Below are 55,482 nucleotides of genomic sequence, written 5' to 3'. Positions count from 1 at the left end.
GCGGATCGGACGTTGCCTGGGCGACCGACGAGATCGACCGGCCCGACCGCATGCACCTCCTGCTCGCCGCTCAGAGCCGATGGCAGATGATCGGCGCGGGGGGTGGGATCGTCGCGTTCGGCGGCTTCGCGGTCATCATGGACCGCCCGGCGGCCATCGTGTGCGCGGGCGTCCTGATGCTCCTGCTGGGGACGTGGTTCGCCGTGGTCTTCCCCGAGAGGAACTTCGTCCGCGTCCGCAGGGACCGCCTCAAGGCGGCCGTCGGTATCGCCCGCCGGGGCGCGCGCCTGGCGGTCACCGACCGCACCGTCCTCATGCTGGTCGTCGTCACCGTCCTGGTGAACGGCGCGGCCGACACGTTCGGCCGGATCTACCCGGTACGCCTCGCCGGCCTCGGCCTCCCCCAGGGCGCCTCCGGCATGGCCTGGTTCACCGCGATCAACCTGGCCGTCTACGCCATCGCGGCCCTCGCCCTCGCCGCCGCCCAGCGCCGGCTCGACTCCGACGGCGGGGCCCGCGCCTCCCTGGCCTTCTCCTGCCTTACCGGGCTGGTCAGCCTCGTCGTCCTCGGCCTGGCGTCGATCCTGCCTCTCGCGGTCACCGCCGTGATCACCGCGAAGGGGGTCGCCATGCCCCTGGCGCGGACCGTCACCACCATCTGGGTCAACCGTCGCACCGCCGGCGACATCCGGGCCACCACCCACTCCTTCCTGGCGCAGGCCGAGTACACCGGCGAGATCCTCTGCGCCGCCGGCCTCGCCGCCCTCGCCGGGACCTTCGGAACCGGCGGCACCATGCTCCTCGCCGCAACGCTCTTCGCGGCCGGCGCGGGGACCGTCGCCCTCAACCGGTCCAGAACGAGAAGCCTGGACCGGGAAGCACCAAGGTGAGGTGGCCCTCCCTTGCCATTCCCACCAGAATGGAGCTAACCTATAACTATACTTTAAGGTTAGCTCTATCCTGGGGAGCAGAAGGAGGCTTCGGGACATGTTGCTGGCTTCGATCGATCCGTTCGTCCAGGAACTCGAGCGGCAGTTCGACCGGCTGACCCGCCAGGCCTTCGGCAACGGCGGCTCCGCCATGCCCATGGACGGGCTGCGTCGTAAGGACGACGTGGTTCTGCGCTTCGATCTGCCCGGCATCGACCCCGACTCCATCGAGGTCACCGTCGACCGCGGCGTGCTCACCGTCCACATCCCGGTCCTCGACCGCGCCAAGCCACGCAAGGTCGAGATCAGCCGTGGCGGCGACACCAAGGCCATCAAGCCTTGACACCGGGTCCGGGGGCGGGACGCCCCGGCCCGCCCCCGGATCACAGGGAGGCCAGGATGCCCCAGCTGCCGTTCGACGACGAGCACGCCCCTCTCTACTCACTCGGCCAGGTCGCGGACATGTTGCAGGTCCAGCACGCCTACCTACGCCGCCTCGACGCGCACGACGTCGTCTCCCCCAGCCGCTCCGGCGGCGGCCAGCGCCGCTACTCCCGTCACGACATCACCATCGTCCAGCACGTCACCCGCATGGCCGACGAGGGCATGACCCTCATCGCCATCCGCCGCATCCTCCAACTCGAACGGGAACTCGCGGCCGCGCGCCAGGAGCTCCAGCAGGCCCAGGCCCGGCTGCGCGAGCTGGAGGGCTGACCGGGCGCGGCCACGGACTCGGCGTCGCCCGGCAGGAAGGCGTCCTCCCACCGGGCGGCGTGGGCGGTGTCATGGACGCCGTACGGCGGGAGCGCCATCCCTTCCCTCGTAGTCGAACCAGTCGAAGGCCGCGCTGCCCTCGGTCACGTACATGCCGATGACGCGCCCGGTGAAGCCGGTGGCGACCTCCGTGGACAGGTACCGGCCGTCCAGTTCCGCCAGGACGGTGCGCTCTCCCGCCGCTTCCACGGCGAAGGAGAGGGTGTCCGGGCCGTGGGCGTCGGCGCCGTACGGGCCTTCGCCGTCGTGGCCGGACCGGGTCACGGTCGGCGGCAGGATTCCGGTGGTGCGGATGCCGACGGCGAGGGTGAGCGGCCCGGGTGGCACCGGGCGAGCGGCGACGCGCTGGCGCAGCGGCCCGATGCGGGCGATCACGCACGCCTGCCCGTCGTGCACCTCCAGGTCGTAGTGGTGGGCCTCGTCCAGCCGGACCGACAGGCCGGCCCGCGCCGTGCCGGGCTCGACGCGTACGGCGGCGTCGCAGTCGTGGTGCTGCTGGCGCCGCCCGAAGAAGGTGTGGCCGGGGCGGTCGAGCGTCGGGCCGGTGGCGTGCAGCGTCAGCCGGCCGGGGCGCTCGGTCAGCGACCAGGAGCCGTGGGGACGGGCGCGCGGGGAGATCCAGTGCGGCGCCGGCACCGGCGCGTCGAAGTCGTCCCTGACGGGGGGCGGGGGCAACGGATGCCAGGCGGCGGGCGCCTCGTGGCGGCCCTCGACCGGCCCGGCGACCGGCCAGCCGTCCTCCCACCCCACCGGGATGAGGAACGTCTCCCGGCCGAGGACGTGGAACTCGGGCGTGAAGCCGCGGGGGCGGGTGCCGAGCAGGACCATCCACCACGTGCCGTCGGGCGCCGAGACCATGTCGGCGTGGCCGGTGCTCTGGATCGGCAGGTCGGTGCCGCGATGGGTGAGGATCGGGTTGACCGGGCCGGGGGTGAACGGGCCGCGGGGCGAGCGGGCGCGGGCGATCGACACGGCGTGCCCGCGTTCGGTGCCGCCTTCGGACATCAGCAGGTACCACCAGTCGCCGATGTGGAACAGGTGGGGCGCCTCGGGATACTTCCCCCCGGTTCCGGACCAGACGGGGTAGGGCCCGTCCAGCACCTCGCCGGCCAGCGGGTCGACGCGCGTCACCTGCGTGCCGGAGGTCGTGCACCAGCACGAGCCGTCGTCGTCCCAGGCCAGGTCGGGGTCGATGCCGGGCAGGTCGAGCCGGACGGGGTCCGACCAGGGGCCTTCGGGCTTCTCGGCGGTGACGACGAAGGTGCCGGGCCCGCTGACATTGGTGGTGATCAGGTAGAAGCGGCCGTCGTGATGGCGGATCGTGGGGGCGTAGATCCCGCCGGAGGCCGGTACGTCCGCAGGCAGGTGGAGTTGCGCGGGACGGTCGAGCACGTTGCCGATCTGCCGCCAGTGCACCAGGTCGCGGCTGTGGAAGATCGGCACGCCGGGGAAGTACTCGAAGCTGGAGCACACCAGGTAGTAGTCGTCGCCGGCCCGGCAGACGCTGGGGTCGGGGTGGAAGCCACTGATCACCGGGTTGTCGTACGTCCGCATATCAGCGCATGCCCTCCGCGGGGCACGCGGCCTTCGCCGGCGGGGCGATGTGTGACATGGCTACGAGGGTCATGACGTCCTTCAGAGGTGGTGTTGTGCGGGCTCAGCCCTTGAACGCGCCGTCCATGATCCCGGCCACCATGCGCCGTCCGACGAAGACGAACAGCGCCAGCAGCGGGAGGGTGGCGAGGAACGAGCCGGACATGGCGAGGCCGAGGTCGATGCTGAAGCTGTTCTGCAGGGCCTTGATCGCGATCTGGGCGGTGTACATCTCGGGCGACTTGAGCACGATGAACGGCCACAGGAAGTCGTTCCACGCGGTGACGAAGCCGAGCAGGCCGAGGACGAACGCGCCGGGGCGCACCAGGGGGAAGGCGATGCGCCAGAAGATCTGCCAGGTGGTGGCCCCGTCGATGCGGGCCGCCTGCATGATCTCGTCGCTCAGGGACGAGGACAGGTGCTGGCGCATCCAGAAGATCCCGAACGCGTTGGCCAGGCCCGGCACGATCAGCGCCTGGAGCGTGTCGACCCAGCCGAGCGATGAGACGATCATGTACTGCGGGATGACCGACAGCTGGGTCGGCACGGTCATGGTGAGGACGACGACCAGGAACAGCACGTTGCGCCCGCGGAAGGTCAGCTTGGCGAACGCGAAGCCGGCCATCGAGCACAGCACCGCCTGCCCCACGCCGATCGCCCCCGCGACGATCAGGCTGTTGAGGATGGAACGCAGGAACGGCACGGTCGAGAAGACCAGGCCGGCGAGGTGGAAGAAGTTCCCGCCCGGCAGGATCTCCGGGGGCAGCTGGGTCGCCGTCGCGGTGTCGGTCGTCGCGACGATGAACATCCAGTACAGCGGGAACAGGCAGGCGCCCACGGCCAGGAGCAGCAGGGCGTAGGTCCACCACCGGACGCGCTCGCCGGAGCGTCGCGTCGTCCGCGCCCGCCGTACCGGCTGCTCGGGGTGTGTCGTCGTGTGCGGGCCGGCGTCGGTCATGGCTTCTTCTCCGCGCGGATCTTCGTGGACAGCAGGTAGTTGAGCGTCGCCACCGCGACGACCAGCACGAACAGCGCCACCCCGATCGCCGCGCCGTAGCCGAATCTGAACTGCCCGAAGCCCTGCTCGAAGAGGAACAGCGTCAGGGTCTGGCACTGGCGGACCGCGCCGCAGGTGAGCGGCGTCGCCCGGGAGATGAGCAGTGGCTCGGTGAAGATCTGCAGCCCGCCGATCGTGGAGGTCACGATCGTGAACACGATGACCGGCCGCAGCGAGGGGATGGAGATGTGCAGGAACTGTTTCCAGCTCCCGGCGCCGTCGACGGAGGCCGCCTCGTAGATCGCGCGGGGGACGGCCTGAAGGGAGGCGAGGTAGAGCAGGGTGGTGTAGCCGAACCAGCGCCACACCACCATCACCGCGATCAGGGCGTGGCTGCCCCACATCGACTGGATGAAGTCGATCGGGCCGATGCCCACCAGGCCGAGCAGCCAGTTGAGCAGGCCGTAGTCGCGGTCGAACATCTGGGCGAAGACGATCGCCGTCGCCGCCACCGAGGTGATGTACGGCACCAGCATCGACATGCGGAAGAACACCGCCAGGCGCAGCCGCGCGTGGTTGAGTAGATGCGCCAGCACCAGCGCGACCAGCAACTGCGGGACGGTGGACAGCAGCCAGATGCTGATGGTGTTGCGGACCGCGTTCCAGAACCGGCCGTCGGCGAACAGCCGGGTGAAGTTGTCGAACCCGATGAACACGTGGTCGCCGATCGGGTTCCAGTCGAACAGCGCCACGTAGAAGGTGAACAGCAGCGGGACGAGGCCGAACACCGCGAAGATCAGGAAGAAGGGCGCGATGTAGGCGTACGGGGCGAGCCGCTCGCGCAGGCCGAGGCGCGGGGAGCCGGCGCGGGACGGGGCGGGCAGGCTCGATCGAGCGGGACTGATAGTTGTCACGGTTCGTGGCTTCCTCGCCGCCGAGCCTCGGTGACGGCCCGGGGCCGGCGGCGCTCGTGGTCCATCCGGCCTGCTAGCCGCCTATGGCGGTCTTGATGTTGGTCACCGCGGTGTCGAACGCCTTCGCCGGGTCGCCCTTGCCCTGTTCGACGTTGGTGATGGCGTTCAGGAACTCCTGGCCGATGGCGGAGCTGTCCGGCCCGATGAGGAACGGCTTGAGCCCGAGCAGGGAGTCGGTGTAGATCGTCCCGATGGGGGCGTCGGAGAAGAAGGGATCCTTCAGCGACGTCAGCTTCTGGTCCTTGTACACGGAGGGCGTCGTGGGCAGCGAGCCGGAGTCGAGGAAGTGCTCCAGCTGTCCCGCCGGTGACTGCATGGTGCTGATGTAGTCCCACGCGGCCTTCGGGTTCTGGGCGTTCTTCGGGATCGCCAGGTAGCTGCCGCCCCAGTTTCCGGATCCTCCTGGGATGGTGGCGAGGTCCCACTTGCCCTTGGTGTCGGGCGCGTTGCTGCGGATGGAGCCGAGCATCCAGGACGGTGCCGCCACGACCGCGAAGTCGCCCTTCTTCATGGCGGCGCTCCAGCCGTCGGTGAACGAGCTCTGCTTGGCCGTGATGCCGGCCTGGGCGGCCTTGATGCCGTAGTCGAACGCCGTCCTGACCTGCGGGTTCGTCGCGTACACCGGGTTGCCGGAGGGGTCGTAGTACTTCTCGGAGACCTGGTTGACGGCCTGGAAGAAGACGCTCGTCGCCGCGTTGTCGGTGAACGCCTTGCCGGTCTTGGCGGTGTACTTCTTGCCGGTCTCGATGAAGGCGTCCCAGGTGGGCCAGAGCTCGCTCACCTTGTCCCGGTCGGTGGGCAGCCCGGCGGCCTCGAACAGGTCGGTGCGGTACGCGACCGCCATGCCGCCCACGTCGGTCGGGATGCCGATGATCGAGCCGTCCTTGGCGGTGGACTGGCTCATCACCCAGTCCAGGTAGTCGCCCTTCATCGTGTCGGCGCCGAGACTGCGCAGGTCGACGAAGTTCTGCGGCTGCTGGACGAACTTGGGCATGTCGTCGCCCTGGATGAGCACGAGATCCGGCACCTTGCCCCCGGCCAGGGCCGTGGTGAGCGCCTGCGCCGTCTCCACCGAGCTGCCCACCTCGGTCAGCTTCACCGTCACGTCCGGCTTCTTCTTCTTGTAGTCGTCGACGGTCGCCTTCTGGTCGATGCCGGTGAACGACCAGAACTCGAACGACTTGCTCTCGGCGCCGCCCGCGGACGTCCCGTCCGACGTGCCGGAGCAGGCTGTCATGGTGAGCGCCGCGGCCGCGGCGAGTGCGACCACTGATGCGTTGCGGAACTTCACGTTGATCTCTCTCACTTGCCGTTCTGCCGGGGGGGTTCGGTTGCGTCGCGGGTGGGTTCGAGGCGGGTGCCGGACCGGTGCGGTGGGGAGTCGCGGAAACCGACTCCGAAAGTTTCTTGCGAAGTGCCGATCGTTAACCGTGGACTCTAGGCAAATGTCGTGAAGCACGTCAAGGATTCCGGCGTTCTCCAGGAGAAACATTTAGCCCGATATCCGAATATTTCGGCGTTAGACTGCCTTCATGACCCAAATCGAGGAGCCCGCCCCGCCGCCCGCAGCCTCCCGATCCCTGACGATCGCGCAGCTGGCCGACCTGGCGGGGGTGTCCACCGCGACGGTCTCCAAAGTGGTCAACGGCCGGTCCGAGGTCGCGCCCGACACGCGCGCGCTGGTGGAGAACCTCATCCGCGAGCACGGCTACCGGCGGCGGAAGCGGCGCCTGGCCCCCGCGCCGCTGCTGGAGCTGGTCTTCCACGAGCTCCTGGGCGCGTACGCGCTGCAGATCATCAACGGGGTCGCGCAGGTCGCGCGCGAGCACCGCCTGGCCGTGGTGCTGTCGGAGCTGCAGGGGCGCCACACCCCCGGCCGCGGCTGGATCGAGGACGTCCTGGCCCGCCGCTCCACCGGCGTCATCACCGTGTTCTCCGGCCTGACCGACAGCCAGCGCGTCCAGCTGGAGACGCGCGACATCCCCCTCGTGGTCGTCGATCCCACCGGCGACCCCGGGCACCGGGTGCCGTCGGTGGGCGCGGGCAACTGGAACGGCGGGCTGTCGGCGACCCGGCACCTGCTGTCGCTGGGCCACCGGCGCATCGCCGTCATCACCGGCCCCGCCCGCATGCTGTCCAGCCGGGCGCGCCTCGACGGCCACCGCGCCGCCATGGACGCCGCCGGCGTGCCCGTCGACCCGGAACTCGTCCGCGAGGGCGACTTCAACGTCGAGGACGGGCTGGCGCACGCCCTCGACCTGCTGCGCCTGCCCGACCGGCCGACCGCGATCTTCGCCTGCAACGACGACCAGGCCGTGGGCGTCTACCAGGCCGCCGACGAGCTGGGGCTGCGCATCCCGGCCGACCTGAGCGTGGTCGGCTTCGACGACCTGCCCGAGGCGGGACGGGCGATCCCGCCGCTGACCACGATCCGCCAGCCGCTCACGGAGATGGCCAGGGCCGCCACCCGCATGGTGATCGCCCTGGCCCAGGGCGATCCGCTGCCGCAGAACCGCGTGGAGCTCGCCACCGACCTCGTCGTCCGCCGCAGCACCGCGCCGCCCGCCGCGTGACGCCCTCTCGTCTTAAGTTTCGATGGTGAAGCAGAAACTAATCTCGGCGATGAGGCGCTCAGAAGCCTTCCCGGCCTGCGTGCCGGGGTGGATCCGTGCTTCTCCCCGTCAGTGACCGCGGTTCGCGACGCAGCTCACGGGCGGTGGCGCGGGCAGAGTGACCGGCTGCTGCTGCCGATACTGTTCCAGGTCGATGAGGTTCCCGTTGATCGCGTTACGCCTCTGGAGTTCCGCCCAGTACACCGGGTCGAGGAAGATCGCGGGGTTCCACAGCGGCTGCGTCAGGTCCGTCAGTTGCCCGAGGTACAGCACGGCGTCGGCCAGCTTTCCCAAGGGGAAGCCGCACAGCCGCGGCGCGTCCATGAACCTTCCCGCGTCGGTCGATTCAAGCCAGCTGCCCGAGCACGGGATCACGGTGCGCCGTGGACAGGTCGCCAGGCGGGGATGGCTGCCGGCCACGATCACGTAGACGTGCCTGCCGGTCTGTTCCTCGATCAGCGGGACCGCGTGGTCGGCGTTCTGTCCTGGCTCCGGCGAGTGCATCACGTGCCCGCTGCCGTAGAAGATCAGCGCCCGGCGTTTCCTGGCGAGCACTTCCCGTTCCACCACCGACGCCATGTGGGTGTCGCGTTGGGCGAGAAAGGCATCCACCTGCCCCTGCGTGGTGATGCGGGACCAGTCGATCGGCGGGTCCCCGAGCAGCACCCGGATCCTTCGCTCCGCCGGCAGCGTCCAGTTGACGGCGCGGACCGTCCGGAAGAACTGTTCACGGATCGGCTGGTCCCCGGTGGCCAGGGGCGACTGCGTGGTGTTCCGCCAGACCTGCCGCAACACCTGGTCGTCGACGGCCCCGCCGGCGACGAACCGGTCAACGATCGGCTGGTACATCGCGTTGCCGAACTCGACGACGATGTCGTCGACCACGTGCGGCAACCGCGGGTCCGCAAGGAGCATCTGCTGCGCGTCACCGTGTTCCTGCCGGCCGTGTGACTCACCGAGCGCCACGAGCCGATGGTGCTCGAACGCCGCGAGCACCGCCTGCGTGAGCCCCCGCGTGACCACGTCGGCCCTGCCCGCCGAGCTGCCCGCCGACCTGCCCGACGAGCTGGTCGTCAGCAGCCCGCCGGCCGCCGTACCGGCACCGGTGACGGCGAGGAACCTCCGCCGCGTCAACCGTGGATCTCTCATCACGTCTGGTCCTTTCTGAAGGGGAATGTCGCTCGTGCGACAGACCCCGAGCTCACGGGGCGTGCCTCTCATGGACGCCTGTCCGGGGATGGTTGTACGGCACGGCCGGTGTCGGCCTGGTGTCAGCCGCTGACACCCGGCCGACACCGGATTCCTGGCATCGTGAGCAGTGCGGTCGCGCCCACCGGACACGGTGGACGGGACGGCGCCACCACCGGGTGAGAGGGAGGATGGTCGTGCGGGTTCTGGTCGTCGAAGACTTCGAGGTTCTGGCGAGGACCATCGGGACCGGGTTGCGCCGCGAGGGCATGGCGGTCGATGTCGTTCTCGACGGCGACGATGCTCTGGCCCACCTGGCCCGCACCCGATACGACGTGGTGGTGCTGGACCGCGACCTGCCCGGCACACCCGGCGACGACGTGTGCCGGGACATCGCCGCCGGCGGCGCCGGGTCGCGGGTGCTGATGCTCACTGCCGCGGGCACCGTGCGAGACCGGGTCGAGGGCCTGGGTCTGGGCGCCGACGACTACCTGCCCAAACCGTTCGACTTCACCGAGCTGGTGGCCCGCGTGCGCGCGCTGGGGCGCCGCTCGGCGCCCGCCGTGCCTCCGATCCTCCAGGCGGAGGATCTGACCCTGGACCCGAGCCGGCGGGTGGCCTTTCGTGGGGAACGGCGCCTGGAGCTCACCCCGAAGGAGTTCGCCCTGCTGGAATGCCTGCTCGCTGCCGGTGACCGGGTCGTGTCCACGGAAGAGTTGCTGGAACGGGTCTGGGACGAGGCCGCCGACCCGTTCACCACGGCTGTCAAGACGACGGTGCGCAGGTTACGGGCCAAGCTCGGCGAACCGCCCGTGATCGGGACCGTCCGTGAGGGCGGCTACCGGATCGGAGTTCCGCGATGAATCCCGCACCGGACCCGACAGTGACCGGCCGCGCCCGGCACCACCTGCGCCGGCCGTCCCTGCGCGCGCAGCTCACGACGCTCTACGCCGGCCTGGCTCTGGCCGTCGTCGTCCCGGTGCTGCTGTTCGCCGGCTTCCTCGTCGGCAGAGACCAGGTACGCGTCCGGGCCGGGGATGCCGTCCCACCGCCCGATGCGGCCGCCCAGCAGGTCGATACCGCGCTCGCGATCACCGCGGTCATCGTCGTGGTCCTCACCGTGCTGACCGCGTGGTGGCTGGCCGGGCGCTTCCTCCGCCCGCTGCGCGCCATGACCGCGACCGCCCAGGAAATCTCAGCCACCAACCTCAACCGACGGCTCGGCCTGCGCGGCCCGGACGACGAGCTGACCAGGCTGGGGCGCACCCTCGACGACCTGTTCCAGCGGCTGGATTCCTCGTTCGCGGCGCAGCGCCACTTCGTCGCCAACGCCTCGCATGAGCTGCGCACCCCGCTGGCCGGTCAGCGCGCCGTACTCCAGGTCGCGCTCGCCGACCCCGAGGCGAGCGAGGCCGGCCTGCGAGCCGCCTGCGAGGAAGCACTCGGTCTCGGGGAACGGCAGGAACGTCTGATCGACGCCCTGCTCACGCTGGCGGAAGGACAGAAGGGCATCGAGCACCGGGAAGTGGTCGACCTGGCCGATGTCGCCAAGGGGGTGATGCTTTCGCGCCGTGCGGAGGCCACCCGGCGCACCATCACGGTCCAGGCATCGCTGGGCCCGGCACCGATCAGCGGCGATCCCGACCTGATCGCCAGCATGATCGGCAACCTGGTCGACAACGCGCTCCACCACAACGTTCCCGACGGACACGTCACCATCGCCACGGAACTCACGGATGGTCGCGCCCACCTTACGGTCGGCAACACCGGCCCGACTATCCGATCGCAGGACCTACGACGGCTTTTCCAGCCGTTCCAGCGACTCGGCGCCCAGCGAACCCAGACCACCGACGGCCACGGACTGGGCCTGGCCATCGTGCAGTCCGTCGCCGAAGCACATGGCGCGCAGTTGACGGCTCACCCACGCCCCCGGGGCGGTTTGGACGTGACGGTGCGGTTCGGCTGATGGCGACGGCGGGAAGGGCGCCGGTTCCTCCCGCCGTGCCATCATCGTCCGACGCCGGGGACGACCGTGCGAGGCACCGGGACCAGCGTGGCCGAGCGCGGCTCCAGCACGCTGCCTCCTTGAGGCGCCGCCGGGCGTACGTGAGGGGGGACGAAGACGGGGACGTCCTCGCGCAGCGGCAGCAGCCGCAGCTCCCGGACGTGCTCCAGGACGTCCTTGCGGAACCTGCGCAGGCCGATCTCCCAGACGGGGCCGTACCAGAACTGGTCGGCCACCAGGCGACCGCCGATGAGGGCGCGGCCCACGTCCCCCGTCCGCGGGACGCAGTCCACGTCGCACCCAAGCCGCCGTTGCGGGACTCCCCGTGCCCCCAGGGGCCGATCCGCACGACCACGTCCAGCCCGAGCTCGGCGCAGGTCATCACGAATCGCCGCAGGTCGCGGTCGCCGCTCCAGTCGAAGGCGCCGCGGCGCTCCTCGTGCAGGTTCCGGAACACGTATGTTACGACGACCGTCACGCCCCCGGCGCGGACCTTGAGCAGTTCCTCGTGCCACTCGTCGGCGGGGTAGCGGCCGTAGTGGAACTCCCCCATCACCGGGAACCACGGCTCGCCGGCGCGGGTCAGATGGCGCGCGTTCACGGTGATCGCGTCGGGCTGGTGGGGCGGGTCGCCGAGCCGCAGGTGTCCCTGGGCCGGCGGCGGGATCACGCCCGGCACGCTGAGTCGCCGCGCGGCTGTGGCCTTCCTCTTCTGGCGCAAGTCGGAGCGCGTGCAGTATGACCGCCGAACCGCCCGCGGGGGGACCTCGTGCGCGTCATCGCAGGTCGTGGTGACCGATCCGTCACCGCTCCCGAAGGCCGAGCTCGATGCGGTGGACCTGCGCCGCCGACTCGATGACGAGCGCCCCCTCCTCCTGCCGCCAGCTCACGGGCCCCTCGCCCAGGGCATGCACGCCGGTGATCTCGCGGTCGAGCAGCCCGGTCTGCCGTCCGAGCCGCCGCAGGGCCACCGGTCCCTCGGGCACGCCGAGCACGGTGGCGTACAACGACGAGCCGGTGCCGACGGGGGTGGCGGTGTAGCGAATGTCGGCGCTGGTCATCGTGCTGCCCTCGTTGAAGCCCTGCGCCTTGAGCGCGGGCGGGTGCTCCGCCGACGGCCCCTCGCCGAAGACCTTCCACGGAACGGTGTCGAACACCGCCTCCCCGTTGACCGCCAGCCATCGCCCGATGCCGGCGAGGATCGCCCGCTCGTCCTCGTCGATCTCGCCCTCGCCGCTGACCGGGACGCTGAGCAGCAGGTTGCCGTTCTTGCTCACCACGTCGACCAGCATGCCGACCACCTCGGCGGCCGGCTTGTAGCGGTGCTCGGCGAAGACGCGCTCGTCGTAGTGCCACTCCCCCAGACAGGTGCAGGTCTGCCACGGCTCCGGCTCGATGCGATCGCTGACGCCGCGCTCGACGTCCCAGGTCAGGGCGCGCCGCTGCCGCTCGTCCAGGACCTTGCCGCACACGATCATGTCCTCGGACAGGGTGTACAGGGCGGCCGCGATCTCCAGCCCGACCGGGCCGCACTGGTGCAGCGGCAGCACGGTGTCGTCGAAGTAGACCAGATCCGGCCGGTACGCCTCCGCGAGCTGCAACGTCCTGGCCTTGAACGCCGCCTGGTACGCCGCATCCGGCCAGTGCTCCGGATCCGGCCAGTCCCAGGCGCGGTGGATGACCTTCGGGTCGGCGACGTTCGGCGCCGGCGGGTGGTTCTGCGCGTACAGCTGCTGCGGGTCCAGGCCCTCCCACCAGGTGCCCGCCCCGTCGGCCGCGCTCAGCCGCCCGTCGTACGGCACCCCCGCCATCGGCCCGTCCGGATCGGCGCCCTGGCTCGGCTCGTACCAGGACCAGGCATGCGCGGCGTGCACGCTCACCCCGAACCGCAGGCCATGCGACCGCGCGGCCGCCGCCCACTCGCCGACGATGTCGCGGCGCGGCCCCACCCGGACCGAGTTCCACGCGTGGTGCGTGCTGTCCCACAAGTCCACGTTGTCGTGGTGGTTGGCCATCGCCACGAAGTACCGGGCACCCGTCCTCGCGTACAGCGCGACCAGTTCCTCCGGGTCCCAGCGCGACGCCTTCCACTCGTTGATCACGTCCTTGAACCCGAACCGGGACGGATGCCCGTACCGCTCCCGGTGGAAGCGGGCGTCCTCGGTGCCGGGCAGGTACATCGACCGGGCGTACCAGTCACCATGGCCTGGCTGGCACTGCGGGCCCCAATGCGCCCACAGCCCGAACTTCGCCCGGGTGAACCATTCCGGCATCTCGCGGGCCTCGAGCGACTCCCAGGACGGCGTGAAAACCACGGAAGAACCTTTCGTCGGATATACCAAGACTTTCACTGGTCGCATTGTTCTCCACGAGCCACCTGGCGGCGCCGGTGGACTTCTGGAGCTCGTGGGCCCGGGTTCCTCGACCTGTTCAGCCGCGGGCGACAATGGGGAGCATGCCTGATGCCACTGACGCCGATGGCCTGACCGTCGGTCAGGTCTCGACGCGTCTGGGAGTGACGGTCCGCGCGCTGCACCACTGGGATGAGATCGGTCTGGCGCGGCCGTCCCTGCGTACGGCCGGCGGATACCGGCTCTACACCGCCGATGACCTGGAACGCCTCCACCGCATCGTCGTCTACCGTGAGATCGGTTTCGGCCTGGACAGGATCCGGGCCGTCCTGGACGACTCGACCGCCGACGTGCTCGGCGCGTTGCGCGCGCAGCGCACCCAGGTCGCGGAGCGGATCGACCGCCTCCAGCGGCTCGGCGCCGGGCTGGACCGGATGATCGACGCCCACGAGCGCGGCCTGCTGCTGAGCATCGAGCAGCAGACCGCGATCTTCGGCCCTCGGTGGAATCCGGACTGGCCCGCCCAAGCCCGTCAGCTCTACGGGAACACCACGCAATGGGTGCAGTTCGCCGAGCGCTCGGCCTCCCGCAGCCCGGAGGAGTGGCAGGCCATCGCCGACGCCGTCGCCGACCTCGACCGCGCCCTCGGAGATGCGATGGACGCCGCCGTCGCACCCGGCAGCCCGGAAGCGAATCGGCTCGCCGAGCGGCACCGCGAAGTCTTCGCTGCGTACTTCCCCCTCACCAGGGAGATGCAGGTCTGTCTCGGCCGCATGTTCGAGGCCGACCCGGCGTTCGCCACCCACTACGACGGCATCCGCGCCAACCTCGCCTCCTGGTTCCGCCGCATCATCGACGCCAGCGCGCGAGCCCACGGCATCGACCCCGACACCGCGACCTGGCAGTAGAGCGCGAGCCCGAAGGGTCGTGCGGCGCCGGCTCGGCCTGAGGAGAAGCCCCGATAGTCTCCAAGCAACCTTTCGGTCGGATATCGCTACAGCAGGAGGCCATCGATGATGCGGTTGGAGCGGGGTTCAGGTCGGCTGTACGGCATGATGCTCATGCTGGCCGCGGTGGTCCTGCTCCTGGACCAGGTCACCAAGTTCTGGGCGGTCTCCGCGCTGTCCGGCGGCGAGCGCGTCGCCGTGATCCCCCCTCTGATCCACTTCCGGCTGCTGTACAACCCCGGCAGCGCGTTCTCCATCGGCACCGGCGTGACCTGGGTGTTCGCCCTGGTGGCGGCGGTCGCGGTGGCCGGCATCCTCTACACCGCGCGCCGGCTGGCCTCCCGCGGCTGGGCGCTCGTCCTGGGCGCGCTGCTCGGCGGCGCGGTGTCCCACCTGGGCGACCGGCTCTTCCGCGAGCCCGGCTTCGCCCGGGGGCATGTCGTGGACTTCATCGACTACGGTCTGTTCGTGGGTAACGTCGCCGACATCGCGCTCACCTGCGGGTGTGTCGCCATGGTGCTGCTCAGCCTGCGCGGTGTGCCGCTCGCCAAGGTGCCGGCCGAGGAAACCGCCTGACCGTTGGGAGACCTTGTCCAGGTGGTCTCGGAGCCGCGGGGCCATGCCGGCCGGTTCCGGGGCGGTCACGGCGAGGCCGTCCCGCCATCGCCGATGATCCTCCCCATGCCGATGGGTCGCGCCCGAGCAGCCGTCCGCATCAGAAGGCGCCTCGTCGCCCGCTTCCGAGCGTGGGGCGGAGCGGCCCGACGTACGGTACGGCGTGCCGCGTGCGGCCGCGCAGGCCGGTGGTGGTCGTCGCCATGAGCAGGGAGTTGAGCAGTGCCTCCTCGACGGCGTCCATGACGGCGGTGAAGATGGGGTTGATCGCGTCGTCGGGCAGGAGCGGAAGCTGTGGTGGCGCCGTGGTGAAGGCGATCGCATAGTCGCCGCTGCCGCTGGCGTACGACGCTCCCACCCGCCCCATCGCGAAGATCGCGCGGCGGGCGAGGCGGCCCAGCCGGCGGGCGTCGAGCGGCGCGTCGGTCGCCACCACGATCATGCAGGAGTTGCCGGAGGGCTCGTCGTGGTCCTGTTCGCCGATGACCTGCTCGACCGGCATCGGGGTCCCCTGCACGGTGAGGACGCCACCGAAATTCGACTGGACGAGGACGCCGACCGTCGCGGGGATGCCGTCCACCAGATGCGTTCGTGAGGCGGTGCCGATCCCGGCCTTGAATCCCAGGGCCGTCGTCCCGGTGCCGGCACCCACGCAGCCCTCCAAGGGCAGTCCGCCGGACGCGCCTTCCAGAGCGTCGAGGACATGCCGCTCAGTGACAGGACGACGGCGGATGTCGGAGAGGAAGCCGTCGTTGGTCTCCCCCACGAGCGGGTTGAACGACAGTCCGTCCGGATGGCGCGCCATGAGGTAGGTGAGCAGCGCGTCGGCCGCCCGGAACGCCGACAGAGTGGCGGTCAGGACGATGGGGGACTCCAGGACGCCGAGCTCGTCCATCTGGGTCGAGCCGATCAGCTTCCCATGTCCGTTGCCGGTGTGGACGGCGGCCGGCAGGCCCGGCCGTGCCGCGGTCAGCTGCGTGGGGACGACGGCCGTCACTCCTGTGTGGAGATCGGCGCCGTTGTCGATCGTGCTGTGTCCGACCAGGACTCCCTCGACGTCAGTGATCGAGTTCAGGTGTCCGGTCGGCAACGCGCCGACGACGATGCCCAGGGCACGTGCCCGTACGCGTGCGCTGGCTGGGACGTGATGAGATAGGTGGTTCATCCTGTTCCTGTGGAGCCCCCGGCCTGGCCATGTTTCCGGGCCCGCGCATGGGCGATGCCCTCGTGGGAGGGATTTGCGATCATCAAGCCGCAGATCGAGTTCGGTGATGCGCTCATTCTGCCGTGCCGAGTGGAGCCGCGTCACGTCGGGGGCGGCATGCCGAGGACTCGACGGATGACGGATACGCGGTCGACTTGAGAATCCACCTCACCCCCGCCCGTCGACCTGCGCGCCGTCCGCGATCGTCTGCCGTGTGTCGATCGAGACCGGCCGCGCCGAGGAGAGAGTTCGGCCTTCCCAGCCCTCGGCGACTGGGATCCGTTCCTTTACGGACACGGCGTTAACCTGTGGTTATGCGCTTCGGGGTGCTGGGGGAGGTACGGGTGTGGACGGCCGAAGGCCGGCCGGTGCCTGTGCCGGAGACCAAAGTGCGCGCGTTGCTGGCCGATCTGCTGGTCCACCAGGGGCAGCCGGTGTCGGCGGACCGGCTGATCGATGACCTTTGGGGAGATGACCTGCCCGCCAACCCCACCGGCGCGCTGCAGGTGAAGGTGTCCCGGCTACGGCATGCCCTGGCCCAGGCCGAGAGCGGCGGAGGCGGGCTGGTGGTCTCGTCCGCGCACGGCTATCTGCTGCGGCTCGAGCACGACGCGGTGGATGCCGACCGGTTCGCCGCGCTGCTCGCCCGAGCCAGGGAATGCCCGGATGCGCAGGCGCGCCTGAAGGTGCTGGAGGAGGCGCTGGGGTTGTGGCGGGGCCCGCCCTTCGCTGATTTCGCCGAGGAACCGTTCGCGCTGCCGATGACGCGCCGGCTGAGCGAACAGCACCTGGCGGCGATGGAGGCGCGCGCCGAGGCTCGCCTGGAGCTGGGCGAGCATGACCTGCTGGTGGGCGAGCTGGAGGACCTGGTCGGACGATATCCGCTGCGCGAGCGGTTGCGGGCGGCGCAGATGCGCGCGCTGTATCAGGCCGGACGGCAGAGCGACGCGCTGGCCTGCTACGCCGAGCTGCGAAACCGGCTGGCCGAGGAGCTGGGGCTGGATCCGAGCCCCGAACTGGCCGCCCTGCACCAGGCGATCCTGCGGCAGGATCCGGCCCTGACCGCGCCGGCCCCGGCGGCCTCACCCGTCCCCCTGAACCGTCCGCGTACCAACCTGCCGGCTGCGCTGACCGATCTGGTCGGCCGGGACGAGGCGGTGGAGGAGGTGTGCTCCTCGCTGAAGGCGGGGCGCATGGTGACGCTGACCGGCCCCGGCGGGGTCGGCAAGACCCGGCTCGCGATCGAGACCGCGGGCCGTATGACCGCCGACTATCCGGACGGCGTCTGGCTCGTGGAACTCGGCGAGTACGGCCGCCCGGAGCTGGGGCGAACGCCGGCACCGCAGGAAGGATCGACGCCGGAGAGAACTTCGGCACTGGGCATGGAGGAGGTGGCGCTCAGGGTCGCGGCAGTGCTGGGCATCCGTGACGACACCTTGGCCAGCGCGATGCCCCTGCCGGCCGGCGAGCTCCTCGCCGAGGTGCTGGCCGACCAGCGTCTGCTGCTGGTCATGGACAACTGCGAACACGTCGTCGAGGCGGCGGCCAAGCTGGCGGAGATGCTGCTGAGGACGGCTCCGGAGCTCCGGATCCTGGCCACCAGCAGAGAGCCTCTGGCGCTGTCCGGCGAGGTCGTCTGGCCTGTGCCGGCGCTGACGCTTCCCGACCCGTCCGCGGGCGCGGACGTGGCGAAGGTGGCGCAGGCCGGCGCCGTGCGGTTGTTCGTCGAGCGGGCCGCCGCGGGCATGCCGCACTTCCAGCTCGACGCCACCAACGTCAGGCAGGTCGCGGAGCTGTGCCGCCGGTTGGACGGCATCCCACTCGCCCTGGAGCTGGCGGCCACCCGCGTACGAGCCATGGGGGTCCACGAGCTGGTGGCCCGCCTCGATCACCGTTTCGCGATCTTGGCTGCGGGCTGCCGGGATGCCCCCGCCCGCCATCAGACCCTGCGCGCCGTCATCGACTGGAGCTGGGACCTGCTGTCCGCACCCGAACGCGTGGTGCTGCGCAGACTCGCCGTACACCCCGGCGGCTGCACCCTGCCGGCCGCCGAAGCGGTGTGCTCCGACGGTGCGGCGGATGATGAAGCCGGAGACGTGACCAGCGTCGGGATGATGGCCGAGGACGTTTGGGAGGTGCTGGCCCGCCTCGTCGATCGCTCCCTGGTCATCGTGACCGACGACTCCGGCGGCCCCCGCTATCGGCTGCTGGAGACGGTCGCCCACTACGGCCTGCAGCGCCTCCATGAAGCCGGCGAGCTGGAGCAGATCCGGCGGCGCTTCCACCGCTACTACCTCAGGCTGGCCCAAGAGGCCGAGCCGAACCTGCACGGAGACGGTCAGCGTCGATGGCTTGATCGTCTGGACCGGGAGAGCGCCAACCTGCGCAGTGCGCTGGAGGGCATGGTGCACCACAATGACGCCACCGGCGCGCTCGACCTCACCCTCGCTCTGGTCTGGTACTGGTTCCTACGCGGCCGCCTCGGCGAAGCGTGTGACTCCTTCGACCGGGCACTGGCCGCCTCCGGTGACGTGCCCGCCGCGGTGCGCGCCACAGCCAGGGGATGGCACGCCGGAGTCCGCCTGCTGACAGGCACCCCTCGCGATCACCGGATGCGCAGCCCGACGGCCATGCAGGCGTTCCAGGACATCGAGGATCCGCGCGAACGCGCACGAGTCCAGTGGTTCTTCGGCTACGCCCTGTACAGCGGCATTCGGGACCTGCCCACCAGCGAGGAGTACGTGAGCCGAGCGCTGGCGACCTTCCGTCAGGTCTCTGATCGTTGGGGAATCGCCGCGGCCTTGAGCACCGCGGCAAGACATGCCATGAACAAGGGCGACCTTCAGGCGCTCGAACACTGCGGCGAGGAGAGCTTGGAGCTGTTCCGCGAACTGGGCGACCGCTGGGGGCAGCTCCAGATCATACGTCCCCTCACCGCACTGGCCGCGATCAACGGTGATTACGCGCAGGCCGCCCAACTCCACCGCGACGGGCTGCGCATGGCCGAGGAGCTCCGGTTCTGGCCCGAGGTCGCCGACCAGCTCATGGGCCTTGGCCGGATAGCGCTGCTGGCCGGCGACTTCAGGCAGGCACGACAGCTCCATCAACAGTCCAAACGGGTGGCGGCCAGACAGAACGACAAGAAAGGCGAGCTCAATGCCGACATTGGTCTCGCTCTGACAGCACGCCGGGAAGGCGACCTCGACGGCGCCGAGAAACATCTGAACGCCGTGCTCGATCTGGTTCGCGACGCGAGCTTCGCGTCTGTCACCGCACTGATGCTGGCCGAGCTCGGCTTCATCGCCGAACAGCGTGGCGATGCCGAGACGGCGCTGATCCGGCATCGGAAGGGGCTGTCGGCCGCCCGGGCCACCAGCGACCCCCGCGCAGTCGCGCTCGCCATGGAGGGTCTGGCGGGAGCCCATGCCCTCGCCGGACACCACGACCATGCCGCGCGACTGCTCGGAGCGGCGTCCGCCGCCAGAGAATCAGTCGGGGCCCCGCTGCCTCCCTCCGAACGCGGAGATGTCAACCGGATCACTTCCGCGGTGCGAGCCTCCCTGGGTGAAGACGCTTTCGCTGCCGCGTTTGCCCACGGTCTCGAGCAGAGCCCTGCCGGCTACCTGGAGCCGAACGCGTGACCGGGCGGCGATATGGACAGCGATGGAAAGATGGCGTCGACTCATCTGCGCAGCGACCGCCTGCACCATCGTGACAACGACCGCCTGTTGAACCTCATCGGCGGGTCCGCGTCCCTGATCGCCGGGCCGGACGGTTCGACCTGGCCGACCGGGCGGCCCAGTCGCGGCCGTGCCGCGGTGCCGAAGGTGACAGCCGGCCCGGACCGCACGATGACGGCGCACCACTCCCGCGCGAAAGCCGCCCGCGCCCGCCTGCATTTTTCATGACGTGCCGAGCACTTGTGCCAGCAGGCCCTCGTTGACGGTGCCCGACCAGGTGAGCTCGCCCGACTCCAGGCGGGCGACGAGCCGCCCGATCCAGGCCAGCTCGGCCTCGCTCAGCGTGCGCTCGTAGTCGAGCTCGACCGTCAGGACGTCCGGCAGGCCGGAGTCCTGCAGGGCTTTCATGTGCGCGTTCAGCCCGACCAGTGCGCCCTCGATGGAGGCCGCCCTGGTGCGCAGCGCCTGCAACGCGTCGGACACGGGCAGGGCGCCCATGAGCGAGACGGCGGCGGTGAACGTCCGGCGTTCGGCGTCGGGGGTCTCCAGGAGCCTGCGGAGCCGGGTCGCCAGCTCCTGGCGGCCCTCGTCGGTGATCTCGTAGATCGTGCGTTCCGGGCGGCGGCCCTCTCTGCTGGTCTCCACGGGCACGATCAGTTCCTCGCCCGCCAGCTTCTCGACCGCGTGGTAGAGGCTTCTGGGCAGCCCCGTCACGTAGTCCTTGTGCGTGTCGACGATGAACCGGTGCAGCTCGTACGGGTGAGCCGGACGCACCGACAGCATGGCCAGCACGGTCAGGCCGACCAGGTCGGGACGTCGCGCCATGGTTCCTCCTTGTTCATGCAACTTGCACTATAGTCCAGGCGTGCAGCTATAGTGCATTTAGCCATATAGAAAGGTGCCATAGAGTGAAGATCTTGGTCATCGGCTCGACCGGCCGTACCGGCAAGCACGTCCTGACCCAGGGCGCCGAACGCGGGCACGAGATCACCGCCTACGCCCGCCGCCCGGAGCTGCTCACCGACCGCGGCCGGCTCGCCGGGGTGCACCAGGGCGACGCGCGCGACCTGGACGCCGTGCGCTCAGCCATCCAGGGGCAGGACGCCGTCATCTCCGCGGTCGGCGGCAGCGAGATCGCCGGCACCCTCATCACCGCCATGCGCGACACCGGCGTGCGGCGGATGGTGATGACGAGCAGCCGCTCGGTGGTCGCCACCCGCCCCCGTCTCGCGGTCACGCTGGCGTGGCTGTTCCTGCGCGCGGCGTACGTGGACCTGGCGCGGGCGGAGGGAATGCTGCAGGTCAGCGGGCTCGACTGGACCATCGCGCGGGCCACCATGCTGAACGACAAACCGCCCGCCGGGCGCGTGCACACCGACTTCGAGGCCAACGCCACGGGCGGCGCCACGCAGCTCTCACGCGCCGACTACGCGATGGCCCTCCTCGACACCGTCGAGGACCCAGCGCTGATCGGCAAGGCCCTGGGCATCTGCGGCCCCAAGTAGAACCCCACCCGCTCGACGGCGCCACCACACGCCCGCGAGCGCGCCGAACCTGCACTGCGGCGCCGCTCTGGACGTCTACCTGCGGAAGCCGGGTGGCGGCGCGACCTCGGCCTGTCGCGCCAGGACGCCGAACGTGCCATGCGCGACGCATTGATCTTCAACGATCCCCGAGAGGAAACCCAGAGCAGCTGTCCGCACCTGGGCCGGCGGCGGAGTTGTGCCGCCCGTCCAGCCGGTCGCCCGCACGCTGCGCGAACCCGGCCATTCGCGTCCGGTTGCCGGCCGACAAGTCGCCGCACGAGGAGGTCTACGCCGCCGGGATCTCCGTGACTCTGCTGGTGACCACGCCCGCAGTGCGTTTGCCGGACCGATCCCGACGGCCGCGCACGATCAGCGAGGAGCGCATCATGGCCGCGCTGGCCTCGGTGGTCGGACGGGTGGGACCGAGCCGGTTGACCCTGGCCGACGTCGCTCAGGAAGCCGGTGTGTCGACCGGCGTGCTCGTCGGCCGGTACGGCAGCAAGCGGGATCTGCTGCTCGGATTCGTCCGGTGGGGTCTGTCGGAGGAGGCGTTCATCCGGCCGATGCGGGCTGCCTTCGACGCCGCCCCCGACCCGGTGGAGGGGCTGATCCGTGCGGTGGCGCACAGCGTCGGCCGTGATGTGGAGCCGGAGGAGTTCGCCAACCACCTGGCGTTCCTGCATCTGGAGCTCGCCGACGACGAGTTCCGCGCGCTCCTCGGCGAGCACGACGCGGCGGTCCGCGCCGAACTGGCCCATTACCTGCGCTCGGCGGTGGCGAGCGGACGCCTGGCGGCGGACGCCGACGTCGACGCGCTCGCCGCCACCGTGAACTCCATCCGCAACGGCACCCAGATCACCTGGGCGATGACCAGGACGCGACCGCTGGCCGAGGCGCTCCGTCATGACCTGAGCACCCTGCTCGATCCCTACCGGCGCGACAAGGAGGACCCATGACCGACAGTCCACTGGCAGGGCAGGTCGCCCTGGTGAGCGGAGCCACGCGTGGCGGGGGCCGGGGAACGGCCTCCAGCTCGGCGCGGCCGGCGCGACCGTGTACGTCACCGGCCGCAGCATGAGGGCGGCCAGATCGCCGATGAACCGTCCCGAGACCATCGAGGAGACCGCCGACCTGGTCACCGCGGCCGGCGGCAAGGGCATCGCCGTACCCACCGACCACCTGACACGGCCCAGGTTGAAGACCTGGTGGCGCGAATCGCCCGGGAACAGGACGGCAGGCTCGACATCCTCGTGAACAACGTCTGGGGCGGCGACCCGCTGACCGTCTGGGACAAACCCCTCTGGGATCAGCCGCTGCAGGACGGCCTGCTGCTCCAGCGCCAAGCCGTGCACATCCACATCATCACCAGCTGGCACGCGCTGCCGCTGCTCGTGGCCCGCCGCCGCGGCCTGGTCGTGGAGGTCACCGACGGCACCGCCGACCAGGGCTACCGGGGCGCCTTCTTCTACGACCTCGCCAAGTCCAGCGTGATCCGGATGGCGCAGGCCCAAGCAGGCGATTTGCGGCCGTACGGCGTCACGGCCATCGCGCTCACTCCCGGCTTCCTGCGCTCGGAGGCGATGCTCGACCACTTCGGCGTCACCGAGGGCACCTGGCGGGACGGCATCGCCCAGGACCCCTACTTCGCGATGTCGGAGACACCCGTCTACCTGGGCCGAGCCGTCACTGCGCTCGCCACGGACCCCCAGGTGAGCCGCTGGAGCGGGCAGTCGCTGTCCACCTGGCGACTGGCCAAGGAGTACGGCTTCACCGACGCCGACGGCTCCCGGCCTGACTGGGGCGGCTACTTCGCCGCCACCCAGCGCGACAGCTCCGGCACCGTACCGGAGGACTATCGATGAGGCTCAGATCGGGCGTCGGTGGCGACGGGGCCGTCAGCTCTCCTTGCCGCGTTCCTGCTGCCGCCGGTACGTGCTGAGCATCTGGCTCCCGACGTCGACGTAGCTGGCGAACAGGCCGATCACGTCCTCGAGCCGCCGGCGTGCGGGATCGGTGCTGACGAGGTCCTCTCCTTCTCGCAGGGCGGCGATCAGGGTCTTGGCGCGCGCGTGGCTGGCTTCCAGCAAGGACGCGATCCCGCCGGCGGCCTCCACCAGGAGCCTGCGGCTTCCGGGCTGGGGAATGGTCCTGGCCAGCCCCCAGGAGTCCAGCTGGCGCACCGCGGTGCTCACCGATCCCTTGCTCAGCGCGAGTTCGGCGGCGATCATGTCGAGAGACAGTGGCACCTCGCTCACCAGGAGCAGGCCGTAGACGCGGCCGGTGGCGTGCGGCAGGTTCCAGGAGGCCAGCAGGTCGCCCACCGAGACGATGAACGAGCCGCGCCTGTCGGCGTTCATCGCTGCTCCTGGCGGCTCAGCGTGTGCAGGAACGTCTCGATCGCCACGTTGACGGCTTGCGGGTTGTCCTGGGGGCAGATGTGGCCGGCGTCAGGAATGACGACCTCTTCGACCCCCTCGGCTCGGGCCCATCGGGGCATGGCCGAGGCGATGTTGCCGGTGCGGTCGTGCCGGCCGCGGATCAGGCACAGCGGAACGGGCGTCCGATAGCCGGGATCGGGGACGACCAGCTCCACCGCGGCCTTCCATACCTGGACGAAGTCCTTCTTGGACATCTGGGAGAAGGCGCGCCGCGCATCTACCCGGGCGGCCGGCGTGACCGCGGAGGCGTCGGCCATCAGCTTCGGGAGGTGCTTGGCCGGGAGCGCCAGCAGCATCGGCGCCGCCGTCTTGAGCAGCATGCGCTCGCTCCAGGACAGCGGCCCGGTGTTCCATGCCGAGTCGATGACGATCAGAGCTCGGGCCAGGCGGCGGTTCCGTTGGACGAGGGCCTGGCCGAGGTTGCCGCCCAGGGACTGTCCCACCAGCACGGGCCGGTCCAGCGCCAGGTGTTCGATGAGGGCGTGCAGGTCGGCGAGCGCCCGTTCGGCGGTGAACGGGCCGCCGGCCGGCTGGGACAGGCCGTGGCCGCGCATGTCCCAGACGATGACGCGATACCCACGGGCGCGCAGGTGTTCGGCCTGCGCGTCGAACATCACGTGATCGGCCCCGGCGCCGTGCGTGAAGACCACCGGCGTCCCCTCACCGCCGCTGTCGGCGTAGCGCAGGTCACATCCATCGAACGGCAGCACAGCGGGCATATTCAGCACGTACTAAATCTAACGAACATCAAGCCGTCACGTGCGCCGGCCGCCTGTCGAGACGGCCCGCAGCGATCAGCGGGGCAGGAGCTCGCCCAGGAGACACCATGATCGAGACCGGTCAGGACATTCGGGTGTGTCCACATGACGTTCTGGCGCTCCCGCGGATTCGTAGCCGGTCATGGATCGTGGCCGGCCGGTGCCCTCGCACTCCGGTGCGTGCTCCGCCCAGCTCACGCGGGCTTGACGGGTCAGCGGGGGTCGCGCGGGATGGTGATGAGCCCGCCTTCGTAGGCGGCGATGACGAGCTGGGCCCGGTCCCGGGCGTGTAGCTTGGCCAGGAGACGCCCGATGTGGGTTTTGACCGTGCCGACGGTGAGGTGAAGGTGCTCCGCGATCTCGGCGTTGGACAGCCCCTTGCCGATGAGGGTGAGCACGTCGCGCTCGCGCTGGGTGATGTCGTTGAGGTCTCGCACGGCCGGGGCGGGGTGCGGGGCTTGCAGGAATTCGGCGATGAGCCGGCGGGTCACGGTGGGCGAGAGCAGCGCTTCGCCGGAGGCGACGACCCGGATGGCGGCCAGGAGCTCGCTCGCCCTCGCGCTCTTGATGAGGAATCCGCTGGCGCCGGCCCTGAGCGCGGCGTACACGTACTCGTCAAGATCGAACGTGGTGAGGATCAGCACGCGAACGCCGGCGCTTTCGGGGGCGGCGCAGATGCGCCGGGTCGCCTCGATGCCGTCCATGCCGGGCATGCGCACGTCCATGAGCACGACGTCAGGGCGGTGCCGGCGGGCCAGGAGCACCGCGTCGGTGCCGGTTCCGGTCTCGCCCACGGTGGCCATCCCCGGTGTGGTGTCGATGAGGACCTTGAGGCTGTCGCGCACCAGGACCTGGTCCTCGGCCAGCAGAACCCGGATGGGCGGGGACGGATCGGCGGTCATGTCACGGTGCCGTTCGGGTCGTAGGGCAGGCGAGCCGTCACCTGAAAGCCGCCGTCGGGGCGGCGTCCCGCGCTGAACGTGCCTCCGTACATCTTGGCTCGTTCGCGCATGCCGATCAGGCCGTGCCCGCCGTGGCGCGCCCGCGGCGGCCGGCCGTGGCGGGGGCCGTCGTCGATGACCTCGATCACGGCCTCCCGTCCGTCGACCTCCACGGTGACAGAGCAGCGGGTGGGCGCGGCGTGGGTGACGACGTTGGTCAGGGCCTGCTGCACGATGCGGTAGACCGACATCGCGACCGCGGGAGGCAGCACGGCCTCCTCCCGGACGGTCAGATCCACCTCCACGCCGGCCGAGCGGGCGTGGTCGGCCAGCTCGGGCAGGTCCGCCATGCCGGGGACGGGCCGGTGAGGCTGCTGGGGATCGCCGTCGGAGCGCAGGAGGCCGAGCACCCGGTGGATCTCGGTGAGCGTGTTTCGGCTGGTCTGCTCGATGACGGCCAGGGCGGCGCGTACCTCCTGCGGGCGGGCGTCGGCGACATGGTTGGCCACCGTGGCCTTGACGGCGATCAGGCTCATGCTGTGGCCGATGACGTCGTGCAGCTCCCGGGCGATGCGCCTGCGTTCATCGTCGACGGCCGCCTCGGCGAGGTGGCGGACCAGGCGAGCGGTCGTATCCCGCTTCCAGCGGACGACCGTCCCGATGGCCCATCCGGCGGTCAGGAGGACGCTGATCGCACCGATCTCCACCGGCCAGTACGGCGGTAGCTCGCTGGGCGACGCCGCGGGCGGGAGGCCGGGGAGCACCCGGTCGTAGAAGATCAGGATCGCCGCCACCGCCGCGAACGCGCACGCCGCCAGGCCCGCCGCCGACCACCGGGTCGAGACGGTGGCGGCCACCAGATACAGCACGAGCACGGCCGGCACGAAGGACAGCCAGATCACGCCTGCCGCGACGGCACCGGCCACGGTCGCCAGCACCCCCGCGGCGCACGCGAACCCCAGCATGGTCCGCGGCCACCGCCGCCGGACGGCCACGGGGAAACCGATGATCGCCGCCACCGGCCACGCCGACCAAGCGGGCCAAGCCGACGACGGTCCCGGCGGATCGACGAGGGCATATCCGATGGTCAGCGCCACGATGACCGCCACCGCGGCATCGACGACACCGCCTCCACCGAACCGCCGGGCCGCAACCATGACGCGCAATTTATCGCCTCCCCCGATCGGCCGGCATCCGACCACGGTCAGACATCCGCATCCACCCGGAGTCGTACCACCGGCTCGTGCACGCCGGGCAAGATCCGACCCGAGCCAGACGCGCTCCCACCCGGCTGACCGTGACGATGCTGGTGCACCGTGACATCGACACGAAAGCAGGATCCATGAATGCGGACCTTCGGGGACGAATCACACGCCGACGACAGGCCGACGCCGACCGGCGCGCCGCCAACGCCGCGGCCAACCTGGACCGCCATCCCCCCTTCCCCGGACGATGGGTGAGCGCCGTCTCCCTGATCGGCGGCCCCACACTGATCATGACGGGGACCCTCCTGCGCTCGCCGTTCTACTTCTTCGTCCCTTATCAGCTCACCGCCTACACCCATCACCCCGCCCTCGTCACCGCCGCCTACACCTGCTTCGCCGCCGGCTTCGTCCTGCTGTGGCCGGCGGTCATGACGCTGGCGCAGAGGATCGCCGCCACCAGCCCGCTGTGGGGACTGTGGGGCGGCTGCCTGGTGATCGTCGGCCTGTTCACCCGGACCTTCCAGTTCGGCACCGATCACCTGGCCTTCCACCTGACCGACAGCCTCGGCCTGCAGACCATGCTGGGCGGCATCGACGACTACTACCTGGCATGGCGGGACACGATCTGGCATCCGTTCAGGGCCATGTCCGGACCTGCGTTCTTCGGCTGGGTCGTGCTGGCCGTCGGCGCCTACCGCTCCGGCGCCCTGGGACTGGGCCGCTCGGTCGCGCTCGGCCTGATGTCGGCGCTCGCGCTCGGGACGCTCAAAGGCACAGAACCGCAGTCCTTCATCGCCGTGGGCGGCCTCTGCGTCGCCTTCATCCCCCTCGGCATCTCCCTGCTCCGCAGCGGTCCCCCGCCGACCAGACGCGCCATGGTGTGGATCGTCGTGCTCATCCTCGTGCACATCTTCTTCACGGCCTACGGCCCCAGGGGATGACGACCCCGGGCCGATGGATCACTCGGTGGTGGTCGCCTCGCTGGGTGGAGTGAGGGGGATCGCCGGCTGCGGCATCAGCGCTCAGCATCGTCCGTTCACCTGATCACCGGGAAAGGCGATGCACATCTCCATCCGTGCCGGCGGCGCCCCCAGGCAGTGGTGCACGCCATGGCCGAAGGCGACGTCTCGCCCCCGTTCGCGCGGCGTCCTGACAACCACAAGACGCCGGCCCCCTCGTAACAGCGCAGGCATGTGACGTGGGCCACCGACCGCGGGTGTTACGAAACGGCCGGCAGCGGCGTCTTGTGCGTGTGGTAGAGCTTGAGGCGGACAGGCGGGGGCAAGGCATGAGCGAACGCGACGAACGAACGACGAGCACCCCGCGACGCCCCGACCGCGCCGACCAGGTGGAGCCCGCCACCGAGGCGTTCGTCACCCATCGCAACCTGCTGTTCACCGTCGCCTACGAGATGCTCGGCTCGGCCGCCGACGCCGAGGACGTCCTGCAGGAGACCTGGCTGCGATGGGCGGGCGTCGACCTCGCCGGCGTGCGGGAGGAGCGCGCCTACCTGGTACGGATCGTCACCCGGCAGGCACTCGACCGGCTGCGCACGCTCGGCCGGCGCAAGGAGTCCTACGTCGGGCCGTGGCTGCCCGAGCCGCTGCTCACCGCGCCGGACGTGGCCGAGGACGTCGAGCTGGCCGACAGCGTCTCGATGGCCATGCTGCTGGTGCTGGAGACGCTCCAGCCGATCGAGCGAGCGGTGTTCGTACTGCGCGAGGTCTTCGACCTGGACTACGACGAGATCGCCGAGGCCGTCGGCAAGAGCCCGAACGCGGTACGCCAGATCGCCTACCGGGCACGGGCACACGTCGCCGCGCGCCGGCCACGCGGCACCGGCTCCCCGGCCGAACACCGGGCCGCCCTCCAGGCCTTCCAGCGAGCGGTCGAAACCGGCGAACTACAGAGCCTGCTCGACATCCTCGCGCCCGACGTCGTCGCCCTGAGCGACGGCGGCGGTGTCAAGCACGCCCTGCTCCGGCCCGTCGTGGGAGCCGGCAACGTGGCTCGCCTGCTGGCCGTCGGCTGGTGGAAGCGCGACGCGGAAAGGTCGGCCGAGCTGGTGCAGATCAACGGCGGCCCCGGGCTGCTCATCCGGCTCAACGGCGAGATCGACGGCGTGGTGGCGGTGCACGTGGAGAACGGCTACGTCACCGGCGCCTACCACGTGCGCAATCCCGAGAAGCTGTCGCGCGTCGAACGGCCCACCGCCGTGAGCCGCTGAGAACCGGCCGGAGGACCCGTCTCCCCCGGACCATCCTCGCCGACCAGCGCCGCGCCGGCCGCTACGGGGACGAGGCACGGTGGCGCTCGCAGGGAAGACCATCCGCTGGGTCGGAGCGCTCGACCAGCCCCACACGCTCAGCTACCTGCCCGACATCGCCAGGGCCCTGGTGACGCTCGGCGGCGACACGCGGGCTGACGGCCAGGCCTGGCACCTGCCGGCGGCACCGGCCGTGACCGGCCGCGAGTTCCTCGACCTGGTGATCGCCGAGCTGGGGCGGCCCGGCAGGACCGCGGCGCTCGGCCGCCCGACGCAACGCCTGATCGGCCTGTTCAACCCGACCGTGCGCGCCCTCGGCGAGACGTGGTACCAGCGCGACCGGCCCTTCGTCAGCGACACCTCGAAGTTCAGCACCACGTTCGGGCCGTTCACCACGACCCCGCACACCACCGCCATCGCCGCCACCCTCGACTGGTACCGCACCCGCACGACCTCGTGACCGGTGCCGGCGACCGCCGGCCGCGCCACCCTCCGGGTCGCCGTGGCGGATGGCACGTGTCCAGACGAAGCCCGGCCGCTACCGGGCCTCCTGGCAGTCCCCACCTTCTCAGGAGGTGTCTTCGAAGACCATGCACCAGGTTTGACTTATATAAGTAAGTGCTGAAATAGTTGGGTTCGGCCATCCAGCGCGCATTCCCTTGGCAGGCGCGAACGCCGCATCACCGACGAGAAAAGGCACACCTGATGGACTCCGTTGACGAGATCGACCGGGCGCATCGCGAGCTGGTCGACGGCGAGCGCAAGGTCCTCACGCTGCGACGGCGCTACGACGCCGAGGTCGAGGACGTGTGGGGCGCCTGCACCGACGCCGAGCGCCTGAGCCGCTGGTTCCTGCCCGTCACCGGCGAGCTGAAGCTCGGCGGCTCCTATCAGCTGGAGGGCAACGCCGGCGGCGAGACCCTGTTCGAGCTGGTGCACGCCGCCGAAGTGCCGCCCGACTTTCTGGTCCGGCTTCGGCCCGGGCGCCGCAGGCGTGGGATGGGATCTCGCGTTGCTGGGCCTGGGCCCGCATCTGTCGACGGGCGAAGGGCGGATCGGCGAAGACGCCTTCCGCCTGACCGAGGAGGGCAGGCGCTTCCTCACGGCCGGCGCCCAGGCGTGGGCCGGACCTACGAGGCCGCAGGCGGCTCGGCAGACCAGGTCGCCGCCACCGTGGCGGCCACCACCACCTTCTATGCCACCCAAGAGGAGCAGTCATGACCCAGAAGACCACGACCTTCCTGATGTTCCAGAACGGCGACGCCGAGGAGGCCATGACGTCCTACATCTCGCTCTTCGACGACGCCAAGGTGGTGCACGTCGAGCGCTTCGCAGCTGGAGAGCCCGGCCCTGAGGGCAAGATCAAGCATGCCACGTTCACGCTGGCCGGTCAGGAGTACATGTGCATCGACAGCGAACCGGTGCACGCTTTCACCTTCACGCCGTCGATCTCGATCTACGTCGCATGCGACACCGAGGAGGAGATCGACCGCCTGTACGCGGCGCTGGGCGAGGGCCGTCAGGCGCTGATGCCGCTGGGCTCCTATGGCTTCAGCACGAAGTTCGGCTGGGTCAACGACCGTTTCGGGGTCTCCTGGCAGCTCAACCTCACCTGATCTCACGAGATCCGTCGGTCATGAGGCCTGTGGCGACCCCTCGCGAGCATGACCCCATGACACCGCGTCGGCTGGCCCGGTAGTTTCGTCGCGATCGTCAGGGTGAGGCACCGCATCCACAGGCGGGCGCCTCGCCCTGATCTGGATGCGCGCCGCCGTGCGGACCGCCGGTGACGATCTGGTCGTAAGGTCTCCACGCCGCCGGGCCTCACACCACCAAGATCTTCACGTTGCGCTGGTCCGGATTCAATCACCTGTTCAGGCAGGAATTACCGCCGCCAGCGCGGCGACCGCCGCATCGATGTCGCGTTCGTTGATGCGGCCGTAGCCGAGCACCAAGCCGCCTCGGGCGTTGCCCACGACGCTGAACCGGCTCAGCGGGACCGCTCGAACGCTTTCACCAAGAGCGCGCGCCGCGACGGCGGTGTCGTCGACGCCCGCCGGCAGCCGGACCAGGACGTGCATCCCCGCGGCGATCCCCTCGACCTGGAAACCGGGCAGATGCTTGGCGAGGGCGGCGATCAGGTGCTCGCGCCGCCGCTGATACACCTTGCGGACCCGCCGCACGTGCCGGTCGTAATCACCTCGTTCGATCATCATGGCCAGGGCCCGCTGGTCGATCGCGGGGGGACAGACGTCAAGCAGGAGACGGATGCGCTCGGCCTGGGGCATGTAGCGAGCGGGAACGACCGCCCACCCCAGGCGCAGCGCTGGAGCCAGGGTCTTGGACGTGGTCCCCAGGTAGGCGACGTGCTCGGGCCCCAGGCCCTGCAGTGCGCGCACCGGCTGGCGGTCATATCGGAATTCGGCGTCGTAGTCGTCTTCCAGCACCAGGCCGCCGGTCCGCCTGGCCCAGTTGAGCAGCGCGCGCCGGCGCTCCCCCGACAGCACGACACCCGTGGGGAACTGGTGCGCCGGAGTGATGAGCACGGCGTCGACGTCCGGATCGTTGATGACGACGCCGGCGGCGTCGACCGGCATCGGCCGTGCGACCAGGCCATGAACCCTGATCCGCTCGATCTGGCTCGGCAGGCAGGGGTCCTCCACCCCGACGCACGACGCCCCTTCGGCCGCCAGCGCTCGCATGAGCAGGTCGACGCCCTGTGCCGTCCCGTGCACGACGAAGATCTGCTCGGGGTCGGCGACGAGGCCGCGGGTGCGACCGAGATGGCCGGCCAGCACCTCGCGAAGCTCTTGAGTTCCGCGAGGGTCGCCGTAATCGTAGGCGCCGAGCGGCACCGCGAAGTCTTCGCTGCGGCCGCCAGGCAGGCCGCCCACTGGCGAGCGGGGAATTGCGAGACGTCAGGAGTCGTCGGGGTGAAGTCGAACCGTACGCGACCGGGTTCCTCGCGCTGCGGCGCCCGCCGCGGGACCGGGTGCGGGGCATCGGCGACGAGCGGAGCGGCCTTGGTCCGGGTCACGAGATGGCCCTGTGCGGCCAGTTGTTCGTAGGCCTCGGTGATCACGCCACGCGAAACGCCGAACTGGGCGGCGAGCGCCCGCGAGGACGGAAGCCGCACCCCCGGGCGCAACGATCCGGCTCGGATGGCTTCGCGGATGGTGCGCTCCGCCGCCTCCGCGAGCCTCTCACCCGGCAGACGCTGCAAGGACAACCATCTGGCCTCCTCAAATTCCACAGATCTGGACCTTAACAACAGGCCAGCCAGGACTCCACACTGTGACGTGACCGCAGCATCCTGCGCGTGCGCGGACCCCCGAGCGCGGGCGCCGGGCACGGTCATGAGTTCCGCGATGTGACGAAGGACAGCCATGATGAACGCGAGCGCCCCTCTCGACGAGGCCTATCTGCGGCTGCACCGCACGGGCCCCGAGTTCGGCGGCGACCGGGACGGCAACCACGGACTGGCCAACCACGGACCGATGGCCGCGGAGGTCCTGGTGCGTCGCGGACATGGTGCGCAGGTGTCGCCCTGGCTGGACACGTACCTCGCCCGGTTGATCGAACTGCCCTCGTCCCGGGAACCGATCAACGAGCAGAATCTGCGCGATGCCCTGGGTGGAGGGCGCGCCAGAGTCGGTGACTGGGCGGAGTACTTCACCCGGCAGATGGCCGAGCACCCCTGGCTGCACGTTCTCACGACCTGGTGGCCCGTGCTCCTGCCCGGGATCACGGCCGGCGCCACGCACGGAGCGATCCGGGTGGGCCATGCGGTCCGCAGCCTGACCGGCGGCGTCGGGGAACTCGCACGAGCCGAGCTGGCGCACGCCCTCGCCTTCTGGGCGGCTCGCTGCCGCCCCATCCCCGGCGCCACCCCGCCGTCGGGGAACCTGAGCCCGGAGCAGGCACTCGCCGGCATCCCGCACCTCGCCGACCAGTCAGGGGTCATCGCCCGCCGGCTCGCCCGGCTGGCCGACGTACCCGGCTGGCCCGCCGCCCAGGCCGCCCTGCGCGCTCCAGCGAACGCCGACGACGTACCGAAGCTCCTGGACGAACTGGTGCGGGCGGCCACGGTGCGCTATCTCCACCATGCGCACGGCAGTCCCATCCTGCTCGTGCATACGGCCACGGCACCCAACGCCATCAAGCACACCCTGCCCGCCCTGCCGCCCGAGATGTGGGCGCCGAGCCTGGCCGCGGTATGGTCCGCCGTCGCCGCGATCGTGTCCGCCTACGAGCCCGGCCACACCGTTCCGCAGGCCGAGCTGCCCGACGTTCCCCGCGCGGACGATCCGATCGCCGAACTGCTCGAACGCGCCGTCGCCAACGGCGACGAACACGTCATCAAGTTCACCGACACCGCCGTGGACGTGTATCAGGCCAGTGGCGACCCGGATGCGTTGAGGGCCGCCGTCCGAGCCCGGCACCTCATCGTCCCCGAGTGAACGCGGGCGCCGCGCAGTGCGCCGCCGTCCTCTACCTCACCGGCCCGCCGGCCGACTTCGTCACCGGTAGGGTCACCGCTCAATTCTCCTTCGCCTCGCGCCGAGCCTGCCGCCTGGAGGGGTGATGCGAATGGAGCAGAAATTCCGCAGATCACCGTGCCGTATTCGCTCGTTACGCGCCGTCCGCAGCAATACGGCCGGTCCGATTATCCAGGGGAAAATAATTGGATCATGGCGGTGGCATGTCGTTACGCTTGCGGGCGTCGTACAACACCTCCCGCCGATTCCGCCACGTCCGCGAAACGGCGAGGAAACCGTACAGAGAGCTTGGAGGCGCTTATGGCGATGCCGAAGAAGGGCACGCGACTCATCACCGTCGACGGCACCGCCTACCGCTGGAGGGTCAGCCACAGACCGGGCCATACCGGCGGCGACGACCTGCACCCTCTCACCTTCGCCGTCGAGCGGGCCGAGGAGCCGGCGGGTGTGCTCGTGGTGTCACTCCCCTGCGCCCGGGCGGACAACCGGCACGGGCGACGGACGATCGTGGTCCGTCCCCTCCTCGTCGCCGGATGCGTCCGGCGCGCCGTCGAACACGGATGGAACCCGGCGCGCGAGGGTCCGGCCTTCACCTTCGCCATCAGCGAGGAGGACCTGACCGAGGTCCTGGGCGAACCGCCTCGCTACCTGATCCCGTTCCTCTGGGGCATGATCCCTGAGGGCGGCGGCGTGGAGGATCTGCCCCGAGCCGTTCAGATCAGGGGCCGGGACGGCGAGCCGATCGGCCGGATCGCCCATCGGGCTCCCGGCCGGTGAACTCGGCTACGAGGACCGCTCTAATTGGACCACGTGTAACCATCGGTAGTTACCTGGCCGCCGCCGGGCACTGCGCCATCGGCGGAAGCCGGGCTCGCCAGGGCGATACCGGCGGCGATTATCGCCGCAGCGACGAGCACTTTTCTTGCCCAGTTCTTCGGAGCCACGGGCACCTCCGGCCACGCGATCCACGGCGATCCTGATGCCGCCGAGGCACGACGAAAGCGATCGTACATAAACGAGTGCTTCTCAACAAGAACGGCTTGCAAGAACCGCGCCCGCCCGGTCGGCCCTGCTATTCAGCAGCAGGTGAAACCATTCGTCGCGGCGTGGCAGAAATCCCGGAAACGGGTCAGCCATTCGACCGTCGCCGAGTAGTTGCGGGCGAGATCGTCCCGGTGGAACTCGAAGGTGTCGGGTTCCGTGGTGACCGAGCCGTCCAGCAGGACCCGGCCCCCGGCGGGAGCGGTCGACAGGTAGCTGTCGAGGAAGGCGGCGATCCGCCGGGCGTCCTCGCCGCCCAGCTCCACCAGGATGTTGTACCCGAGCAGCTCCGCCGTCTCGGCGTCCAGCACACCGGCGCTCTCCAGCAACTCCAGGGCCGGCCGCCAGTTCCAGGCGTTGACGCTCAGCGTGCGGCCGTCAGGGGTCTCCAGCGTCCAGGACACCGGCTCAGCCTAGCCAAACGGCCGTTTGCGGCGCGACAAGGGCGTGCCCGGACTGGAGATCATGAAGCGTTGTCTGTACTCGCCGCCAGCGCGATAGCACGTAGAGACGGTGAGGTCCTCCTGGTCCGGCAGCGGAACGCGGGCGATCTGGGTTCGGAGTGGGACTTACCCGGTGGGATGGTGGAGGACGGGGAACTCGCCGACGAGGCGGTGCTCCGCGAGATCCAGGAGGAGACAGGGCTGAGGGCGGACAAGCCGTCCCGGCTGCTCCGCTGTCTGGCCCGTCCTGGATCCGAGGTGAGTTTCTGGACGTGGCCGAACGGCCTGGATCGGGAGCCTTGCGTGATCCCACCTGCCAGCTGAGCGGCGTTCGAGCTCTCTCGGGCGCGGTTGACGCGCGAACGCACGGTTCCGAGGCGTGCGTCCAGCGCCTGTGAGGTGATCGCTGCCCGTCCCCAGCAACCCACCCGTCCCCCGGAGCCGGGGGCCGGCTCGCGCTTGGGCCTTCCCACGAGTGATCGACGGGTGTATCTGTTGAGGGAAATCGATTTGCATCGCGCGCGGTTCTTCGGACGACTCGGTGAAGGAGTAGGCGATGGCAGGTCAGGGAGGTCTCCGTCGGAGGTCGTTCCTCGTCGGTAGCGGACTGGGAGCCGCGGCGCTGCTGGGTGGTGCGTCGCCGTTCATGACCATGGGTGCGGCGTGGGCGGCACCGGCGGGCGAGCTGTATCAGGCGGCGCTGGCCAAGGGCATCCGGTACGGCTCCTCGGCCGCGACGTGGCAGGTGCAGCCGGACCCTGCCTACGCGGCGCTGTACGCGCGCGAGAGCGGGATGCTGCTCACCGAGGACGACCTGCTGTGGTACCGGCTCAAGCCGACGCCGGACGCGCCTCTGGACTCCACCTACGGCGACCAGATCGTGTCCTTCGCCACCGGCAACGCCCAGCCGGTGCTCGCGGCGCATCTGGTCTGGGACGAGGGGCTGGGTGAGGGGTGGGATCCGGACGCCCTCTACAACCTCGGCTCGCAGGAGGCGCGCGACCTCCTCTTCGGGACGATCGAGCAGGAGGTCGCGCACTATGCAGGACAGGTGACGGCCTGGGTGGTGGCCAATGAGGTGACCGACGGGCGCCGCAAGGACGCCAACGGGTTCTGGACGGTCGAGCCCTGGTATCAGACGATCGGCCCGACCTACGTCGAGGAGGCGTTCACCCTCGCCCACCAGCAGGACCCGAACGCCCTGCTGCTCATCAACGACTTCGGATTCGAGACCGGGTCGGACGCGGCGGCCCGCCGGAGGTCGATGCTCCAGGCCATCGATTACCTGCAGAGCAGGAACGTCCCGGTGCACGCGCTGGGCGTGCAGGCACACCTGAACGCGAACGGCTTCGCCCGCAAGTTCGACACGGCGGCCTACCGGACGTTCCTGTCGGACGTCGCGGCGCGGGGCCTGGCCATCTTCATCACCGAGATGGACGTCCAGGACGACGGCCTGCAGGCCGACATCCCCAGCCGCGATGCCGCCGTGGCGGACGTGTACGCGCTCTATCTCTCCGTGGCCCTCCAGGAGCCCGCGGTGAAGGTCGTGCTCAACTTCGGGCTGAGCGACCGCTACACCTGGTTGCAGGAGGACTTCCCGCGCCAGGACGGAGCCGCGCGGCGGCCGCTGCCGTTCGACGAGAACCTCCAGCCGAAGCCGGCGTACACCGCGATCCTGCAGGCCTTCCAGAACGCTCCGGCCCGCCCGCCGCTCTGATCCCACCCTGCCAAGGCTCTGACCGGCGCCGGCGCGCCGGCCAGAGCCGCCGGGGTGGCGTCACAGGCGGGCGCCGTAGGTCTCGATGGCGTTGTCGCTGCTCACCCGCTGCCTGATCTCCGGCGGCAGCGTGGCCAGGGCGTGGCGCGGGTCGTCGAAGTCCCAGTGCGGGTAGTCGGAGCTGAACATCAGGGTGCGGTCCGCGCGGGCGATCTCGCAGAGCACGTGCAGGTGGTGGCGGCGCTTCGGCTCCGGGAGCGGCTGCGTCGTGAACCGGACGTGATCCACGATGTACTCGCTGGGCAGCCGCTTGACCCACGGCACCTCGTCGCGCAGGCCCCTGACGTTCTTGTCGAGCCGCCACATCACGTCGGGGATCCAGCCCAGCCCGCCCTCGGTGAGGATCACCTTGAGGTTGGGGAAGCGCTCGAAGACGCCGTGGCAGACGAGGCTGATCAGGTTCGCCTGGAACACCTGGCTCAGCCCGCTGTGCCACTCGACGTAGTACGTCGGCGTCCCGCCCGCCATCGGCGGCGAGGTGCGGTAGATGCCCTCGCCCGAGTTGGGGTGGACGGCGACCGGGATGCCGATCTCGTTGGCGGCCTCGTAGATCGGGTAATGGTGCCGCAGCCCCATCAGCATGTCGGTGAGCGGCAGCAGCACGCCGACGAAGCGCTCGTCCTCGGCCGCGCGCCGGATCTCCCTGGCCGCCGCCGGCGGGTCCTGCGCGCCGACCACGATGTAGCCGCGGTAGCGGTCGTCGGCGTCGAACCAGGTGGTGGCGAGCCACTGGTTGTACGCCTTGGCGATCATCGCCGCGGCGTCCGGGTCGGGCAGGGCGCCCAGTCCGAGCACCTCACCGCCGATGAGCACCGCCCGGTCGATGCCGTTGCCGTCGAGCAGGTGCCGCGCCGTGAAGACCGGGTCGGCGCCCGGCGCGGACCCGTCGGGAGCGCGGGCGTCGTCGCGGAGCACCCCGGCCGGGTTGATGTAGAGCATGTTCCGCGGGATCGACACCGCCTCGCGATGCCCGGTCGTGCCGAGGGTGCGGCGCTCGTCGAGGCCCAGACGGCGCTGCTCGGCCAGCGACAGGAACGGCCGGAGCTCCCCGAGGCCGCTCTTGGTGACCGGGTGGACGTCGCAGTCGACGAGCCGGTAGCGGCCCGGCGCGGACGCCTCGGTGGGGGGCTGGTCACGCAGGTCGGCCATGGAAACTCCTGTCCGGATCGTCGTTGCCGAGATGGCGCGGAACCGTCATAGTTATGGATAGCAAATCGATTGGCACAGCAACAGAGGGTCAGTGGGTGGGCGCATGGAAGTTCGGGTCGGCAGCGTCGAGGACGTGCGCCGGGACGGGTGCAGGACCGTCGACGTGAACGGGCGGCCGGTCGGCGTCATCAGCGTCGGCGAGGAGTTCTTCGCGATCAGCGACAAATGCCCGCACATGGGCGCGTCGATGTGCCAGGGCTCGCTGAGCGGCACCTTCGTCCCCGCCGGCCCGCACGAGTACGTCTACGGCAGGGCCGGCATGGTGATCCGCTGCCCCTGGCACGGCTGGGAGTTCGACATCGAGAGCGGCCGGTCGCTCCTGGACCCGAAGCGCGTCGGGCTCAAGACCTACCGGGTCACCCAGGAGGACGGCGAGGTCGTCCTGCACGTGTGAGCGTCACCGGGCACGTCCCGCCGCCACCCCGCCCTCCGCGCGCCTCCTCCCGACGTGCGCGAACCGCCGCGTCCGGCGGGCTACCGCAGCACGACGACCTGCCCCAGCTCCGAGGAGCGGTAGGCCGCCAGCGCGACCTCCAGGGCGCGCACGCCGTCCTGCCCCGTCGCGCACGGCTCCTCGACCACGCCCCCGCGCACCGACGCGAGGAACGCCTCGATCATGGCCCGGTCGGCGTCCTCGGCGAACGACGCCCGGCGCAGGCCACGCGGGCCGCCCTCGCGCGTGCTGACGACGTTCAGCGCCTCGGCCCCGTCGGCGATCTCCAGCGAGCCCTCGGTGCCGACCAGGCGGAGGGAGAAGTCGTAGTCCCACGGGTGGTCCGCCGGCACCGACCAGCTCGGGTCGATGCCGGCGACCGCCCCGTTGTCCATGCGCAGCGAGACCACCGCGACGTCGTCGACGTCGAGGTTCCACAGCAGCGACCCGGCCTCGGCGGACACCTCGGCCACCTCCAGCCCGCTGACGTGGCGCATCACGTCGGTGACGTGGACGGAGTGGTCGATGAGCGCGCCCCCGCCTGCGGACACCGGGTCGGTGATCCAGCGGGGGTAGGCCGGGGGCAGCGGCGGGCGGCCGCGGTTGGCCCCCACCAGGCCGATCAGGTCGCCCAGGCGGCCCCCGCGCACCGCCGTACGCGCCCGCTGGACCAGGGGCAGGAACCGGGACACGAACGCCACGTGTAGCTGCACGCCCGCGGCCGCGCAGGCGGCGACCATCGCCTCGGCGTCCTCGACCGTCGTGGCGATCGGTTTCTCGCACAGGACGTGCTTGCCGTGGGCGGCGGCGAGCTCGACGTGGGCGCGGTGCTCGTCGGTGGCGCCGCACACCAGCACGGCGTCCACCTCGGGCGAGGCCGCCAGCGCCGCGGCGTCGCCCGCGAGCGGCACGCCGAAGTCCTGGTGGATCCAGCGGGTGTGCTCGGGCTCGGGGTCGTACAGGCCCACGACGTGGGCGTTCGGCGACCGCGTGAGCGCGCGCGAGTAGGCCCACGCGTGGCCCATGTGCGCGGCGCCCAGGATCGCGACGCCGACCGGCTTGCGGCTCATCCCAGCTCCCACGTGGTCAGGTCGATCGTCTTTCCGGTGCGGGCGGACTCGAGGGCGGCGAGCGCCGTGCGCAGCGACTCGACCGCCTCGGCGGCGGGCACCGGCGGTGGCCCGCCGTCGCGGCAGGCCGCGAAGAACGCGCCCAGCTCCAGGACGAACTCGCGGTCGCCGAGCACGTCCCACCACTCCGCGCCGCCCTCGCGGGCGTGCAGGACGCCGCCCATCATGTGGTCGTAGTCCCACGACAGCCGGCCCTCGGTGCCGACGATCTCCGCCCGGAGCTTGAAGCCGCGCGAGGCCGGGTGGGCCCAGCTGCACTCGACGTGCGCGATGGAGCCGTTCTCGTAGCGGACGGTCGCCAGGGTGTAGGTCGGCTCGCCCGCGCCGCTGCCGGCCGCCATGCAGTGCACGCGTACGGCGGGACTGCCGATCACCCACCGGGCGTAGTCGAACCCGTGCACGCCCTGGTCGAGCAGCGGCCCGCCGGACGTCGTGGCGTCGGCGAGCCATCCCGCTTCGCTCCACCCCGGTAACGAGGTCGTCGTCGAGTGGCTGACCATGCGCACGAGCCCGATGTCGCCCGACACCGCCAGGTCGCGGGCGAGCCGGTGGTCGGGGCCGTAACGGGCCACCTGCCCGATCGAGAGCAGTCCGGGTGCGGCCTCGGCGGCGGCGAGGACGCGGCGCGCCTCGTCCATGGTGCGTGTGATCGGCTTCTCGCACAGCACGTGCCTGCCCGCCCGGAGGGCGGCGATCGTGGCGTCGGCGTGGGCGGTCGGCGGCGTGCAGACGTCGACGACGTCGACGCCCAGGTCGAGCAGCGCGTCGAGGTCCGGTACGACTTTCGCGCCGTGCTCGCCGGCGATCCGCCCGGCCTTGCCCGGCACCGGATCGGCGACCGCGACCAGCCGGACGCCCGGGCAGTGACGGTAGGCGCGCGCGTGGACGCCGGCGATCATGCCGGCTCCGAGCAGGCCGACCGTCAGCTCGGCGTCACCTCGCATGGCCGGCGATGGACGGCGCCTCCGTGTGGAGGCCGGGCCCGAAGAACAGGAACACCACGAGATCCTCGCTTCCGGTGTTGGCGACCTCGTGCTCGCGGGTCGCCGCGTCATGGGTGACCACCAGCTCGTCCCGGCCGGGCTCGCCGCCGCGCACCTCGTGCCCGGCGAGCCTGCCCTCCCCCGTCCAGGCGAACACGCTGTAGACGCCGGGCTCGCGCAGCCGGTGGCTGCCGCCGGGCGGGACGACGAGACGCTTCCCGGCGTACTTGGTGGTGTTGTAGAAGACCCAGGTCTCCTCGCCGTCGCCGCTCGCGCCCGCGACGGGCCGCGGGCTCAGGTGGCGGTTCTCGTAGAACCAGGGGTCGCCGTTGACCTCCCAGTCCACGAAGCCGAGCGGGAACCGCTCGCCGTGCCGCTCGCGGTCGAGCGGGCGGACGTCCTTGAACAGCAGGTCCTTGGAGATGATCCGGCCGGCGTTCAGCGCCTGGAACATCGCCAGGACGTCGGAGTCCTCCTGCAGCTCGAGGGTGAGGGCCGTGCCGGGGGCGTGCAGCACTCCGGACGGCACGTGGAACCCCTCGCCGGCGACCTGGAGCTCCGCGCGGGCGTGCCGGAGGATCAGGTCGCTGTCCCAGTCGACGAGGTACGGCAGCAGCACCTCGTGCGCGGACTGCTCCGCGATCCACGGGTGCACGCCGAAGAACGTCTCTGGGTGCGGCCCCAGGTCGACACCAGGCAGGAAATGGTAGGACTCGTCCTTGGCGTTGCGGCCGACCAGCGAGGCGAACTCCTGGGCCGGATGGATGTGGTACGGCAGCCGGTAGGCGTAGTCGAAGATCTTCGCCAGCCGGCCCAGCCCGGCGGGGTGCGAGGCGGCGTACGCGGCGCCGAGGATCGCCGCGGGGTCGGCGGCCACGGCGTCGCGCAGCAGGAGCCGCTCGCCGTGCTCCCCCACGACGTGGCTGAGCCCCTCGTCCGGGGGACCGACGCGGTTGTCCGCCTTCGTCGTCGAGGCGAGCCACCGCTCGCAGATCGCGCCGCGCTCCCCGACGTCGTAGGCGTCCTCGGGAAGGCCCAGCCGCCGGCCCGGCGGCAGGAAGTCGCGCGCGACCCAGGCGGGCTCGCACCTCAGCACGCCGTTCCCGGCGTCGAGCAGCCGGGTGAGCACGTCCCGGGCCACCGCCGGATTCGCCTCCTCCTCCATGGTCACCCCTTGAGTCCGGTGAGAGCGATGCCTTGCACGAACTTCCGCTGGAAGACGAGGAACACGATGATCATCGGCAGGGCCGCGATCACCGACCCGGCGAACAGCAGGGTCCAGGACGTGCGGTTCTGCACCACGAACAGGGCGAGGCCGACGGGTGCGGTGATCTTGTCAGGGCTGGACATGATGATCAGGGGCCAGAAGAAGTCCTCCCACGCCCCCTGGAAGGTGAAGATCGCGTTCGCCGCCAGCGCCGGCCCGCACAGCGGCAGCACGACCGACCGGAAGATCCGGAACTCGCTCGCGCCGTCGATGCGGGCGGCCTCCAGCAGCTGGTCCGGGATCGAGAGCATGTACTGGCGGAGCAGGAAGATGCCGAACGCCGACACGATCCCCGGCATGATCAGACCCCAGTAGGAGTCGAGCCAGCCGTGCCCGCCGTTCCCCATCCAGTCGTTGCCGCCGAAGAACGGGATGTGCTGGATGATCAGGTAGTTCGGAATGAGCGTGACCTGCCCGGGGACCATCATCGTCGCCAGGAAGAGCATGAAGATGACGTTGCGCCCGGGGAAGCGGCGCTTGGCGAAGGAGTAGGCGCACAGAGCGTTGAAGAACGTCTGCAGCGCGGTGATCGTGAGCGCGACGAAGGCGCTGTTCACGAACCACCGCCAGTCACCGTGCCCCTGCGCCTGCTGGGCGTTGGTGAGGTCTCCGACGTTCAGGAAGCCCTTGTACCCCTCCAGGGTCGGGTCGTTCGGGATCCAGTGCGGCGTCGTGGAGAAGATCTCCCCCATCGGCTGGAACGACGCGCTGATCAGCCAGGCGAACGGGGCCAGGAACAGGATCGCGAGCGGGGCGAGCACCAGGTACGTGAGCGCCTTCTGCCGCAGCCCGAACTGGTTGTTGCCGTTCTGCGGCTTACGGGCGGGCGCGGCGGGCTCCGGCGCCGCCGGGGCCTCGCGCAGGCCGACTCCGGCCTCGACGCCGCTCACGCGACGGACCCCTGCCGGGAAAGGCGCAGCTGGAGCGCCGTGAACACGATCAGCATGAGGAAGAGCGCGAACGCCAGGGTGCTGGCATAGCCCATGTCGAAGTACTTGAACGCCCAGAGATACATGTAATAGACCATCGTCGTCGTCTTGTTGACCGGTCCGCCGTTGGTCATCACGAAGATCTGGGTGAAGACCTGCAGCGAGCTGATGATCCCCATGACGAGCAGGAACAGGGTGGTGGGCCGCAGCATGGGAATCGTGACGTACCGCAGGCGCTGCAACACGCCGGCACCGTCGATGCGGGCCGCCTCGTAGAGCTCCTGGGGGATCGCCTGCAGCCCGGCGAGGTAGACCACCATGGAGAATCCGGTGCCCGCCCACACGCTCATCAGGACGACCGCCGGCATCGCGAGGTTCTTGTCCGACAGCCACAGCAAGGGGTCGTCGATGATGTGCGCCTGCAGCAGGTAGTAGTTGAACAGCCCGTAGTCGCCGTTGTAGAGCCACTTCCAGAGGATGGCGGAGACCACGAACGGGGTGACGACCGGCAGGTAGAACGCGGTCCTGAACAGGCCGCGCAGTCGCAGCGGCAGGTTGACCAGAAGCGCCAGCACCAGCCCGGTCGCCATCGAGAGCGGGACCGAGGCGCCGCTGAAGTAGATGGTGTTCAGCACCGACTCGATGAACCGCTCGTCGTGGATCATGTCGCGGTAGTTGGTCAGGCCGACGAACGGCTTGTCCGGCTCGATGATGCTCCACCGGTGGAACGTCAGGTAGAAGGCGAAGACCAGCGCGGCCAGCGTGAAGACCGAGAAGATCAGCATGCCGGGCATCAGGAAGACGTACGCCGACCGTTCCTTCCAGACGCGGGCCGGGAGGCTGCGCCGGTTCGCGGGCGGGGTCCCGGGCCGGGAGCGTGGGCGAGACCAGCGGCCTCCGGTCCTCACAGGCGCTGCGTCCGTCTCGGTCCGCACCAGCGGCTGCGCCATCACTTTCTTCCTCTCCTCCGTACGCCGCCGGGCCGGGGGCCGGCCCGGCGACGCGTCGTCCCGTGCCGCGGACGCTCGCTCAGCCGCGGGCCAGGATCGCCCTGCCCTGCTGGGCGGCGCTGTCCAGCGCCTCCGCGGCGGTCTGGTCGCCGTAGATGGCCTTGCTGAGTTCTTCGTTGAGGATGGTCTCGATCCGCGGGTACTTGGGGTTGGCGACCGTGCTCGCGACTCCGCACGCCATCAGGTCGGCGAAGGGCTTCAGGATCGGCTTCTCCTTGGCGAGGTCGTCGCCGTTGAGCAGCGACTTCGTCGGAGGCAGCAGCGTACCCTCGGTCTTGTACGTCCAGTTGGCCAGGTTGTCGGGCTGCGAGAGGAACTCCATCCACAGCCACGCGGCGTCGGAGACCTTCGTCTGGCTGAACATCACCAGGGAGTCGCCGGCGAGAGTGGTCTTGCACCCAGCCGTCCCGTCGGGGAGCGGCGCCGCGGCCCACTTGCCGGTGAGCTTGGGGTACTCGTCGGCGAGCGTGCCGGCGAACCAGGCGCCCGCCACGTACATCGCCACGTCGCCCTTCGCGAACGCCACCCGGCCGTCGTAGGAGTTGGAGTTGAGGTAGTCCTTCGGGGAGTACTTGGCGAGGTCGACGTAGAAGGCGGCCGCGGTCTTGGCCGCCGCGCTGTCGAAGGCGACGTCCTTGCCGTCGTCGGTCAGCGCGTCGCCGCCGGCCTGGTAGAGCCAGGGGTAGAAGTAGTACGCCGCCTCCGAGGCGAACATCTCGAAGCCGTACCTGCCCTTCGCCGCGTCGGTGAGCTTCTCGGCGTCGGCCTTGAACTCGTCCCAGGTCTTCGGCGGGCCGTCGATCCCGGCCTCCTTGAAGCGGTCGGTCCGGTAGAACAGGCCGGTCGTCTCGCCGTCGAACGGCAGCCCCCACATCGTGCCGTTCCAGGTGACGAACGTCTTGAAGCCTTCGACGTAGTCGTCGGGCTTCACGACCTCGCTGCGGCCCATGTAGTTGCCGAGGTCGACGAGCGCGCCCCTGGCGGCGTAGTCGCTGGTGTCGCTGGCGTTGATGTAGGCGACGTCGGGGGCGGTGTTGCCGGCGATGCGGGTGCTGAGCACCTGCTGCGCCTGCTCCGCGGGGGCGTTCTCGAACTTGATCGTGATGTTGGGGTGCTGCTTGTGGAACTCGTCGGCCATCTTCTTCATCTGCGGCTCGTTGCCGACCCAGGAGAAGAACGTCACAGTCTGCGGCGAGGCGGGGTCCTTCACCGGACCTGCGCCCTTGCCGACATCGGTGGTCGGATTCTGTCCATCGCTTCCGCAGGACGAGAGGCTCAGAGACGCCGCGAGCGCCACCGCAATGATCGCCGGAGCCGTCCAGGATCCTTGGAACCTCACCACACCGCTCCCTACTACTCGCTCAGTGGAAGACGGAGATCTTCAACTGATGCAAATCGATTGGCGCCTTGGCGGGCAGTCTTGCCAAGGGCTGGGCGTTTTGTCAATGGATTCGGCCGGCGTCCGTTCACATTGTGACGGCCCCGAGACCCCCCGGAGCGGGGCCGCTCGCCGGCCTCGACCGGTCCGACGGAGCGGTGCCGTACCTGCGCCGGTAGGCACGGCCGAAGTGCGACAGGGTGTTGAAGCCGGCGGCGTGACACACCTCGGTCACCGACAACGACGTGGCCGCGAGCAGCGAACGGGCGAACCGTAGACGGCGCTCCTGCAGGTAGAGCTGGAAGGAGGAGCCAGTGTACTCCCGGAACCGCTCGCTGAAGTAGTTCGGCGACAGGTGCGCCCGCCGGGCCGCGTCGGCGAGCGAGATCGGCTCGCGGAAGTGCCGGTCGACGTAGCGGACCGCGGCCCGCAGCTCGTCGTCCACGCCTGGGCGGTGGTCGGCGACCGCCGCCTCGACCAGCTGGTGGCGCGCCAGCTCGACCACGAGGCACCCCACGAGCGACTCGATCAGCCGCGCGCCGCCCAGCCGTGGCTCCTCGAACTCGGCCTGGAGCCGGCGCAGGTCCCCTTCGGCGGCGAGGAAGTCGTCGGTGTGCCAGGGCAGGTCGGCGACCGCGGGCCGCCCCAGGCCGGCGAGCTGGCGCTCCATGAGCCCCGGGTCGATGACCGTGTTGTAGCAGCCGAGCGGCTCGGGACCGATCGACCGGATGGCGTGGAAGTCCGCGGGCGACAGCAGGAAGGCCCTCCCCCGGCCGATCGGCCGCGCGACACCGTTCACCACGTGCTCGGCCTCCCCCGAGACCACCAGGCACAGCTCGTAGTAGTCGTGCCAGTGCACGTCGACGGTGCGCAGCCGCGGGCGCATCACCCGCGCGCCCCTGTCGGGTAGGAGCAGCGACTCGGTGCTGAACCGCTCGACCAGGTCGGTCATGGACGACCCACCCCATCAAATCGTTTTGCCTCAGGGTTCCAGTAGGATACCGCCATGTCGACGAGCGAGGCTGCGTCCAGTCCACACTCTCGCGTGACAATCGCGCAGGTCGCCCGCCGCGCGGGGGTGAGCCCCACGACCGTCTCCCACGTGTTGTCCGGCAAACGCGCGGTCGGGGCCGCCACCCGGGGCACCGTGATGGAGGCCATCCGCGAGCTCGGCTACCGGCCGAACATCGTGGCCCGCAACCTGCGGACCCGGCGCTCGCACATGATCGCGGTGGTCGTCCCCGACATCACCAACCCGTTCTACGCCGTGCTCACGCGGGGCCTGGCCGACGCCGTCGACGCCGCCGGGCACGGCACGTACGTCTGCAACACCGACGGCCAGCACGAGCGGGAGCGCAAGTTCTTCCAGGACGCCATGGACCGCGGCGTGGACGGCGTCGTCTTCGCCTCCGGCGAGACCGCGTCGCAGATCACGTTCGGAGAGGTCGACCAGCAGACCCCCATCGTCTGCATCGGCGACCAGCTCGACCATCCCCTCTGCGACGCGGTCATCCCCGACGACGAGACCGGTTCCCGCGCCGCCGGGTCCTTCCTGGCCTCGCGCGGCTACGAGCGCATCGCCATGATCCAGGGCCCGCCCCACTACGGCGCGGCGCGCACGGCGGGCTTCCGCTCGGCCATGCAGGCCGCGAAGCGGAAGGTCCCCGCCGAACGGATGGTGCGCGGCGACTGGACCCGCAAGGGGGGCTACGAGGCCATGAAGGCCCTCATGGCGCTCGACGCCCGGCCCGACGCCGTCTTCTGCGCGAACGACATGATGGCGATCGGGGCGCTCGACGTGGCCCACGAGCTGGGGCTGTCCGTCCCGGAGGACGTGGCCGTCGTGGGCTTCGACGACGTCGACGCCGCCACGATCGTGACCCCGCACCTGACCACGGTCCGCAACCCGGCGTACGAGGCCGGCGGCACGGCGGGCGACCTGCTGATGAGCCGCATGTCGGGCCGCTACACCGGCACCGGGCGGACCGTCGTGCTGCCCTGCCCGCTGATCGAGCGCGGCACCGCCTGAAAGACCGCCGGGGACGCCCTTCCCCAGCGGTCCTCCGGGCCCGGGCGGTGGCCGTCACACGTCCGGGAACGTCACCACCGCCTTCACGAACCCGTCAGGCTTCGCGCGCAGGGCGGCGAAGGCGGCGTTGATCTCCTCGAGCGGGAAGCGGTGGCTGACCAGGCCGTCCATCGACAGCACGCCGCCGGCGAGCAGGCGCATGCCGGCCGACATGCCGCGCATGATCACCGCGAGGTCGCGGAAGTGGGCGTTGACGATGGTGAACGCCATCCAGTTCCAGTACGCCAGCGGGATGGTGCGCTCGGCGCCCTGGTGGAAGCCGACGATCGCGATCGTGCCGCTCATCCGGGTCGTGTCACCGCAGCCCGTGAGCGCGGGCTGGGTGCCGGTGCACTCGAAGGTGATGTCGGCGCCGCGCCCGCCGGTGAGGGACCGCACGGCGTCGGGCAGCGACTCCTTCGTCACGTCGACGGTCCGCGTCGCGCCCAGGCGCGCGGCGCGCTCCAGGGCGTCGGCGCGCGCGTCCGCCACGATCAGCTGCCGCGGCCCGCGCAGGGCGGCGAGCCTCTGCACCAGGTTGCCCATGAACCCGGCCCCGATGACGACCACGTCGTCGCCCAGGCGGACGCCGGCGGCCTCCACGGCGTTGAGCGAGCAGGCGATCGGCTCGGCGAGCGCCTCGTCGAGCGGGCCGTCGCCCGCCGGGAAGCAGTACGCCGCGCGCACCGCGACGTACTCCGCGAAGCCGCGCTCGGTCACCCAGACGCCCACCCGGTCCCCGACGGCCGGTGCCGTCACCTCGGCGCCCACGTCGACGACCACGCCGCTGACCTCGTGGCCCGGGTAGCGGACCTCCCCCGCCGGAGGGCCGCTCAGCCACGGCTCGAGCTCCGAGGCGCACACGCCCGAGGCCACGACGCGGACCAGCACCTCGTCCGGCCCGATCGACGGGACCGGGGCCTCCTCGACCACGAACGTCTCGCGCCCGCGCAGCGCCGCGATCCTCATGGCAGCTCCCCGTCGTGGAAGACCACGATCGCGTAGACGCCCAGCGAGCCGAGGCGTACGACGTGCGCACCGTCCTCGCGGGCGACCTCCAGCGGCGTGCGCGTCCCGTCGCTCGCCACCACGGTCGCGCGCTCCCGGGCCTCGGGCAGCCGCACGCGGAGCGGGACGTCGGTGTGCGCCCGCACGGCGTCGGCCTCGCGGTCGTAGCCGTAGTTGACCAGGTGCAGCGCGTAGGAGCCGTCGGCCAGGTGCTGGATGTTCGCGGCGGCCGGCACGGTGGTGTCGACCTGCCGCCCGTGCGGCAGCAGCTCGCCGAGCACGGCGCGGTGCGCGGTGCGGACGTTCGCGTGCCGCGGGAGGGAGCCGGCCACCCGGTCGGTGACGACGACCGTCCCGCCGGCCGCGAGGTACCCCTCGACGGCGGCGACCTGCCCCTCGGTCAGCGCGAAGACGTCCGGCAGGATCACGGTCGAGTACCGCCGCAGCGCCTCGGCGCTCGACCGGTCCGGCGCGGTGACGCCGTCCGGCCAGATCACCACGTCGTACGGTACCGCGGCGTCCGACAGCGTCCTCGTCACGACGCGGTACGGCACCACCACCGACTCGTCGCGGGCGTTGGCGGTGTTGTCACTGGCGTCCGCCCTGCCGATCAGCTCGCGCGTGCTCTCGACGCTGAAGACGACCGCGACCTCGTTGACGGTGCGGCGCGCGAACAGCCGCTCGTGGCCGGCCAGGAACGCCTGGACCTCGCCGGCCAGCTCGTGGGGCGCGTAGAAGGCGTCCTCGATGACGCTGCCCATCCAGGAGCCGTAGGGCACCGACATGTTCGAGCCCATCGCCGCCGCCTCGAACAGCGACAGCCGGAACAGGTCGTACCCCTTGCCCTTGCCGAGCAGGTCGATCAGCTCCGGGACGACGCCGCCGTACGGGTTCTCGACCACGACGACGTCCTTGTCGCCGGCGAACGCCGCGACGTACCGGTACCACTCCGGCTGGCGGTACGTCGTGTTCCGCATCTCCGTGATGACCAGGTCGACGTCGTCGGCGAGGGCGAGGTACATCGGTTCGAGGTTGAAGAAGTTGCCGGAGACGATGATCTCGCGGCCGCGCGAGCGGGCGTACGCGCGGGCGTAGCCGGCGAGCTCGGCGAAGTACTTCTTGATCGACAGGCACTGGAAGGCGTAGTAGTCGCCGAACAGCGGCGTCGACTCGCGGTTCGCCTTGAAGTCGTAGCCCTGGGCGAGCAGCCACTCGCCGTAGTGGAAAGTCTCCAGGTCGACCCCGTCGAGCGCGATGTCCACCTTCGACGGCTTCAACCCCTGCAGGTAGGCGCGGAAGCCCTTCATGCAGTCCTTGCAGAAGCAGGCGCCGTACTGGAACGCGCCCATCGGCAGCTCGGCCTCGTCCAGCTGGATCCCGTCGATGCCGGCGTCGATCTGGATCCTGATGACCGCCTTGAGGTATTCGCGCCAGACCGGGTTGTTGCGGTCCATGTAGAAGCACTGGTGCTCGCGATCCGGGCACTCCACCCAGTGCGCGTGGCAGGGCCGGCCGTGGATGTCGCGGGCCACGCACTCCTCGATCAGGTCGGTGACCTGCTCTCCCTCGGAGTTCACCAGCCCGCCGGGGAAGTAGTGCTCGACCGGCTTCCACAGCTTCGGGTAGCGGTTGGAGGAGAACTCGCGCAGCCCCATCCAGTCGCGTTTGCCCACGCCGCGCAGCTCGTTGAGGGCGAGGACGGCGTCCTCCTCGTCGGTCAGCTCGACCGGGAACTCCCAGCCCTGGGCCTCGAAGACGATGCCCAGGACCTTGATGCCCCGCTCGTGGCAGGCGGCGATGAACTCGCTGTCGTTGACGAAGCCGTAGAAGCGCGAGCGGGCGTCGACCGGGCCGAACGCCTCCTGTTCGAGGTACGGCAGGGCCAGCGAGCCGCCGCCCATGGACGCCCACACCAGCACGGTGGCGTGGTAGTCGACGAGGTCGTCGACCATGCGCAGGCGGCGGGGCGGCAGGCTCGGGTGGTAGCAGTGCTGGCGGGGAAACCAGGCGTCGAAGTAGACACCGCGGTGCATGGACGGGCCCTCCTGGGCGGTCGATCAGATGTGGACGTGCGGGGCGAGGGTGCGGTGTGCGATGGTCAGGCCCTTGCGGACGCGATCGGGGTCGCCGCTCCAGACCGGGTCCTCGTGCTCGACGGAGACGGCGCCCTCGTACCCGTGCTGGTGGAGCGCGTCGATCAGGCGCCGCCAGTCGACCTCGCCGAGGCCGGGGATGCGGTAGCGCCACCACCCGCTCACCCAGGGCTGCCTGCCGAGCACCTGCCCGAACACCCCGTAGCGGTCGCGGGCGGCGGCGTGCACCTCGACGTCCTTGGCCTGGACGTGCAGGATCCGGTCGGCGTGCGCCTCGAGCGCCGCCACCGGGTCGATGCCGAGCCAGACCAGGTGCGAGGGGTCGTAGTTGAGCCACAGCCCGAGGTCGGCCATCCAGCCCCACAGCTCGGGTGAGTAGGCGAGGTTGGCCGGGTAGCCGTCGGGATGCCAGCCCTCCATCGGGCAGTTCTCGATCACGAGGCGTACGCCGCGGGCCGCGGCGTACTCGACCAGCGGCGGGAGCACCCGCTCGGCCAGGCGGAGGTTCTCGGCCATGGTGAGCGTCACGTCGCGGCCGACGAAGGTGCCGACCAGGCCCACGCCGAGCAGCTGGGCGGCGTCGACGCACCGGCGCAGGTGCGCGTGCGTCGCCTCGCGCACCTCCAGGTCCGCGTGCAGGTTGTTCTCGTAGTACGCGACCGCCGACAGGGTCAGGCCGTGCCGGTCGAGGATCGAGGTGACCTGGTCGGCGTCGGCCTGCCCGAACGCCTCGACGTCCAGGTGGGAGGCCTCCCAGTCGCGGCCGGGGCGGTCGGGCCAGGCCGCGACCTCGAGGGCGGCGTATCCGTGGTCGCCGGCCCACCGGGCGATGTCCTCCAGCGACTCGCCGGGCAGGCAGGCGGTCAGAAGTCCCAGTCTCATGAGCCGGCCGTCACGCGCGGGCGGGCGCGTTGGCGTAGTCGTTGCCGGCGAGATCGGCCCCTCGGGCCAGCCAGATCTTCCAGCCCTCGTTCTGCGGGACGTCCTGCATCTTCACCGAGCTCGGGAAGTAGCGCATGGTGTAGCCGGTGCGGCGGGTGGCGCTGGTGTTGGCCCGGGCGCCGTGGACGATCCGGCCGTCGTGCATCGAGAACTCGCCGCGCTTCAGCTCGAAGTAGACGGCCTTCGTCTCGTCCACGCCGGCGAGCTCGGCGTGGAACGTCTGCTCGGTCATGTCGGTCGGCCGGTAGTCGTCGGAGAACCCGCCGTTCAGGTGGGAGCCGGGGATGACCCGCATGCAGCCGTTCTCCTTGAAGGAGCCGTCCTCGAGGGCGAGCCAGATCGTGACGATGTTGTCGTAGTTGTCGAAGCGCCCCTCCCAGAACGCGCTGTCCTCGTGCCACGGGGTCGCCCGGCCGGTGAAGGGGTCCTTGGAGATGAAGTGGCTGGACCAGAGGGCGATGTCGGGACCGACCAGGGGCTCGATCCAGTCGAGGACCTCGTCGGAGAGGAGGTAGTCGAGCAGCCGCGCGTCGCGGTAGTGCGGCGTGTCGAGCTCGTCGGAGAGCTTGTCGCCCTTGTCTCTGAGGTGCTCGTTGAAGATCAGCTCCAGTCCGGAGAGGCGATCTTCGGAAAGCAGCCGGCGGCCGGGCAGCAGGTAGCCGTTCTCGCGGAAGAACGCCACGTCAGCGTCGGTCAGGGTCTCGGTCATCGCGGTGCCGCCTTTCCAGGTAACGAGTGATCCGGGGGGCGAGGACGACGCTACGGCGCCGTGGCCAGGGTAACGACGCCTATCTTCGGCTGGGCTCGACTTATCTTCCGAAGGCCGCGCCGCGCGGCGCCGTCCGCGGGCGCGATCAGCCCTTGTCCAGGGCGCGGATGATGTCGACGAAGAGCTCCATGTCCTGCACGTAGTCCTCCGGGGTCGTCTTGGGCGTCGCGCCCGTGGTGACCGCCTCGTGGAAGTACTCGAGCTCGTAGGTGTAGGGGTCCTTGAGGTGCGGTCGCCGCACGGAACGCTCGTAGGAGTCGCCGTCGGTGAGCTCCAGGTGCAGCGTCGTCGGGAAGTGCCGGACGTAGGGCGTGTCGTAGCGCACCTTCATCGTGCCGCTCGCGCCGTACACCTCGATGTAGGTGTCGTAGCGCAGCTGGTCGTCGACCCCGGTCTCGTAGGTGACGACGAAGTCGCCGTAGTCGAGGAGCGCCACGACGTAGCCGCCGCTGCGCCACATCTTCGCCGCCGAGACCTCCTTCGGGCGGCCGAGCAGCTCCCGCATGGCGGACAGGTCGTGGCTGCCGAGGCCGCACAGCAACCCGTAGGTCCACTCCAGCTCCTGGGGAACGTCGCCCAGCGCCTCCTTCACCAGCGCCGACCGGCGCGCCCACTTCTCGTCGATCGCCTCCTGGGGGACGTCGTCGGGCCGGTCGACGTACGACGTCTGGTCGACGATCAGCCGGTTCTCGCCGATCACGTCGTGGACGCGCGCGTAGCGGATCGGGCCGAGCTCGGGAAGCTTCTCGACCGCCTCGGTGAACGCCGGCGCGAACCGCCGCATGTAGGCGACCATCACGGTCCTGCCCGACCGGTCGCGCGCCTCGATGATCTCCTGTGCCTCGCGGGGGCTGAGGCACATCGGCTTCTCGACGAGCACGTCGAGACCCGCGTCGAGCGCCGCGATCGTGCAGTCCGCGTGGTACTCGTCGCTGTTCAGGACGATCACGCAGTCCAGGCCGCCGGCGGCTGTCATCTCCCGGAAGTCGGTGTAGCGGTGCTCGACCCCGTAGCGATCGCCCAGGCGTTCCAGCAGGCCCGGCGAGATGTCGCAGATCGCCGCGAGCTCGTAGCGGTCGGGCAGCGACTCGATGATGGGCAGGTGGATGACCTGGGCGACCTCGCCCAGTCCGATGACGCCGACGCGCAGCTTGCTCAACTCTGTACCTTTCGGTGGTGGGTGGTCCGTCAGACCCCGGTCCAGCCGGCGCCCGCTGCCGAGGATCGCTCGACGGCGTCCAGCACCCGCTGGACCTGCAGGCCGTCGGCGAACGACGGCGCCGGCGGCGTGCCCGCCGCGACGTCGCGGACGAAGTCGGCGATCTCGTGCACGAACGTGTGCTCATAGCCGAGGCCGTGGCCCGGGGGCCACCAGGCGCCGGTGTAGGGATGGTCGGGTTCGGTGACCAGGATCCGGCGGAACCCGGCGTCACGGGGGTGCGCCGTGCCGTCGTACACGAGCAGCTCGTTCATCGACTCGAAGTCGAAGGCGATGCTGCCGGCCGAGCCGTTGAGCTCGATCCGCATGGCGTTCTTGCGGCCGGTGGCGAACCGGGTCGCCTCGAAGGTCGCGAGCGCGCCGCCGTCGGTGCGCCCGAAGAACACCGCGGCGTCGTCGACGGTGACCTCGCCGGTCTCGGCGCCGCCGCTCGCGCTCAGCCCGGACGCCGACCGCGCGAGGGGACGGCGCTCGACGAAGCGGGTGAGGTGGCCCGAGACCTCGGTCAGGCGCTGGCCGGTGAGGAACTGGGACAGATCGACGACATGTGCGCCGATGTCGCCGAGCGCGCCGGATCCGGCCTTGTCCTTCTGCAGCCGCCAGACCAGCGGGAACTCCGGGTCCACGATCCAGTCCTGCAGGTAATGGGCGCGGATGTGCCGGACCGTGCCCACCGCGCCCGCCTCGACGAGCCGCCGCGCGTAGGCGAGCGCCGGCGTGCGCCGGTAGTTGAACCCGACGGAGGACAGGACGCCTCGCGCCTGCGCCGCCTCGGCCGCGGCGGTCATCGTCTCGGCCTCGGCGACGGTGTTCGCCAGCGGCTTCTCGCACAGCACGTGCTTGCCGGCCTCCAGGGCCGCGACGGCGATCTCGGCGTGCGTGTCGCCCGGCGTGCAGATGTCGACGACCTGGACGTCGTCCCGGTCGAGGACCTGCCGCCAGTCCGTCGTCCAGCCGGCCCAGCCCATCGTGTCGGCGGCCGCCCTGGTGGCGGACTCAGTACGGCCGCAGATCACGCTCATCGCCGGACGGACCGGCAGGCCGAAGAACCGGTGGGCGTTGCGCCACCCCTGGGAGTGAGCGGCACCCATGAACGCGTAGCCGATCATCGCTACCCCGAGTTCCGGTCGACGGGTGCTCATGCTCTCTCTCCTCAGCCCATGCAAATCGGTTTGCTCAGGCAACGGTACGGGTCCGCGCGCCCTCCGGTCAACGCCGGTCAGGCGCGCCGGCCGGCCGGCTCACGGCAGGGCCTCCAGCCGCTCCAGGAACAGCTCACGGAAGGCCGGCGCGTCCACCGCCGTCGCGATCCGGCAGTTGGGCTCGGGCGGGTTCTCCCACATCAGCAGGTCGGCCACCGCGACCCCGCGCGTGATGCGGCCGGCCGTTTCGACGGCGACGTGCGCCTCCTTCCAGGTCACCAGATCCGGACGGGTGACCACCGCGACGGCGAGCGGGTCGTGCAGCGCGCAACTGCCCTGCTCGATCTCCTCCCGCGGCTTGACCCGCTCCTGGAAGTCGATCCAGGCCTCGGTGTGGCGCGCGGCGATCCGGCCGAACTCCCCTCCGGACGCCAGCGCCCGGGCGTCCTCGCGGCTCAGCCGCACCCGGCGGGTCACGTCGAGCCCGACGAACCGCAGGCGCGCGCCGCTCTCGCAGACCGCCTGGGCCGCCTCCGGGTCGCACCAGAAGTTGTACTCCCCCGGCATCGCCGCGACGTTCGTCTGCTCGAGGAACACCCCGCCCATCACGACGATCTCGCGGACCGCGCCGGCGACCTCCGGCGCGATCGCGAGCGCGCGCGCGACGTTGGTCAGCGGCCCGATCGCGACGACGGTCAACCGCCCGGGCTCGGCGAGCACCCGGCGCGCGATCTCCTCGGCCGCGGCGCCGCCGCCCGGGGCGCCCTGCACCACGGGCACGTCGCCGCGGTGGAGCACCTGGAGCAGGTCGCGGGTCAGCCGGGTCGAGGTCACGACGTCGCTGTTGCCCCCGACCGTGGTGACCGTCTCGACCCGCAGGCCGGGGTCGGCCAGGGCCAGGGCGAGCGCGAAGCCGTCGTCGATGTCCGACCCCGGCGCCCCCATGCCCAGATCCGTGTCGAGGATGATCCGTGTCGGCTCCGTGGTCAGCGGCTCGCCCACAGCAGCCCTCGCTCCGTCAGCGTCCGCACATCGGGGTGGTCGAGGTCCTCCAGCTTGTGGCCGATCGTCGAGACGAAGACCCGGCCCTTACCCCACCGGCGGGTCCAGACCGCGGGGCAGGTCAGCTCTTCGCGCCA

Annotated in this window: 56 protein-coding genes and 2 pseudogenes (2 of these 58 running past the window's edge); 25 read left to right on the top strand and 33 right to left on the bottom strand. The window is 70.5% G+C overall.

The features are described 5' to 3' along the window. From FH608_RS44390 to FH608_RS44380, 3 genes are all read left to right on the top strand, one after another. On the top strand, positions 1-890 hold the 3' portion of the coding sequence (locus FH608_RS44390; protein WP_226900457.1) for an MFS transporter. It extends 391 nt beyond the left edge of the window; 890 of the gene's 1,281 nt are visible here — the last part of the coding sequence; the start codon falls outside the window, past its left edge; it ends in the stop codon at positions 888-890. 97 nt (positions 891-987) lie between these two features. Continuing rightward, positions 988-1,272 (top strand): Hsp20 family protein, encoded by a 285-nt coding sequence (locus FH608_RS44385; RefSeq protein ID WP_139637065.1) that lies wholly within the window; start codon positions 988-990, stop codon positions 1,270-1,272. A gap of 56 nt (positions 1,273-1,328) precedes the next feature. Continuing rightward, positions 1,329-1,643 (top strand): MerR family transcriptional regulator, encoded by a 315-nt coding sequence (locus FH608_RS44380; RefSeq protein ID WP_139637064.1) that lies wholly within the window; start codon positions 1,329-1,331, stop codon positions 1,641-1,643. Between the two features lie 69 nt (positions 1,644-1,712). On the opposite strand, the gene FH608_RS44375 is transcribed toward FH608_RS44380, so the two are convergent. From FH608_RS44375 to FH608_RS44360, 4 genes are all read right to left on the bottom strand, one after another. Then, positions 1,713-3,257 (bottom strand): glycoside hydrolase family 43 protein, encoded by a 1,545-nt coding sequence (locus FH608_RS44375; RefSeq protein WP_139637063.1) that lies wholly within the window; start codon positions 3,255-3,257, stop codon positions 1,713-1,715. 103 nt (positions 3,258-3,360) lie between these two features. Next, positions 3,361-4,254 (bottom strand): carbohydrate ABC transporter permease, encoded by an 894-nt coding sequence (locus FH608_RS44370; protein ID WP_139637062.1) that lies wholly within the window; start codon positions 4,252-4,254, stop codon positions 3,361-3,363. Then, on the bottom strand, positions 4,251-5,207 hold the full coding sequence (locus FH608_RS44365; RefSeq protein WP_139637061.1) for a carbohydrate ABC transporter permease: 957 nt from the start codon (positions 5,205-5,207) through the stop codon (positions 4,251-4,253). Before FH608_RS44365 ends, FH608_RS44370 begins: the two co-directional genes overlap by 4 nt. A 73-nt stretch (positions 5,208-5,280) precedes the next feature. Next, entirely contained in the window at positions 5,281-6,558 is a 1,278-nt protein-coding gene (locus tag FH608_RS44360; RefSeq protein ID WP_139637060.1) for an ABC transporter substrate-binding protein, read from the bottom strand. Positions 6,559-6,799: 241 nt separating this feature from the next. Here FH608_RS44360 and FH608_RS44355 point away from each other — a divergent pair, with 241 nt between their 5' ends. Next, on the top strand, positions 6,800-7,840 hold the full coding sequence (locus FH608_RS44355) for a LacI family DNA-binding transcriptional regulator (protein ID WP_139637059.1): 1,041 nt from the start codon (positions 6,800-6,802) through the stop codon (positions 7,838-7,840). A 108-nt stretch (positions 7,841-7,948) separates the two neighbouring features. Here FH608_RS44355 and FH608_RS44350 read toward each other — a convergent pair whose 3' ends face one another. Next, complete coding sequence (locus FH608_RS44350; protein ID WP_139637058.1) at positions 7,949-9,028, bottom strand: ChaN family lipoprotein; 1,080 nt, start codon at positions 9,026-9,028, stop codon at positions 7,949-7,951. A gap of 236 nt (positions 9,029-9,264) precedes the next feature. On the opposite strand from FH608_RS44350, the gene FH608_RS44345 reads away from it, so the two are divergent. Both FH608_RS44345 and FH608_RS44340 read left to right on the top strand, forming a co-directional pair. After that, the gene (locus FH608_RS44345) at positions 9,265-9,930 is read left to right on the top strand and encodes a response regulator transcription factor (RefSeq protein ID WP_139637057.1); all 666 of its coding nucleotides are present in this window, start codon (positions 9,265-9,267) and stop codon (positions 9,928-9,930) included. Between the two features lie 20 nt (positions 9,931-9,950). Continuing rightward, on the top strand, positions 9,951-11,033 hold the full coding sequence (locus tag FH608_RS44340) for a sensor histidine kinase (protein ID WP_226900456.1): 1,083 nt from the start codon (positions 9,951-9,953) through the stop codon (positions 11,031-11,033). Between the two features lie 41 nt (positions 11,034-11,074). On the opposite strand, the gene FH608_RS52085 is transcribed toward FH608_RS44340, so the two are convergent. The 3 genes and pseudogenes from FH608_RS52085 to FH608_RS44330 all read right to left on the bottom strand — a co-directional run bounded on the left by FH608_RS52085 (position 11,075) and on the right by FH608_RS44330 (position 13,387). Next, positions 11,075-11,365, bottom strand: coding sequence for a hypothetical protein (locus FH608_RS52085; RefSeq protein ID WP_193318975.1), 291 nt, complete (start codon positions 11,363-11,365; stop codon positions 11,075-11,077). A gap of 53 nt (positions 11,366-11,418) precedes the next feature. Continuing rightward, positions 11,419-11,625 (bottom strand): annotated as a pseudogene (locus FH608_RS44335) (beta-galactosidase); the annotation flags it as partial. A gap of 250 nt (positions 11,626-11,875) precedes the next feature. After that, positions 11,876-13,387: an alpha-L-fucosidase gene (locus FH608_RS44330; protein ID WP_193318969.1), complete on the bottom strand. Its 1,512-nt coding sequence runs from the start codon at positions 13,385-13,387 to the stop codon at positions 11,876-11,878. Positions 13,388-13,527: 140 nt separating this feature from the next. Here FH608_RS44330 and FH608_RS44325 point away from each other — a divergent pair, with 140 nt between their 5' ends. Both FH608_RS44325 and FH608_RS44320 read left to right on the top strand, forming a co-directional pair. After that, positions 13,528-14,331, top strand: coding sequence for a MerR family transcriptional regulator (locus FH608_RS44325; protein ID WP_139637055.1), 804 nt, complete (start codon positions 13,528-13,530; stop codon positions 14,329-14,331). A 105-nt stretch (positions 14,332-14,436) separates the two neighbouring features. Next, positions 14,437-14,946, top strand: a complete 510-nt coding sequence (locus tag FH608_RS44320; protein WP_139637054.1) for a signal peptidase II — start codon at positions 14,437-14,439, stop codon at positions 14,944-14,946. A 139-nt stretch (positions 14,947-15,085) separates the two neighbouring features. Here the strand turns inward: FH608_RS44320 and FH608_RS44315 are convergent, their stop codons facing one another. Further along, a complete protein-coding gene (locus tag FH608_RS44315; RefSeq protein WP_226900455.1) occupies positions 15,086-16,075 on the bottom strand; it encodes a P1 family peptidase in 990 nt (329 codons plus the stop codon). Positions 16,076-16,503: 428 nt separating this feature from the next. Between FH608_RS44315 and FH608_RS44310 the strand changes: the two genes are divergently transcribed. Both FH608_RS44310 and FH608_RS44305 read left to right on the top strand, forming a co-directional pair. Continuing rightward, complete coding sequence (locus tag FH608_RS44310; protein ID WP_139637052.1) at positions 16,504-19,830, top strand: BTAD domain-containing putative transcriptional regulator; 3,327 nt, start codon at positions 16,504-16,506, stop codon at positions 19,828-19,830. A 12-nt stretch (positions 19,831-19,842) separates the two neighbouring features. After that, positions 19,843-20,097: a hypothetical protein gene (locus FH608_RS44305; protein WP_139637051.1), complete on the top strand. Its 255-nt coding sequence runs from the start codon at positions 19,843-19,845 to the stop codon at positions 20,095-20,097. On the opposite strand, the gene FH608_RS44300 is transcribed toward FH608_RS44305, so the two are convergent. Further along, positions 20,092-20,694: a PadR family transcriptional regulator gene (locus tag FH608_RS44300; RefSeq protein ID WP_139637050.1), complete on the bottom strand. Its 603-nt coding sequence runs from the start codon at positions 20,692-20,694 to the stop codon at positions 20,092-20,094. The two genes, FH608_RS44305 and FH608_RS44300, sit on opposite strands and share 6 nt — an antisense overlap. Before the next feature lie 83 nt (positions 20,695-20,777). Between FH608_RS44300 and FH608_RS44295 the strand changes: the two genes are divergently transcribed. From FH608_RS44295 to FH608_RS44285, 3 genes are all read left to right on the top strand, one after another. Next, a complete protein-coding gene (locus FH608_RS44295) occupies positions 20,778-21,374 on the top strand; it encodes an NAD(P)-dependent oxidoreductase (protein ID WP_193318968.1) in 597 nt (198 codons plus the stop codon). Between the two features lie 275 nt (positions 21,375-21,649). Continuing rightward, positions 21,650-22,351, top strand: coding sequence for a TetR/AcrR family transcriptional regulator (locus FH608_RS44290; protein WP_139637048.1), 702 nt, complete (start codon positions 21,650-21,652; stop codon positions 22,349-22,351). 249 nt (positions 22,352-22,600) lie between these two features. Beyond that, complete coding sequence (locus FH608_RS44285; RefSeq protein ID WP_317135617.1) at positions 22,601-23,257, top strand: SDR family NAD(P)-dependent oxidoreductase; 657 nt, start codon at positions 22,601-22,603, stop codon at positions 23,255-23,257. A gap of 33 nt (positions 23,258-23,290) precedes the next feature. Here the strand turns inward: FH608_RS44285 and FH608_RS44280 are convergent, their stop codons facing one another. The 4 genes from FH608_RS44280 to FH608_RS44265 form a co-directional block, all read right to left on the bottom strand. Further along, positions 23,291-23,752 (bottom strand): GbsR/MarR family transcriptional regulator, encoded by a 462-nt coding sequence (locus FH608_RS44280; RefSeq protein WP_139637047.1) that lies wholly within the window; start codon positions 23,750-23,752, stop codon positions 23,291-23,293. Next, positions 23,749-24,552 (bottom strand): alpha/beta fold hydrolase, encoded by an 804-nt coding sequence (locus FH608_RS44275; RefSeq protein ID WP_139637111.1) that lies wholly within the window; start codon positions 24,550-24,552, stop codon positions 23,749-23,751. Before FH608_RS44275 ends, FH608_RS44280 begins: the two co-directional genes overlap by 4 nt. A 251-nt stretch (positions 24,553-24,803) precedes the next feature. After that, the gene (locus tag FH608_RS44270; protein ID WP_139637046.1) at positions 24,804-25,493 is read right to left on the bottom strand and encodes a response regulator; all 690 of its coding nucleotides are present in this window, start codon (positions 25,491-25,493) and stop codon (positions 24,804-24,806) included. Then, positions 25,490-26,689 carry a sensor histidine kinase gene (locus tag FH608_RS44265; RefSeq protein ID WP_139637045.1) on the bottom strand — a complete coding sequence of 400 codons (1,200 nt, stop codon included), beginning with the start codon at positions 26,687-26,689 and terminating at the stop codon, positions 25,490-25,492. The genes FH608_RS44270 and FH608_RS44265 overlap by 4 nt, the downstream gene beginning before the upstream one ends. A 185-nt stretch (positions 26,690-26,874) precedes the next feature. On the opposite strand from FH608_RS44265, the gene FH608_RS44260 reads away from it, so the two are divergent. The 5 genes from FH608_RS44260 (at position 26,875) to FH608_RS44240 (ending at position 30,619) form a co-directional block, all read left to right on the top strand. Then, positions 26,875-27,678: a hypothetical protein gene (locus tag FH608_RS44260; protein ID WP_226900454.1), complete on the top strand. Its 804-nt coding sequence runs from the start codon at positions 26,875-26,877 to the stop codon at positions 27,676-27,678. A gap of 470 nt (positions 27,679-28,148) precedes the next feature. After that, positions 28,149-28,964: an RNA polymerase sigma-70 factor gene (locus FH608_RS44255; RefSeq protein WP_394367739.1), complete on the top strand. Its 816-nt coding sequence runs from the start codon at positions 28,149-28,151 to the stop codon at positions 28,962-28,964. Between the two features lie 79 nt (positions 28,965-29,043). Beyond that, positions 29,044-29,463, top strand: coding sequence for a Rossmann-fold NAD(P)-binding domain-containing protein (locus FH608_RS44250; protein WP_139637043.1), 420 nt, complete (start codon positions 29,044-29,046; stop codon positions 29,461-29,463). Positions 29,464-29,708: 245 nt separating this feature from the next. After that, positions 29,709-30,224 carry an SRPBCC domain-containing protein gene (locus FH608_RS44245; RefSeq protein ID WP_226900453.1) on the top strand — a complete coding sequence of 172 codons (516 nt, stop codon included), beginning with the start codon at positions 29,709-29,711 and terminating at the stop codon, positions 30,222-30,224. Then, complete coding sequence (locus FH608_RS44240) at positions 30,221-30,619, top strand: VOC family protein (RefSeq protein WP_139637042.1); 399 nt, start codon at positions 30,221-30,223, stop codon at positions 30,617-30,619. The genes FH608_RS44245 and FH608_RS44240 overlap by 4 nt, the downstream gene beginning before the upstream one ends. Positions 30,620-30,877: 258 nt before the next feature. Here FH608_RS44240 and FH608_RS44235 read toward each other — a convergent pair whose 3' ends face one another. Next, on the bottom strand, positions 30,878-31,858 hold the full coding sequence (locus tag FH608_RS44235) for an aminotransferase-like domain-containing protein (RefSeq protein ID WP_193318967.1): 981 nt from the start codon (positions 31,856-31,858) through the stop codon (positions 30,878-30,880). 179 nt (positions 31,859-32,037) lie between these two features. Further along, positions 32,038-32,361, bottom strand: a pseudogene (locus tag FH608_RS54590) (GntR family transcriptional regulator); the annotation flags it as partial. A gap of 28 nt (positions 32,362-32,389) precedes the next feature. On the opposite strand from FH608_RS54590, the gene FH608_RS44225 reads away from it, so the two are divergent. From FH608_RS44225 to FH608_RS52080, 3 genes are all read left to right on the top strand, one after another. Then, a complete protein-coding gene (locus tag FH608_RS44225) occupies positions 32,390-33,463 on the top strand; it encodes a questin oxidase family protein (protein WP_139637040.1) in 1,074 nt (357 codons plus the stop codon). Next, positions 33,460-33,588: a hypothetical protein gene (locus tag FH608_RS54040; RefSeq protein ID WP_264372953.1), complete on the top strand. Its 129-nt coding sequence runs from the start codon at positions 33,460-33,462 to the stop codon at positions 33,586-33,588. The genes FH608_RS44225 and FH608_RS54040 overlap by 4 nt, the downstream gene beginning before the upstream one ends. Positions 33,589-33,802: 214 nt before the next feature. Further along, positions 33,803-34,279: a hypothetical protein gene (locus tag FH608_RS52080; protein ID WP_193318966.1), complete on the top strand. Its 477-nt coding sequence runs from the start codon at positions 33,803-33,805 to the stop codon at positions 34,277-34,279. Positions 34,280-34,578: 299 nt separating this feature from the next. Here FH608_RS52080 and FH608_RS44215 read toward each other — a convergent pair whose 3' ends face one another. After that, the gene (locus FH608_RS44215; protein ID WP_139637039.1) at positions 34,579-34,947 is read right to left on the bottom strand and encodes a hypothetical protein; all 369 of its coding nucleotides are present in this window, start codon (positions 34,945-34,947) and stop codon (positions 34,579-34,581) included. A 69-nt stretch (positions 34,948-35,016) separates the two neighbouring features. Here FH608_RS44215 and FH608_RS54585 point away from each other — a divergent pair, with 69 nt between their 5' ends. Together FH608_RS54585 and FH608_RS44205 are read left to right on the top strand one after the other, a co-directional pair. Continuing rightward, positions 35,017-35,310: an NUDIX domain-containing protein gene (locus FH608_RS54585; protein WP_139637038.1), complete on the top strand. Its 294-nt coding sequence runs from the start codon at positions 35,017-35,019 to the stop codon at positions 35,308-35,310. A 232-nt stretch (positions 35,311-35,542) separates the two neighbouring features. Continuing rightward, positions 35,543-36,703 (top strand): endo-1,4-beta-xylanase, encoded by a 1,161-nt coding sequence (locus tag FH608_RS44205; RefSeq protein WP_139637037.1) that lies wholly within the window; start codon positions 35,543-35,545, stop codon positions 36,701-36,703. A gap of 60 nt (positions 36,704-36,763) precedes the next feature. Here FH608_RS44205 and FH608_RS44200 read toward each other — a convergent pair whose 3' ends face one another. Beyond that, on the bottom strand, positions 36,764-37,912 hold the full coding sequence (locus FH608_RS44200; RefSeq protein ID WP_139637036.1) for an amidohydrolase family protein: 1,149 nt from the start codon (positions 37,910-37,912) through the stop codon (positions 36,764-36,766). A 103-nt stretch (positions 37,913-38,015) separates the two neighbouring features. On the opposite strand from FH608_RS44200, the gene FH608_RS44195 reads away from it, so the two are divergent. After that, positions 38,016-38,366 (top strand): Rieske (2Fe-2S) protein, encoded by a 351-nt coding sequence (locus FH608_RS44195; protein ID WP_139637035.1) that lies wholly within the window; start codon positions 38,016-38,018, stop codon positions 38,364-38,366. An 80-nt stretch (positions 38,367-38,446) separates the two neighbouring features. Here FH608_RS44195 and FH608_RS44190 read toward each other — a convergent pair whose 3' ends face one another. The 7 genes from FH608_RS44190 to FH608_RS44165 all read right to left on the bottom strand — a co-directional run bounded on the left by FH608_RS44190 (position 38,447) and on the right by FH608_RS44165 (position 46,054). Further along, complete coding sequence (locus tag FH608_RS44190; protein WP_139637034.1) at positions 38,447-39,475, bottom strand: Gfo/Idh/MocA family protein; 1,029 nt, start codon at positions 39,473-39,475, stop codon at positions 38,447-38,449. Beyond that, positions 39,472-40,479: a Gfo/Idh/MocA family protein gene (locus FH608_RS44185; RefSeq protein ID WP_193318965.1), complete on the bottom strand. Its 1,008-nt coding sequence runs from the start codon at positions 40,477-40,479 to the stop codon at positions 39,472-39,474. The genes FH608_RS44190 and FH608_RS44185 overlap by 4 nt, the downstream gene beginning before the upstream one ends. After that, the gene (locus tag FH608_RS52075; protein WP_193318964.1) at positions 40,469-41,683 is read right to left on the bottom strand and encodes a cupin domain-containing protein; all 1,215 of its coding nucleotides are present in this window, start codon (positions 41,681-41,683) and stop codon (positions 40,469-40,471) included. Before FH608_RS52075 ends, FH608_RS44185 begins: the two co-directional genes overlap by 11 nt. A 2-nt stretch (positions 41,684-41,685) precedes the next feature. Further along, positions 41,686-42,675 carry a carbohydrate ABC transporter permease gene (locus tag FH608_RS44180; protein ID WP_139637032.1) on the bottom strand — a complete coding sequence of 330 codons (990 nt, stop codon included), beginning with the start codon at positions 42,673-42,675 and terminating at the stop codon, positions 41,686-41,688. Further along, entirely contained in the window at positions 42,672-43,508 is an 837-nt protein-coding gene (locus tag FH608_RS44175) for a carbohydrate ABC transporter permease (protein WP_193318963.1), read from the bottom strand. Before FH608_RS44175 ends, FH608_RS44180 begins: the two co-directional genes overlap by 4 nt. A 235-nt stretch (positions 43,509-43,743) precedes the next feature. Further along, positions 43,744-44,934, bottom strand: a complete 1,191-nt coding sequence (locus FH608_RS44170; RefSeq protein ID WP_139637030.1) for an ABC transporter substrate-binding protein — start codon at positions 44,932-44,934, stop codon at positions 43,744-43,746. 256 nt (positions 44,935-45,190) lie between these two features. Beyond that, positions 45,191-46,054, bottom strand: coding sequence for a helix-turn-helix domain-containing protein (locus tag FH608_RS44165; RefSeq protein ID WP_139637029.1), 864 nt, complete (start codon positions 46,052-46,054; stop codon positions 45,191-45,193). 93 nt (positions 46,055-46,147) lie between these two features. On the opposite strand from FH608_RS44165, the gene FH608_RS44160 reads away from it, so the two are divergent. Continuing rightward, complete coding sequence (locus FH608_RS44160; protein WP_193318962.1) at positions 46,148-47,131, top strand: LacI family DNA-binding transcriptional regulator; 984 nt, start codon at positions 46,148-46,150, stop codon at positions 47,129-47,131. A 54-nt stretch (positions 47,132-47,185) separates the two neighbouring features. Here the strand turns inward: FH608_RS44160 and FH608_RS44155 are convergent, their stop codons facing one another. The 8 genes from FH608_RS44155 to FH608_RS44120 all read right to left on the bottom strand — a co-directional run. Next, complete coding sequence (locus FH608_RS44155) at positions 47,186-48,139, bottom strand: zinc-binding dehydrogenase (protein WP_139637027.1); 954 nt, start codon at positions 48,137-48,139, stop codon at positions 47,186-47,188. Beyond that, positions 48,136-50,211 (bottom strand): type 1 glutamine amidotransferase family protein, encoded by a 2,076-nt coding sequence (locus FH608_RS44150; RefSeq protein WP_139637026.1) that lies wholly within the window; start codon positions 50,209-50,211, stop codon positions 48,136-48,138. Before FH608_RS44150 ends, FH608_RS44155 begins: the two co-directional genes overlap by 4 nt. A 24-nt stretch (positions 50,212-50,235) precedes the next feature. Further along, positions 50,236-51,153 carry a sugar phosphate isomerase/epimerase family protein gene (locus FH608_RS44145; RefSeq protein WP_139637025.1) on the bottom strand — a complete coding sequence of 306 codons (918 nt, stop codon included), beginning with the start codon at positions 51,151-51,153 and terminating at the stop codon, positions 50,236-50,238. A gap of 10 nt (positions 51,154-51,163) precedes the next feature. Further along, positions 51,164-51,922: a phytanoyl-CoA dioxygenase family protein gene (locus FH608_RS44140; protein ID WP_139637024.1), complete on the bottom strand. Its 759-nt coding sequence runs from the start codon at positions 51,920-51,922 to the stop codon at positions 51,164-51,166. Positions 51,923-52,067: 145 nt separating this feature from the next. Beyond that, positions 52,068-53,141: a Gfo/Idh/MocA family protein gene (locus tag FH608_RS44135; RefSeq protein ID WP_139637023.1), complete on the bottom strand. Its 1,074-nt coding sequence runs from the start codon at positions 53,139-53,141 to the stop codon at positions 52,068-52,070. A gap of 29 nt (positions 53,142-53,170) precedes the next feature. Further along, positions 53,171-54,343, bottom strand: a complete 1,173-nt coding sequence (locus FH608_RS44130; protein WP_226900452.1) for a Gfo/Idh/MocA family protein — start codon at positions 54,341-54,343, stop codon at positions 53,171-53,173. A 99-nt stretch (positions 54,344-54,442) separates the two neighbouring features. After that, positions 54,443-55,345, bottom strand: coding sequence for a nucleoside hydrolase (locus tag FH608_RS44125; protein ID WP_139637022.1), 903 nt, complete (start codon positions 55,343-55,345; stop codon positions 54,443-54,445). Then, on the bottom strand, positions 55,330-55,482 hold the 3' end of the coding sequence (locus tag FH608_RS44120; protein WP_139637021.1) for a ThuA domain-containing protein. It continues 516 nt past the right edge of the window; the window shows 153 of its 669 coding nt (coding positions 517-669); its start codon lies off the right edge, out of view; it ends in the stop codon at positions 55,330-55,332. Before FH608_RS44120 ends, FH608_RS44125 begins: the two co-directional genes overlap by 16 nt.

It is taken from the genome of Nonomuraea phyllanthi (assembly GCF_006334985.2).
GTDB classification, from domain to species: Bacteria; Actinomycetota; Actinomycetes; order Streptosporangiales; family Streptosporangiaceae; genus Nonomuraea; species Nonomuraea phyllanthi.
Note: the sequence above shows the minus strand (reverse complement) of the source record. Positions and strands in the feature narration are given on the sequence as shown.

What these genes read in the sequence shown, in the direction of transcription:
- FH608_RS44270 (WP_139637046.1), bottom strand. Translation starts at nt 25,493, where the DNA reads ATGACCGCCGATCCGTCCCCGCCCATCCGGGTTCTGCTGGCCGAGGAC.
- FH608_RS44165 (WP_139637029.1), bottom strand. Translation starts at nt 46,054, where the DNA reads ATGACCGACCTGGTCGAGCGGTTCAGCACCGAGTCGCTGCTCCTACCC.
- FH608_RS44155 (WP_139637027.1), bottom strand. Translation starts at nt 48,139, where the DNA reads ATGAGGATCGCGGCGCTGCGCGGGCGCGAGACGTTCGTGGTCGAGGAG.
- FH608_RS44145 (WP_139637025.1), bottom strand. Translation starts at nt 51,153, where the DNA reads ATGAGACTGGGACTTCTGACCGCCTGCCTGCCCGGCGAGTCGCTGGAG.
- FH608_RS44280 (WP_139637047.1), bottom strand. Translation starts at nt 23,752, where the DNA reads ATGAACGCCGACAGGCGCGGCTCGTTCATCGTCTCGGTGGGCGACCTG.
- FH608_RS44255 (WP_394367739.1), top strand. Translation starts at nt 28,149, where the DNA reads ATGCTCGGCTCGGCCGCCGACGCCGAGGACGTCCTGCAGGAGACCTGG.
- FH608_RS44375 (WP_139637063.1), bottom strand. Translation starts at nt 3,257, where the DNA reads ATGCGGACGTACGACAACCCGGTGATCAGTGGCTTCCACCCCGACCCC.
- FH608_RS44370 (WP_139637062.1), bottom strand. Translation starts at nt 4,254, where the DNA reads ATGACCGACGCCGGCCCGCACACGACGACACACCCCGAGCAGCCGGTA.
- FH608_RS44300 (WP_139637050.1), bottom strand. Translation starts at nt 20,694, where the DNA reads ATGGCGCGACGTCCCGACCTGGTCGGCCTGACCGTGCTGGCCATGCTG.
- FH608_RS44320 (WP_139637054.1), top strand. Translation starts at nt 14,437, where the DNA reads ATGATGCGGTTGGAGCGGGGTTCAGGTCGGCTGTACGGCATGATGCTC.
- FH608_RS44240 (WP_139637042.1), top strand. Translation starts at nt 30,221, where the DNA reads ATGACCCAGAAGACCACGACCTTCCTGATGTTCCAGAACGGCGACGCC.
- FH608_RS44140 (WP_139637024.1), bottom strand. Translation starts at nt 51,922, where the DNA reads ATGACCGAGACCCTGACCGACGCTGACGTGGCGTTCTTCCGCGAGAAC.
- FH608_RS44275 (WP_139637111.1), bottom strand. Translation starts at nt 24,552, where the DNA reads ATGCCCGCTGTGCTGCCGTTCGATGGATGTGACCTGCGCTACGCCGAC.
- FH608_RS44325 (WP_139637055.1), top strand. Translation starts at nt 13,528, where the DNA reads ATGCCTGATGCCACTGACGCCGATGGCCTGACCGTCGGTCAGGTCTCG.
- FH608_RS44265 (WP_139637045.1), bottom strand. Translation starts at nt 26,689, where the DNA reads ATGGTTGCGGCCCGGCGGTTCGGTGGAGGCGGTGTCGTCGATGCCGCG.
- FH608_RS44200 (WP_139637036.1), bottom strand. Translation starts at nt 37,912, where the DNA reads ATGGCCGACCTGCGTGACCAGCCCCCCACCGAGGCGTCCGCGCCGGGC.
- FH608_RS44385 (WP_139637065.1), top strand. Translation starts at nt 988, where the DNA reads ATGTTGCTGGCTTCGATCGATCCGTTCGTCCAGGAACTCGAGCGGCAG.
- FH608_RS44305 (WP_139637051.1), top strand. Translation starts at nt 19,843, where the DNA reads ATGGACAGCGATGGAAAGATGGCGTCGACTCATCTGCGCAGCGACCGC.
- FH608_RS44175 (WP_193318963.1), bottom strand. Translation starts at nt 43,508, where the DNA reads ATGCCCGGCATGCTGATCTTCTCGGTCTTCACGCTGGCCGCGCTGGTC.
- FH608_RS44260 (WP_226900454.1), top strand. Translation starts at nt 26,875, where the DNA reads ATGAATGCGGACCTTCGGGGACGAATCACACGCCGACGACAGGCCGAC.
- FH608_RS44310 (WP_139637052.1), top strand. Translation starts at nt 16,504, where the DNA reads ATGCGCTTCGGGGTGCTGGGGGAGGTACGGGTGTGGACGGCCGAAGGC.
- FH608_RS44245 (WP_226900453.1), top strand. Translation starts at nt 29,709, where the DNA reads ATGGACTCCGTTGACGAGATCGACCGGGCGCATCGCGAGCTGGTCGAC.
- FH608_RS44195 (WP_139637035.1), top strand. Translation starts at nt 38,016, where the DNA reads ATGGAAGTTCGGGTCGGCAGCGTCGAGGACGTGCGCCGGGACGGGTGC.
- FH608_RS44130 (WP_226900452.1), bottom strand. Translation starts at nt 54,343, where the DNA reads ATGAGCACCCGTCGACCGGAACTCGGGGTAGCGATGATCGGCTACGCG.
- FH608_RS52075 (WP_193318964.1), bottom strand. Translation starts at nt 41,683, where the DNA reads ATGGAGGAGGAGGCGAATCCGGCGGTGGCCCGGGACGTGCTCACCCGG.
- FH608_RS44190 (WP_139637034.1), bottom strand. Translation starts at nt 39,475, where the DNA reads ATGAGCCGCAAGCCGGTCGGCGTCGCGATCCTGGGCGCCGCGCACATG.
- FH608_RS44225 (WP_139637040.1), top strand. Translation starts at nt 32,390, where the DNA reads ATGATGAACGCGAGCGCCCCTCTCGACGAGGCCTATCTGCGGCTGCAC.
- FH608_RS44355 (WP_139637059.1), top strand. Translation starts at nt 6,800, where the DNA reads ATGACCCAAATCGAGGAGCCCGCCCCGCCGCCCGCAGCCTCCCGATCC.
- FH608_RS44380 (WP_139637064.1), top strand. Translation starts at nt 1,329, where the DNA reads ATGCCCCAGCTGCCGTTCGACGACGAGCACGCCCCTCTCTACTCACTC.
- FH608_RS52080 (WP_193318966.1), top strand. Translation starts at nt 33,803, where the DNA reads ATGGCGATGCCGAAGAAGGGCACGCGACTCATCACCGTCGACGGCACC.
- FH608_RS44205 (WP_139637037.1), top strand. Translation starts at nt 35,543, where the DNA reads ATGGCAGGTCAGGGAGGTCTCCGTCGGAGGTCGTTCCTCGTCGGTAGC.
- FH608_RS44185 (WP_193318965.1), bottom strand. Translation starts at nt 40,479, where the DNA reads ATGCGAGGTGACGCCGAGCTGACGGTCGGCCTGCTCGGAGCCGGCATG.
- FH608_RS44150 (WP_139637026.1), bottom strand. Translation starts at nt 50,211, where the DNA reads ATGCACCGCGGTGTCTACTTCGACGCCTGGTTTCCCCGCCAGCACTGC.
- FH608_RS44350 (WP_139637058.1), bottom strand. Translation starts at nt 9,028, where the DNA reads ATGAGAGATCCACGGTTGACGCGGCGGAGGTTCCTCGCCGTCACCGGT.